This window comes from Shewanella sp. Sh95 (genome assembly GCF_001308045.1).
In the GTDB taxonomy this organism is placed as follows: domain Bacteria; phylum Pseudomonadota; class Gammaproteobacteria; order Enterobacterales; family Shewanellaceae; genus Shewanella; species Shewanella xiamenensis.
Genome location: NZ_LGYY01000270.1, coordinates 1 through 45,156, shown reverse-complemented (window position 1 = coordinate 45,156; position 45,156 = coordinate 1). Strand labels below are relative to the sequence as shown.

Genomic DNA, 45,156 nt, shown 5'->3' with positions numbered 1-45,156 from the left:
TGATTGTATTGCTTCCAGTTGATTGTTTTATAGCGAGGTTTTGACACGATTGATGGGTGAGTTGATAGGCTATGCCGATCAGATCACCAGCTATGGTTTTAGTTCAACTGATTTAGGAAACAAAGCCTCAATTAGTTATTCTGAAGACCATATTAAGGGGCGTGTTGCAGGCGTAGAAGAAATTCTGGCGAAGATAAAAAACCACATTAACGCTTTAAGCAAACAGCGAGAAGATGCTAAGACAGTATTTGAAAGCCATCTTTGGTTAAATCCTGAACTGCTTTCTAAAGTGATTGCGAGTTTAGATAACGCCCTTGAATACAGCCATAAATTATCCAATCGTCTGGTAAAAGTGAAACAGGGCTTTGAAGCCTTGCCACGGGAACAAGAAGTTGATTTGTCGGACACTAGCATTTCAGTTGATGCAGTGTTAGAGGGTGAACTCTGTGAATGAACAAAAACCAACACAGCAGGCTCCTGCACTTAATATTTTAGCTGGTTTGGAGCGGCAGTTAGTTGATATTGATTTATTACCTGATTCGTTGGTGTCAGCTGTAGTTACCCTTCCAGGAGGCGATTTATCTACTCGCTGTATGACTATCGCATTATTGCGAAATCAGTTGTTGGCGGGAGAGTCATTGTCACAACCTTGCCCTTGGTTACCTGAGGCAGTTCAGCAAAACATTGTTAGTCTAATTAGCCGTTCAGGTATTGCAACTTATTGTCAAAATAATCCGCAAGTCACCGATGCCTTGATACTGGATTTACTATCTGCTCTTGAAGGTGCGCAGACAAGAGCATTAATCCTTGCTCGGCAATTAGCTCAAATCAAATATAAGCAGGCGCTAGAAGTGCTGAAAGAGGAATTCGCCGCTATCCAAATTAAACGCAATTCAGCCAAACTTAAAAATTCACTTGTTCTTTCAGATGCAAAAAAATTTGAATGTCAGCTCCAGGCTGAATTAGAGGCCTGGTTGCAGTTAATGAATGCTAATGGACAACATCCATTTGCATTGCCATCAGTTTGGGCCGAAAGGTTGGAAGTCTGGCAAATACTTTCAGAGATTTTTGATGATTTAGGTGTGGCCACTGGTCTTGGTTGGGGCCTATCGAAAGGAATGCTGCAAAGCCATGGTTGGATGAACATGGTGCGATTACAGAAGCTGGTCGAGCAAATCCCACAATTGCGTGACGTGATTGAAACCCTGGGGCGCATGAAAGATTGCGACGGTGAGCCCGTGATTGAAGAAATTATCTCTAAGATGAGCGTAACGAAAAAGCGCGATAAAGAGATTTCTATGCCGCTTGTGCCAATGGAAACCAAGGGGATCACTCGCTCTGACTCAATTAGTCGAATGTTGCCTCAAGAAGCGGCTTTTTTGGGGCATCCAGTCCTTAAAAAACTTTGGCATGCCCGACGAGCTGAGCATGCATTGCTCAGTTATGCTGTTGAAGGCACGGACGTCATCACTGAAGAGGTTACATTTGATCAAGAGATTAAGGAAGAAAAAGCCGGCTGCAAAATAAATCGTAACCGTGGTCCCATGATTGTTTGTCTAGATACTTCTGGTTCCATGCAAGGAACACCAGAGAATGTTGCTAAGGCGCTGGTGTTGCAATGTATCAGTGTGGCTAAAACCGAAAAACGTGCTTGTTATGTTTATCTATTTGGTAGTAGGGGAGAAGTGACAGAAATGGAGCTGACACCCGATGCTGAGGGCTTAGAGCGGATGATACTTTTTCTGTCCATGTCATTCGGTGGTGGTACAGATGCAGAGGGGCCACTTAACTTGGCTCTTGAGCAAAGTGATAAAAATAAATGGCATCAAGCAGATATATTGCTCGTCAGCGATGGTGAGTTTGCGGTGTCTTCTGGACTAACCCGTAAAATTAGTCATCGTAAGGATAATAGCGGATTGAGTATTCATGGGGTTGTTATTGGGTCGAGTTTGTCGCCGATGGACAAGATCTGTGACCCGTTGCATCAGTTTTCAAGTTGGTTAGACCTGCAAAATAACGTATATCAGTGATAAGGGAGCACGTGTGACAAAAGCTAAAGATAATTTTGAAAAGGCAATTCAAGATGCTGAATGGATTTTAGAAGCCTATGACCATTTAAACAAAATTGAAGGTAGGGAAAGAGAACCTGAGGAGCTTAAGCGGGCTGCATTGATCATGACCTTAACCGCTTGGGAAACCTATGTCGAAGATGTCATTGAGGAAAAGTTGACAGCAGATTTGAGAACCCTGGCTGGCTCGAATGTCGGAAAATTTATTACATCGACACTGGAAAAAGAACTTTGGTATTTCAATACGCCTAACTCCAAAAATACCAAGGGAATATTTGAGCGTTTTTTATACATAGATGTGACAGAGAAATGGACCTGGATTGATGGTGATATTGAGCAAGTTAAATCCAAACTAAACCAATGGATAAAAAAGCGAGGTGAAGCAGTTCATCGGTCTATTAATGACAAACAAGCGACTCATTTAGTAAGCCGGCCAGATATGAAAAAATGCCTGACTTTTTTTAAAAAACTCGTAGAAACAACAGATTTAGCTATTGAATCAGCATAAAATGAGTAACTGTAAATGAGCATGAAAAGGTCAAACCGTAATAAAACTAATTGCCAATTAATCAGTAAGTAACTAGTTACATTATTGGTTGTAGAAGCCTTGTCTTGCCATGCTACCTTAGCTCGAAAAATACTGCGAAAGTCAACTTGATTGTGATGAATATCAAAGTGCTTAAAGCTTTCGTGAAAAAATACCAATTGTAAGTATTCAATGCACTGATTTTATTGTTAAATGTTTTTACGGTCAGCCATACAGTGGATTGTGGCCCATTTAGGGCGAATAGACGTTAGGAAATCAAAGGGAAATGAAAAAAAAGAATGCAATTCTGATTTTAGAAGCTCCATGGGAGTTGTCTGAGTCAGACCAAAATACAGTCAGTGTTTTACCCTTTTTTCAAGGGTTGGAGCGATTGAGAGGGAATTTTGATCTGTTTCACTCTCACTTCTACGAAGCTAAAAGTTTTGAAATGGCGCTTGATAACCTCACAAGGGTGCAATATGACCGCTGTTACGTGTATATCGCATGTCACGGAGCAGGTAAGCGCCTACACAACATGAATATGGCTAACGCGTTAAAGATTATCCAAACTAAAGCGAAACAAAATAATATCTTAGGTGTGGTCATCGGTTCGTGTTTGGTGGGCAATAATACTGACATCATGGGGGAATCAATGAAAAATTCTCCCATTGTTTGGAAGTTTGGTTACCGTTGTGAAGTCAATTGGCTGGACGGCACCCTCATGGATCTTGAGGTCTTCGATGCCTTGTTAAAGGCGCGAGAGCCTGATTTCTCAGATGAAAACGCGCTACTGCACCGTTTCCAATCCGCATTTAGACACTATGCCCCTCATGCAATTATTGGTAATCACCCTAATGGTGAAGGTTGCTCAATTGCTGATGGCATTTCTTTGGTGATCCAAGCCAGAGGGCAAGGTCATGTACCAATGGATTACAGCGAATGCCTATTTGATGATGATTGCGAGTAATTTGTGCGAATATTTGTGAATAAGAGCAACCTGTTACAACGAACTACGATACCATATGTCATCGTTTCTGTGTTCGCTGAAAAAGAGTAGTAATTAATGGAGCAACTACCGCATTTGACTCAAATTGGCTTCAAGTTTGGTAAAAATGGGGCGCATGCCGCCCGAAGCATGATGATCCAAGAGCTGACACAACTGTTGATGTCACTGCCAGAGCAGGCATCGTTGGATGAATACCGCGCTAATATTATCGATGCCAATCTTCTGCATAAATCGAGTGAGAACGCCCGTAAGCTTACTTTTCGACATATGGTCGATCTTTATGGTTTGTCGCCACAAGTTCCGCTTTTTAAGGTATTTCGTCAGTTGTGGGATTTATCAGAGGAGTCTCAGCCGCTATTGGCATTGCAGTTAGCCGTTGCCAGAGATCCGCTATTAAGAGGTTCCGCCGAGGTAATTTTATCTCTAGAACCAGGAGAGCTGCTCCTTAGAGAAACCATGGAAGCGCACCTTGCCAAAGATGACCCGGACAGATTTAGTCCCGCTTCGTTAAAGTCCTTCTCGCAAAATTTAAACGGTACCTGGACTCAGGCGGGTTATCTGACTGGCAAGGCTAAAAAATACCGTAGCGAGCCTAAAGTCACCTATGTAAACCTGGTATTTGCCTTGGTTTTAGCCCATTACCACCAGCTTAGTGGTATAAGGCTTTTCAACAGTTTCTGGTGTAAGTTGCTCTTAAAGAGTCACGCAGATTTATACGAATTAGCTCATCGTGCGACGCTTAGAGGCTTGATCCACTTTAAACAGGCAAGCGAAGTGATAGAAGTGTCATTTGCACCATTAAAACTTCCTGAATTCAAGGATTGAATCCATGTCCGACAGACTTACCAAATTGCTAAACAGCTTTAGCAACCACATCAGTGTGCCCTGGAGTAACACCATCTCCGCCGAGGAAAAAGCCATTTTCGTGGTGTATGACAAGGCCGATGAACTCAAGCTTAGAGCACGATTGACTGAATTTGAACAGGCCAGTATAGAGGCCCAACATCCATGGTTATTGCTCGATTTAACCAACGCCTTTGCCAACTGGATGGCCGAGCAGGATTACAAAGAAGGCTATTTTGAAGACCCTGAATACCTCGAAGGTAGCTACGACTACTTTGCTGATGAACTGGTGAAATTACTGAGCGCTGAAATTAACAACCAGCAAACGGCCGACACTGTCGTAGCGTTAATGGGATGCGGTGCGCTATTTGGCTTCCTGTCAGTATCTGCACTGGTCAAATCGCTGGCTGCGCAGGTGAATGGCCGCTTGGTGGTGTTTTTCCCCGGAGAATATCACGACAATAACTACAAATTACTTGATGCCAAGGATGGATGGGGCTACCAAGCCACCGCTATCACAGCCGTTTAACGAGGGACCGAAACAATGCTAAACCGCGATATCTATCAGTTAAATCCACTGGAAAGTAAACTGGCTAACAATGGTGTAGCCGAAGTAAAAGACGACCTGTCTCAAGGCGCGCTCGAAACGCTCGAGTATGAGCTTCGCACCTTTGTGTGTAGTGGTGCTTACGCCAAAGGGCTAGACGATATTCTCAGTACATTTCTGCGTAACGTAAAAAGCAGCGGTGAACAGCCAGGGGTATGGATCTCAGGCTTCTTCGGTTCTGGTAAGTCACACCTGGCTAAAATGCTCAGAACGCTATGGACCAATCAAAAAATAAATGATGGCACCGATGCGCGCTCACTGGTTGATTTGCCGGACACTATAAGTCATCACTTTGACGAACTCTCAACATTAGGCGCCAAATTGGGTGGTTTACATGCCGCCTCCGGCACCTTAGGTGCGGGTGCTGATGATAAGGTGCGTTTGGCGTTATTGGCGGTTATTTTCAAATCGGTCGGGTTATCAGAGCAATACCACCTGGCAAGATTTGAACTTTGGCTTAAGGCCGAAGGTATTCTGGCGCAGGTAAAGGCCTATATCGAGCAGCACGCCAAAGGGAAAGAAGGCGAAGATTTGTGGCAAAAAGAGCTGCGTAACTTACACATGTCACCTGTGATGGCCAGTGCAGTGTTGCACGCCATGCCAGCTTTAAGTGGTGATGCCGTAGGCGTCAATCAGATGATCAGAGCTCAATTCAAAATAGTTAAGGATGTATCAAACACTGAAATGGTGCAGGCGATAGTCGATGCCTTAGCCCCACATGGTGAAATGCCATTAACCCTAATCGTGCTCGATGAGGTACAGCAATATATTGCCGACGACCCAGATAAAGCCTATGCAGTGCAAGAGGCGATCGAAACCTGCTGTAAAGCAGGCAAATTTAAAGGGCGCTTGTTGTTTGTTGCTACCGGGCAAAGTGCCTTATCTGGCTTGCAAAACCTGCAGCGTCTGATGGGTCGCTTCCAGGTATCGGTCCAACTGGAAGACACCGATGTTGATGCCGTTATTCGCAAAGTGATCCTGCAGAAAAAGGAAACCGCCAGAGTCAGTATTGAGAGTGTGATTCAAGAAAACTTGGGTGAAATCAACCGCCATCTGCGCGGTTCTGTTATTGAATCCAATAAAGATGATGAGCAGTGGATGGTCGCCGACTATCCTCTGCTGCCAGTACGTCGCCGCTTTTGGGAGCGGGTATTACCAGCGCTAGACAAAACCGGTACTGGCTCACAGCTACGTAACCAGCTTCGAGTCGTACACGAGGCAACTAAGTTAACAGCACTTAAACCCTTGGGCAGTGTGGTGCCAGCCGATTTTATCTACGATCAAATTGCCATTAATCTGCTGCAAACTGGCGTGATTGGCAAAGACATCTACGAAAAAATAGGCCGCTTAAAAGCCGGTAATGACGATGAGCAGTTGCAAGGGCGTCTGCTGTCATTGATCTTGCTTATGAGCAAGTTGCCAGCCGATATCAACCATGGTATCGCCTCAACGGAAGCTTTTTTGGCCGACTTGCTGCTTGAACATTTAAGTGAAGGTAAGCACGAACTTCGAGCCCGGCTGCCAGGCTTACTCAGCCAACTGGTGGAAGAGGGCGCATTACTGCCGATGAACAGCGCTGCTGGCGTTGAATATCGCCTGCAAACCGTCGAAAGTCAGAAATGGCATGACACCTTCAAGCAGCAGCAAAACGACCTGCGTGGTAACCCACAGTCGCTTGAGACTTTCCGCAGTCAGGAGATTCAGCATTACATTCGCAGACAATTGGCCGCAGCCAAAGTTAACCAGGGGACAGTGGCTGAAGGCCGTACTATTAATTTATGTTTCGATGCGGATCTCCCCGCCGATGCCAATAAGCGACTGTATGCCCATGTGCTGGAATGCAGCGAACGCCAATTTACCGATGCTGTGAGAAGTGCCAGCGCCGACAATGCCACCTTATTTGTCCATGTGCCCAGCATACGCCGCTCTGATCTATTAAGTGCCATTGTCGATTTTAAAGCCGCGGAGACAACCTTAGACGTGAGTGGCCTGCCTGCCACGGATGCTGGTAAAGATGCCAAAGCCGCCATGGAGCATCGTAAATATGAGGCCGAACGCACCAAAAAGCTTATTTTGAAAGAGATTTTTGACGGCATTATGGTGCAATTAGCCGGCGGCTCAGAGGTAATGGGGGAGACCCTTACCGAACAGTTTGAAAATGGCGGTAAAAAGGCCTGCGAGCGCCTTTACAACGAATTCAAACTGGTTGATGTCAAAGGTTGGGGTACAGTGTACGACCGTGCCAGTAAGTCGGCCGATGCCAATGCTCTTGCTGCCATTGGCTTTAATGACGAAGCCGACAAACACCCCGTGTGCATGGCCATTAAGCGCTTTATCGGTGTGATGAAAACCGGCGCCGAAATCCGCGATAACTTCCAAAATGCGCCTTACGGTTGGCCTAAAGACACTATCGACGGCGCCCTGTACGCCATGTTGGCTTCTGGGGTATTAAAGGCGACCGATAGCCAAGAAAAACCGCTCGATGCCAAAAGCCTTGAGCGCGCCAAAGTCGGCCAAACTAAATTTCGCCCCGAAACTGTCAGCCTAAGTACGGTGCAAATCCTCAAGGTGCGCAGTTTAATCAATGCCATTGGGGTGAGTTGTACTAACGGTGAAGAACAGTCCAAGCTAAGCCAGGCGATAGCCCAGGCTAAGCAAATTGCCCGTAAGGCCGGTGGCGATGCGCCACTGCCACTGCCGCCAGCAACCCCGCACTTGAATGAGATTGAAGTCTTGTCAGGTAATGCGCAATTGCTGGCCGCCTACCAATCACAGCCCATTATTCTGCAAGAGTTGGAACAATGGAAAGCGCAGGCAGATAAAGTCAGTGCTCGTCTTTACCTATGGGACGAGTTCAAGGCTGCACTCAAGCACTGTCAAGGGTTAGCGGGATACGATGCCCTTGATAGTGAAAAACGTGCCATCGAGCAAAATCGCAGTCTCTTGGCTGAGCCTAACCCCATAGAACCACTGCTCAAACAGGCCATTGAAGCGATTCGCCTAGCCATCATGAAGAAGTATCAAGACTTCCAGGATGAATATCAAACCTGCCTGCAAGAGCTTGAGCAAGACACCATTTGGGCGCAGCTTTCAAGCTCTCAGCAAAGCGAGTTGTTAACCAAGCACCATTTGGATAACCTCGAGATGCAGCCGCTTTCCGGCAACGACAGAGTGATCGACAGCATCGAAAACACCTCGCTCACCCAATGGAGCGATAAAACCTCCGCCTTGGCTGGCCGCTTTAGTCGAGTACGGCAAGAGGCGGTAGACAGGTTAGTGCCCAAGGCCAAGCAAGTGCAGTTGTCCAAGGTGGTGATTAATACCGAAGCTGAGCTCGATGCCTGGCTTAAGCAGGTGCGGGCCGATGTGATGGCGGCGCTTAACGATAATCGCCCTGCGTCGTTAAAGTAGCGCTTATAAAGCACCCTGAAAAAGAGCCCTTAACAAGAGCTCTTTACAAGAGCTACGTTAATTTGAGCCTTGCCCAAATAGGGCAAGGCTCACTCAAATGACAGTTAGTTGAGATAGAGAACCGCTTATGCGTCAAGCCCTGGATAAAACCCTCAGAAACCTGCTGGAAAAAGCTGTTGTCCGTGCCCGAGAGCTGACTGAAATTGCCGCAGTCGAGGCCTTAACCCGCTTAGGCGTTGGTTTAGGCGAGGCGCCGTCGTACCTAAAAGACGATGAGCGAGTGCTGCGTAATCGCCTGCGCGCCCATGCCCGCCAGCTCGGGGACAAGCTGCACACCAATGGCAAGCAAGACATAGCGCACCTAAGCGCCGAAATGGCCTATGAGCATTGGCACCGCATGCTATTTGCCCGCTTTTTAGAACAAAACCAGCTGCTAATGTATGACCAATACACAGCCGTCACCCTGGCTGAGTGTCAGGAGCTGGCTGCAGATGAAGGCGTAAAAGATGGCTGGCAGCTCGCTGGCATGCTGGCCGAGCGGATGTTGCCGCAGATATTTCGCACCGACTCGCCGGTGTTTGCCTTACCGCTCGCCATTGATCGGGTGCGCGAGCTGGAAGACCTTATTCTCACCCTGCCTGGGGCGGTGTTTGAGGCCCAGGACAGCCTCGGCTGGTGTTATCAGTTCTGGCAAAGCAAGCGCAAAGAGGAGGTTAACGCTGCCGGAGTCTCGATTGGTGCCGATGAGTTAAGCCCGGTCACCCAGCTCTTTACCGAGCCCTATATGGTGAGCTTTTTGCTGGATAACAGCCTGGGCGCCTGGTGGGCCAAAAAGCGCTTAACCGATGCCGATCTTCGCAGCGCCAGCGACGAAGCCACCTTGCGCCGCTCCGCCGCTATTGCGGGTGTGCCGCTTGATTACCTGCGCTTGGTGAAAACCTCCGATGAGCAAGGCGAGCTGTGGCAAGCCGCAGGTGGCTGGTTTGAGGCTTGGCCAGAGGATATCGCCGCCCTTAAAACCCTCGACCCATGCTGTGGCTCCGGCCACTTTTTGGTGGCGCTGTTTTTGATGTTGGTGCCGATGCGTATTGAGCTTGAAGGCTGTGATGCCAACACCGCCATCGACCTTGTGCTACGGCAAAACCTCCACGGCTTGGAGCTCGATAGCCGCTGCGTCGAAATCGCCGCCTTTGCCCTGGCACTGGAAGCCTGGCGCTACCCTAACGCCGGCGGTTATCGCACGCTGCCAGCACTTAACTTGGCCTGCTCGGGTCTCGATGTCAGTGCCCTTAGTAGTGAATGGCAAGCTCTGGCCAAACAGCACCCAGAGATCAGCGACGCCTTAGGCTGGTTTGCCCGCACCTTTAAAGACGCGCCCGTGCTGGGCAGTTTGATTGATGTGAATACTGCCAGCTCTTATAACGAAAAACAGGAAGGAAAGTCAGAGGGTGAGCCCGCGCCTTGGCAAGTGTTGCTGGATGCGCAGGCCAGTATGCAAAACCTGCCTGACGAAGCCCAATCCGCCCAAGTCACCGCCCAGGGCCTCGCCATGGCAGCTAAATTGCTTGCCGATGAATACCACCTGGTGGCCACCAATGTGCCGTATCTTGCCCGTGGTAAGCAGTGCGACACCCTAAAAGATTTCTGTGAAAACTATTACCCCGAAGCCAAAACCGATTTAGCCACCGTGTTTCTCGAGCGTTGCCTCGCGTTTAGCCCCACGGGTGGCAGCTCAACCATAGTGCTGCCGCAAAACTGGCTATTCCTCACCAGCTATAAAAAATTCCGCGAAAAACTGCTTACCCAAGACACCTGGAACCTGGTGGCGCGCTTGGGGGCAAAAGGCTTTCAAACGCCGATGTGGGATTTCAACGTCCAGTTAATCACCCTAAGCAAGGGCGCGGCCGCCAAAGGTGCCTTGCTCCATGGCCTGGATGTCTCCGCCCCGAAAACCGCCGCCGACAAAGCCGCACAACTGCGGATTGAGCCGCTAAAGAGCGTAGAACAAGCGAAGCAGTTGGAGAATCCGGATTCACGAATATCTTTTGATTTAGAAAGTGGATTCCCTCTTTTGGGGGCCGTGGCGGTGTCTTATCAAGGGCTTCGAGCTGGTGATAAGGAGCGTTTTGTACAATATTTATGGGAGATAAGCCAAGGTAATACTTCCTGGGAACCGTTGCAAAGTAGCTCAAAAAAGGACTCCATTTTTGATGGGATATCTCAGGTGATTCTCTGGGAACAAGGAGAAGGACAACTTTCAGAGTATGCTAAGGTTTATCGAGATCAGCTTCATGACATGCATGAAAGTGGCAACCTGGCATGGGGTAGGAATGGAGTTATACTAAACCAGATGGGAATGTTAAAGGCATCTCTCTATTCTGGGTATAAATTTGACGGAAATGCCAACGTTGTAATTTCAGTCGGTGCTGATTTGAATCTAAAGGAAATTTGGTGCTATTGCAGTTCGGAGTCTTTTCATAAAAACGTCCGAAAAATCGACCAGAAGATCAGCCTTACAAACGCGACCTTAGTCAAAGTTCCATTCGACCTAGAACACTGGCACAAAGTCGCCGAAGAACAGTATCCCCATGGCCTCCCCAAGCCCTACAGCAATGACCCCACTCAATGGATCTTCCATGGTCATCCCTGCGGCGCTGTGGTGTGGGATGAAGACAAAAAATGGACTGTGGTTGCGGAAAAGCGCACCGACGATACCGTGTTGCAGGTGGCTGTTGCCCGCTTGCTGGGTTACCGCTGGCCGGCGGAGCTCGATGAAACTATGGAGCTTGCCGATGAGATGCAGACCTGGCTCGATAAGTGCGATGACTTGTTAGCGCTGCAAGATGACGATGGCATCGTTTGCTTGCCGGCCCTGCGCGGTGAAAAGGCGGCTGCAAGCCGTTTGGAGGCTATGCTGCAGGCAGCCTATGCGGGCGACTGGTCGGCCAAGGTGCTCACGAATCTTCTTAATAGCGTCGGCAGCAAGAGCCTGGAGACTTGGCTTCGGGATAAGTTTTTTGAGCAGCACTGCAAACTCTTCCAGCATCGGCCCTTTATTTGGCAGATTTGGGATGGCCTGAGTGACGGCTTCTCGGTGCTGGTGAACTACCATAAGCTCGATTACAAAGGCCTGGAGCGGCTGATTTACACCTATCTTGGTGAGTGGATCCGCACCCAAGAGCACGGCGTAAAAGAGGGCATTGATGGTGCCGACAGCCGTTTGATGGCCGCCAAAAACTTAAAAGACACCCTCGAAGCCATCCTTAAGGGTGAGGCCATTAGCGGAAAAAGCGGCCTGGATATTTTTGTGCGCTGGAAAGCACTGCACGAACAGCCCATGGGCTGGCAGCCAGACTTAAACGATGGTGTGCGGCTCAATATCCGCCCCTTTATGCAAGCGCCCGATGTTGCTAAAAAAGGCGCCGGTATTTTGCGCGCCAAGCCCAATATCAACTGGAATAAAGACCGCGGCACCGACGTGGCCAGCGCCCCTTGGTATCATCTTGGCCTAGAGTACGGCGAAAAAGAAGGCGCCCGCATTAACGACCACCATATCAGCCTGGCAGATAAACAGGCGGCTAGGGACAAGCAGGAGTAACAGGGATGTCGAAAAATATTACTGGGGCGGAATACCCACTGTCGAAGATTTTTAGCTCAGATTTTGACTATGAAATCCCGCCATATCAACGACCTTATGCCTGGACCACCGAACAAGCGGGCGAGTTGTTTGATGATCTGTACGATTTTTACAGTCATGAGGCTGAAGAAAGTTATTTCTTGGGCAGTATTGTGCTCATCAAAGAAGAAAATATTCCTCACGCCAAAGTGATTGATGGTCAGCAACGACTCACCACATTGACGATTTTGATTGCAGCGTTGACGTCACTTATTGACGATAAAGAGGCGCGCGCCGAGTGCTTTGCATATATCCAAGAGCCCGGTAAAAAACTGCAGGGCATACCCGCAAAACCCAGGTTAGCGTTACGTCAGCGTGATAGAACATTTTTTGCTGACACAGTGCAAGCTTTGAATTTTACCGCATTGGCGGCACTGGATATTGCGACGTTGGAAAATGAATCACAAATCAATATTCGTCAAAATGCGTTGTTGCTAAAGGAAAAACTGCAGTCCAAGTTTACTGAGGACGAACTGCTCATTAAGTTTGGTATGTTTTTGATGACGCGTTGTTTCTTGGTGGCGGTGACGTCGCCTAGCCAGCAATCTGCTTTCCGGGTTTTTTCTGTGCTCAATAATCGTGGTTTGGATTTGCTGCCATCGGATCTTATAAAAGCTGAGGCAATTGGGCAGATCTCAGAAGCGAAGCGCGAATCTTTTAATGATAAATGGGAAGAGATAGAGGTAGAAACCGGGCGTAATGGTTTCAACGATCTTCTAACCTATATCAGGATGATTTACGCCAAAAGTAAGGCAAAACGTGCGCTAATCGATGAATTCCGTGAGCATGTGCTGAGCAAGGTGACCCATCCTGAGGTGTTGATTAATAATGTTATTACTCCTTATGCCGATGCTTATTTAATAGCAAGGGATTGCGCTTACCAAGCGACTCACAATGCTGGCGATATTAATCAGTTGTTTTATTGGTTAAACAGAATTGATAACTCTGACTGGTTACCCGTTGCTATTCACTATCTGGCTAAGTTTGGCACAGACAGTGATGCGGTTTTAGACTTCGTTTCCAGCTTAGAACGTTTAGCTGCCAAGCTACACATCTGTGCCGCTAATATTAATGAACGGATAGAACGTTATGCCCAAATTTTGGCCGAAATAGATGCCGCTGTCTCACCCGGTATTACTTGTATTAATTTAACGCAAAATGAGCAAGACGAGTTTTTAGCTGCAATTGATGGCAATGTTTACTATTTAACTGCGCGTAGACGTAATTACCTGATTTTGAGAACTGATTCATTTCTGACAGATGCTGCCGCCAAATATGACCATTCGATTCTGACCATTGAACATGTATTACCGCAAACGGTTGAAGCCGGCTCTGAATGGGAAGCGAATTGGCCCGATGTTGAGATTCGCGACAGCTGGACGCATCGCTTAGCTAACCTGGTACCACTCACCCAACGTAGAAATTCATCAGCATCAAATTTTGATTTTGAGCGCAAGAAGACTGCCTATTTTGGCGGTAAAAGTGGGGTGTCATCATATGTGTTGACGACGCAGGTGCTAAGTGAGGTTAATTGGACACCGGATGTATTAGCCCGTCGACAAGCTGACTTGGTCACTTTATGCAAGAAAAATTGGGGTTTAGATGTTAGTTATTAACTATTTAATCGAGCAGTTGCGCAATGCTGCTGCCTATAACAAGTCAGTTCAAGTCAAGCCTGCTGCGGTGTTGTGGACTGATGAGCTGTGTCAATGGCAAAGTGCGATGCCATTAATCAAAGAATATTTACCTGAACTGCTAGAGTTGGGCGAGTATCAACCTGAACAGCGTACTGGCCCTGCAATTTGGCTCAAATGTGCCATTGCCGGCGTATTAGACGAAGCACCGTTGGTTGAAGAACGCACGCCCATCATCTATCTCCCTGGTGTGAGTCGCAAGGCGCTGCGTGCAATTGAGGATTGTCCGGATTATTTACGGCCACTTGCCGAGTTACAATACCGCGGAAGCTGGTGGGCCTATAACACCGCAGGACGCGACTGGAGTATTGGCTCGTTTTTGACGAACCCAAGAGTTGGACTTGAGCTGGATGTGGCTAAAGATAACAGCACTCAAGAGGTTATTCCCAAAGTGCTGCGTGATTTACTTGAAACCCAAGTGGATGCACTGAAAGGTCGTCGTTTAGAGGCGAAAGACTTTCAAGAGTTGGTATTTAACGATCCCATTAAAGATTTGCTGGGGTGGCTTAATCATCCCAGCCAGAAACGTGCCCAGTGGGATGAAAGCAAGTGGCAGCTATTTTGCCAAACCTGTGAGAGTGAATTCGGTCTGAAACCAGGTGATGATACCCATCAGCAGATGTTGGCAGCCATGCTTAATGCCGAGGGTCCTTGGGCTGAGGTGTGGCAGCGGTTTGAGGATTCGGCCCATAATCTGCACTCGCTCCTTGCGGCGATTACTACGCTTGAGCCTGTCGATTTGGCGGCGGATTTTAGTCATTATCCCATCGAAAATGCTCGCGAAGAGCAGAGATTGATGAATGCCATAGTGGCGTTGGGGCAGGGCGAACTGAGCTTGGTTAGGAGCAAAATTGCAGATTTGTATAAAGCCCACCAGGTGCGTGAAGGTTGGCTTTGGTATCGCTTAGGACAATCTAAGTATCTGCAAATCTTGGCCGAGCTTGCCAAAGTGGCGAAGCTGACGGCGCAGCCGTTTACCCATCAATCACCTCAAGAGATGGCAGCCCTTTACTGTGACATTTATTGGCAAGCCGATGCCGCCGCACTTCAGGCGATGGCACTGGCAATAGAGCCTCAGCAGCAAGAGTTGGTAGCAGAAGTACTTGCACTTATCTATTCTCCTTGGCTCTCTGAAGTGACCCATAACTTCCAGGCATTGGTGAGGCGTCAGGGTTACCCTGGAGATGGTGAGATTAACGAGGCTACTGCAGGCTATTTAGCCAAGGGGTTAGTGGTGTTTTTTGTTGATGGTTTGCGTTATGACTGCGCCAAATGGTTGGAACAAAAGCTATTTGCGCGCCAAATACAGGCCAAGCTTACTAGCCAGTGGAGTGCATTGCCGTCATTGACTGACACCGCTAAAGCCGCAGTGACACCCATTGCAGGCTTGTTAACGGGAGCGCAGGATACTCAGGACTTTACGCCGACTGTTGCGGCGACTTCGAGTGATTTCAGCGCTTATCACCTTAAAAAGCTGCTGGCAGAACACGGGTGGCAGTATTTGGAGGGGCTCGATAGTGGCGAGCCAGAAGGACTTGCCTGGTTACAAACTGGCGACCTGGATAACCTGGGCCACCAGCAGCAGCGCAAATTGCCTTTGGGGATTGATGCTGTGCTCAATGAAGTGGCCGATAGGGTTTGCCATCTGTTGGATGCAGGTTGGCGTGAAGTTCGCATTGTGACCGACCATGGTTGGTTGTGGTTGTCGGACAAACTGCCGAAGGTCGAGTTGGATAAGCCACTGGTGCGTAAATATTTGTCCCGCTGCGCTATTTTGCATGATAACGCCTCGACCGATCTTCCGCAGGTGGGCTGGCATTGGAATAATGCGGTATCGCTTGCCATGGCTCCGGGGGTCGGCGCCTTTACCGCTGGCGACTATTATAACCATGGTGGATTGAGCTTACAGGAGTGCTTAACGCCTGTGCTGAAAATTACCAATAGTTAGGATTTAGCCATGGACGATCAACAGATCACTGAGAAAGCTACCAAAGAAGCCAAGAAAATGAAAAAAGCGGTGGCCGATAGGTTAGTTGATCATTTACCGCAGGAGGAGTCTCCGGTATCTGTTTTTATGGCAGGCTCACCTGGTGCGGGTAAAACTGAAACGGCCCGTGCGATGATCCGCGCATTTGCTAATGAGCATGGCCAAGGCTTGGTGCATATTGAAAACGATGAGCTTAGAAAAGAGTTTGAAGATTATAACGGCTTGAATTCGCCTCTGTTTCAACGTCCCGCTACACTGTTAGTTGAGGCTATTCATGACCGCGCATTAAAGCGCAATGTAAGCTTCATTTTGGACTCAACACTCTCTAGCTTTGACAAGGCAAAAGACAACATTGAACGCTCTTTAAAACGGTCGCGTTACGTGCTTATTATCTTTGTTTATCAGGAACCTGAACAAGCATGGAAACTGGTGAAAGCGCGGGAGAAAGTTGAAGGCAGGCGAGTACCTGAAGTTGTGTTTGTTGAGCAGTTTTTAGAATCGCAGCGGGTGGTAAGTGAACTTAAACGTCATTTTAAAGACCAAATTAATATTACGTTCATCGAAAAAAACATTGACGGTGACAACGATAACCCCCACTTTAATGTGACTGACATTGACGCGTTATTGCGCAAAAAGTACAATCGCCAGTCCTTAGAAGCCATCGTTGGCCTAAATCCAGTTACAGAAGGGAGGAAGTGATGCTAGCTAAGCGTGAAAGAGTTAAATCAACAGCTTTCTCTGATTTTGTGCGTAATGCATCATCTAGAGAGAAAAAGAAGTTCTTTGACAAGATTGTGAAAGAGACCATTCAAGAACAGAAAGAGATGATCGCCAAGGCAAATAAAGCTGATTGCTACTAAGCATGTTCTATGACGATAAGCCGCTTTTTATAGCGGCTTTGTTATTTAAAAGACGCTGTTACTGCGAATTTTTGAGATTTGGATTGAATCTTGCTGTTTTTGGTCGGTGAGTGATTGAGAATACTCGCCCCGTTGGTAGAGCAGAATAAGCGTGTCATCGCATTCACAGCCGAGAGCTTGGCAAATTTCTGCCATGTCATCCGTATCCATTGCACGTTTAAAGGCATCTTTTTGGCGTGATAAATTGTAAGTGCTAAAGATAGTTGCCATTACGCGTTTATCTGCCGTTATTTCTCCACCGCCAGGATTTACCACTTGGTTGAATTCCAGCTCAATGCCATCGTTCAATTTAGTAGTGAAATCAATTGCTCTTGATTTAGCACAACTTGGCGTGTAGTCGTCATAAGTGGCACCATTGACCCATTGCGCTTTAATCCAGTTTTTGTTGTCGCCTTTCATGGCTCGACCACTTTTCGGGTAGGGTGTTCCTTCTGCTAAAAATTCACCGCGGATGAGCTGAATGGCTTCAAGCAACTCAGGATCAGACGTATAGGCACTAAAATCAGCGTCTATACAGGAGAGCTTGGCGGGCACGGCGATATATCCCTTAGTCAGGTAGGTCGCGGAATCATCAAGTTTTTTAGTGAGTTGAACTTGTGGTTCCGGTGCGATCATCGTGCCGCGATCGAATCCTCTCACCTGATACTTGTCGCAGATATCTTCAAAGAGTTGGTGTAAACCTTCAAAGTCTTCAGAATCATCTTTGGCTTCAAGATGATCGAGCAGATCTGAATAAGCTCTCACTGCATCTAGGTTGGTAAAGTGTTTGGCTTGGGTATTTTGATGGTAACCACATGCTCTGCCGACGTTAGCTTGAACAACGGCTGCAATATTTGCGATTGTGCTATCCCAAGTGTTAATCAAGTTTTCTTTCATATTTTGGCCGAAGTTCACACCAGCGCGAAACCCTGCCACAGTGATTGCAATCAGCTTGTCATCAAACATTGCCGCTGTTTCATATTCCGACTTAAAGTCATCAATACTGCAAAGTTCATGCTCGGCTACACCTACGAGCTTTTGGCCGATAATGTAGATTTGCGCTTCGGCAATACCATGAGCCATCAGCACTTGTTTGGCAGTGCTAGCTTGACTGGATGGGACTCTGATGAGTGACCAGCCTGGCCCTTGGTGTTCCATAAATTGACGAATGAAACGCTTTTGTAATAACGAATCATCACAAAAATCCCGTTGATCTTCACTTAACTTGACAAGTTGGTTGTGTCGATGCATTTCGCGGATTCCATGGTAGTCACTGCCCGTTTTATGGAACACCAGCTTAGTGTGGAAATTATGTCTTAGGATTGAATCGGCGCCAGCAGAATAGAGCGCACTGAATGGTGTTGCTGAGATAAACACAATACAACATTCCGTGTTTTCTTTTTCGATGTAGTCAAATACCCGACTGTATCTAATAGCCTCAATGTGGCTGCCATAGTGGCATTCATCAATGATAATGAGTTTGGGAGCCTGGTGTTTAAAGTCGGTTACTAAAGCGGATTCGAAATTGGCAAAGTTACTTATAACGATGTTAGGTGTCAGAGCTAAGTCTCTTTTGGCTTGTTCCTGTAATGCCACATCAGCCATGGTAACTAAGTACAAGGTATCCTTTAGACGTTTTCTATCGCAGATGGCTTCATCTGACAGGGCAAGGCGTTGCAACCCTGCAAGTACGAGAGCAATACCAGACTTCCCTGATTGCATTTCTGCGGCAACGACGACTGCTCGAGCGCCTGTCGAAAACTTGTCAAAAGTCTTCTTCGCCGCAATTCGTTGATGCTCATAGGTTGTTTCAATCGCTCGTTGTACGTGCTGACGATGTTGTTCTGCAATATTCATAGTCAGAGAATCACTCAGTAGACTGCCTGTGTTTTATCAGAAAAGTGGGATTCGTCGCTTAGTTGTCCGGTTTTCTCTGGCAGTTCATTATGTTGTTTTTTGGCTAATGAGCGGTCTATATCGTATTCGCCGCGCTTATAGAGCACCATCATGGTGTCATCTCTTTCGATGCCAAAGTGATCGCACATCAGGTAAACATCTTCTTGTGACATGATTTTTTTTGCCACATCACGACGAGAAATGTTGTAAACACTAAATATGGCTGCAGTGATGAGTTTGTTCTCTGATAGTTCTCCAGAACCTGGTGCGACAACCCGGTTAAACTCCAGTTCTTCGCCATCATCGAGCATTTGTGTATACATGAACGTTTTTTCTTTCTGAGTACCGTCTGCTCGTGCTTTTTCTGGGTTATCAAAACTATCACCGTTAACCCAGTGTGCTTTTATCCAATTTTTTCCTACGCCACGCATGGCTCTGCTACCTTTTACACAAGGTGCGCCCTTAGCGGTAAATTCTTTACGAATAATTTCTATCGCTTGCAGAAAATGTTTGTCTTGAGTGTACTGCCCAAAATTGGCATCTTCGTCGAGAAGTTTGGCTGGTACTGCGACATAACTATCTGTTTTATATGTTTCTACGTCCCCGATAGGTCGACGACGTTTGTATTTTATTGTGAGTCCGACATCCAAACCGTTCACTTGGTATTCTTGGCAAATATCATCGAAAAATTCTTTTAATCCGTCGAAGTCTGATGCGGCTTGATCTGAGCAAGTTTGTTCCAGATGATCGAGAATTGCACCATAAGCTTCTGTCGCATTTAGGTTGGTATAGTGAGTGGACTCATTGTTTCCGTGATAACCACACGCTCTACCAATGTTTGCTTGAACAACAGCTGCAACACTCGCAACTGTGCTATCCCATGTTGAGATGAGATTGTTTTTCATCATTGCACCGAAGTTGATGCCCGCGCGTGCACTGGCGACGGTAATTGCAATTAACTTATCTTCGAACAATAATGCGTCATCAAATTCTTTTTTAAAGCGTTCAATTGAGCAGTGTTCATCTTCAGGCACACCACTCAATGAATTACCAATAATGTAGATTGAGTTTTCATCAATACCTTGGGTTTTAAGAAATTGCTTGGCTTCCATAGCTAAGCCAGCAGGAACCCTAACTAGCGACCAACCCATACCTTCATGCTGTTTAAATTGATTGATAAATGCATCGCGTTCAGCGGACGGGAACAGAAAATTGCGATTATCATCGATGAGTGCTTTTACTTTGTCATTACGTAACATTTCGCGAACGCCGTAGTACTCATCACTTGTTTTATGAAAAACCAGGCGAGTATTAAAGTCGCGTCTTAAAATCGAATCCTTGAGCGCTTTTGCTGCAATATCATTAGCTTCTTCTAAAAGCTCTAGGTCTTGGTTTGATTCTGCTTCTGTTTTGGCTTCGAGTGCTTCTTGATATTCGGTTTCTGCACCATACAGCGCACCAAACGGCGTTGCAGAAATAAATACCACGTTACAGCTGTCATTCTCTAGCTCTAGGTAATCAAAGATTTTGCTATAGCGAACCGCTGCGACATTGGACCCATAGTGGCATTCGTCAATGATAATCAGTTTAGGGGGATTGCCTTTGAACTCACTTTCTAGCGTTTTTTCAAAATTGACGAAGTTACTCACGACGACGTTTTTGGCTAACTTAAGATCTGCTTCAGCTTGCTCTTTTAATGCAGTATCAGGCATCGTGACAAGATAGAGAGTGTCTTTAAGTTGTGTACGGTCACAAATTTGTGCATCAGTTAAGCTCAACCGCTGCAGACAGCATAATGCCAGCGCAATTCCTGATTTACCCGCTTGCATTTCCGCGGCAGTAACAACGGCCCTGACTTGCTCACTTGATAATGCATTAAAAGTTTTCTGTGCAGCATTGATTTGATGAGAGTGCAGTGCGTTACTATCTAAAATTTGCTGCACTTTTTGACGCATGTTTTGAGCTTTTGAGTCCATTCTGGCTACCTTATTTTAAATTTCAAATACTATAACACGTTAATTTTAAGTAATAAATTTTAAACACCGCATGTCTAATTGAAATTGTGAAGTGAGATTTCTAGATAGTCTGGTAAGTGGCGACTACACCTGCATGATGCCACTGATGTTTAAGTTAATGTGTTTGTGTATACCTTAATGTAGTTGCAGATCTGTTGCTGAGTAATGCATATACAGCAAAGATGAAAACACCGTAATTTATAGTGCAAATATTTATTAAAAATATGATCTTAGTGAGTAGAAAAGGTTGAGTCTTATCGTGTAGCATGTGTCACATTCAAGCTTGCGTAAGGATTACCATGCCTGTTCCTCCCCCTTGCACGACATTTATTTGTTCTAATTGCGACTGGCACAAAACAGTAGTGTTCAAAAGTGATGTTATTACGCGTGGCTACAACTGGTTTGATGTATGTCCTAAGTGTGGTGGGGCGCTTAAAAAACGTCCTGCAACGATGATTGAGACTGGTTTATCGAAATTGACTAATATCTTCGTAAGATAATCAGTACTTTTAATTTTTTGTCAGGGATTGACGTAGTCTATATTTCTGGCTTTGTGATAAGGATTGTTGCATGTCTCAAGAAGTCATCACCAAATTTTCCGATTCTGTTGTGGGTCGCAGCAATATTTTGCAGCACATAGCCTGCATGCCCACCCCTCAATTTGCTCATCTACCGAATATGCACAAGGCTCTCAAGTGCCGGCTAGTCATCATTAAAATTTTGAAAGGAATGAAATAATTCATGAGCGACAACGCAATGCATGAACAGCAATTATTGCCCTACGAGTTACGAACACCACGAATTACACTTGAGAGTGATGTTATTTTAGCTCCAGAAACGCGCCGAATGTTTGAGGAAGCAATTGGCGCTATGCGTCATCACAAAACGATTTACACGGACTGGGGATTTGAAGCTGTAGATCCTATGGGACGTAATATGGTGCTCAACTTGTATGGGCCACCAGGAACAGGGAAAACACTGGCTGCAGAAGCTCTTGCAGGTACTTTAGGACGTCAATATTTCCACATAGGAATTTCGGAACTGGAAAGTAAATATGTTGGTGAAACAGCTAAGAATATCTCTTTGGCATTCAAAGCTGCCGCGATAGAAGGCGCAGTTATTTTCTTCGACGAAGCAGATACCTTACTTGGAGCGAGATTATCATCCGTTACCCAAGGAATAGATAATGAAATAAACGCTATGCGTTCAACGTTACTTATTGAATTAGAACGATTTGATGGAATAGTGGTTTTTGCAACGAATTTTGCAAAAAATTATGATAACGCTTTTGTAAGCCGTATTCGTTATCACATCGAGTTTAAACTTCCGGATATTGAAGGCCGTAAACGCTTGTGGCACAGGATGTTAGTTCCTGGCGTACCGCTTGAAGAAGATCGCCATGACATTATTGAACGTTGTGCGCATGCATCAGATGGATTATCAGGACGAGAAATTCGAACAGTGCTACGCACTGCTTTTCCAAGGGCTCTAGTTGAATGCCATAAAGAGCCAATAGTGAAATGGCAACATTTTGAGTCGGCGATAGCTGATGTACGCTCTGCAAACAGTAACGTCGGAATTAACCGTAAAAATGTAGCAAGTAATGCAAATAATGTTGATGCAGGTAGACGTCTACTTGGACTGACGGAATAGAACAGAAAACAAAAGGAGAGTGTAAATGGGTTGGTTCAGTAATGCGTGTAATTTTGTAAGCTCAGCGGTAAGTGCAGTATCAAATGCTGTTAGTTCAGCATACGAGACTGCCAAGAATGTCGCTGGGAAAGTTGTTGGATGGATGGCTGAGAAAGCTGAGGTATTTGTTGGCGGTGTAAAAAAAGCTTGGAAAGTAGTAAAACCTTTTGTGCAGCATATTCGGACTGTTTTACTTAACGTATCAAAACTAGCTCCATACCCTTGGATGCGTTCAGCCCTGGTGATGCTAGAGAAGGGGTTAGGTGCATTGACTGCATTTGAAAAATCACCAATTGCAAAAAAAATGGATGCAGCCATCAAATGGGCCATTAAACTTGCTCAGCGCTGGCAGAAAAACCGTGAAGATATTGTAGACAAAAACAAACAACAAGATGACATGGAGCAAGCGAATGATTTGCTTACTGAAGAAGAGTTAGTTCTTGCGAAGCAACATCAGGCTGAGCTGAGATTTGCAGAAGATGAAGTGATTCCTCAAGATCAACGACATAATTTAGAATTAGCGTCTGCAATAAATGATTTTGAAATTGCTAAAAAAGAATTGAGTATGGCAATTGAATCAGAACCCACCGATTTTGAGCATTATTTGCGTCTTCGAGCGACCCAAAAATTACTTAATATGTCAGATAAGAAGTTACATTCGGCATTAACAGTTGATGATTTGAGTTCAGATGACCTGTTTCTAATTCGTATTGCTTCAGATCTTATCAAGTCAAACCCAGAACTTAGCAAAAATGCCGCTGAACGTTTAGACCGAATTTTAACCCGACTTTACAATAAAAAACTGACACCTTTTGTTTTTGAAGAACTGATTGCTTCCTGGGCAAAACAAGCTCAATCGTTGGGAGATGAATGGGCTAAGGCAAATGCAAGCTATGCTAAAGATAAAATGCTATTAAATCGCCTTGTCTTAGCTAAAAAAATCCAAGAAGAACTATCAAATGAAGAGTCATCTCAGCTATCCATACTTGAAAATAGCGTTCCTGAACAAAAGCAAGCACTCGACAGCTTAGCGAGCCAACAACGTGATGTAGAAAGATATGTTGGTGCAGCGGAAGGTTTTTTACAATTATTGGAGAAAACTGAAGAACAGATTGAAAGTGATGACCGCAGTTATTTACTGGAAGATGGACAGTATATTGGGAAGTTACTTATCGAATGTGCTGAACATAATATTCCCTTCAGTGCATTAGAGGAAGGTGACCAATCACTTATCACCGACTATGCAAACATTTTCCAGCAAGAAGCTAAAGACCGTATGGATGCTATTTTAGAGGTAGCGGTATGAACTTTGATGCCGTGCTAAATTTTTTAATCCCTGATCTAAGTGATCCACTTCAAGTAACTTTCCTATTTCTTATCCTTTTCATGATGTCATTTACGATAATTAGTGCTCATGTGATTGCAAAGCCTAAGTCGTGGGAGGTCAAATGGAATCGTGGAACACCTAATAAGCCAAGTGATAACATCGAAATTGAGCATGGTAGTGTAACTGATTTGTGGAATGCAGTTGCGACTGCTCCTGAAAAGTTGGTGGAATTAATGCCTAGCTTACTACTAGTTGTAGGATTGCTCGGCACATTTCTTGGATTAGGTATGGCACTTAATCATGCATCTAATATTCTGGGTCAGCCAAATGCGCTTGATGCTACAGGTGCTGCAGACAGTATGCAGCACTTGTTAGGTCTACTGAATGGATTAGGTACAAAATTTAAAACCTCTACTTGGGGCATTACAGGTTTTATATTTCTTAAAATATGGAGCGAATTTGCGCGTTTTGACGAAAAGCGCCTCAATTGGGTCATTAGCAAAGTAAAAGTTGAACTAGAGAAACGAAAACAACAAAACTTAGATTTGAGCTCAGAAAAGCAAGCTGCTTTATTTTCTACAATAGCTATAGCTTCGCGCAATATAACCGAAGTGTTATCTGCTGAGTTTAATCAGTTGAGAGCTCAGCATAAAGTTCAACATGAACAAGGTTTACATTCGCTTGAGCAATTTTCGACTCATTTACGTGAGGATATTGAAGCGCTGAAGTTGAGTGGTCAAGTTGTAATTCAAGAAGGATTTCAGAAATTCAATGATGAATTTAGTCATTCTCATTCGCAAACTAGGAAGATCATTGAGAGCAGTCTTAAACGTGTTGAGTTAGCTGTAGAGCATGTTTGCATCGCAACTAAGGAAGTCAAAGAAAGTGTCAAACTTGTTCATGTTGAATCCCAAGCTACAAATATCGCAATGCATGACTTTACCCATAACACCCAAAAAGTGGTCGAAAATATGAGTGAGGCTGCTCAGCATATGGCTAGTGGTGCTAATCAAGTTGGGATTGCGGCTAATGAGTTAGTTGGTGCAATAGACTCATTCCAGGCTCAATTTACTGAAGTACTGGATAATGTGCGCAACGATTTAGGCAAGGCGATTAACGATATGAGCTTACAAGCATCCGAAACATTGGAGCGAGGAAGTTCTCAACTTGGATCTGCAACGAGAGATATATCTACTGCTCTTTCTGCTCTATCTTCAGATGTTCAACAAACCATGGACGATGTGAAAGACTCCATTAAAAAAACTCTTAGTATTCAGGAAAAGGTTGGTGAGGAGTTTATTGCGTCTAGCATAACACTAAATACAAATATTGAAATGGCTACACAGAATAGTGAGAAGGTGAGTAATAAGATTCAAGAGGGGTTAAAAGCTATTTCCGATTCTAATCAGAAAATGCGTAGTATTGGTGATTCACTTAAGAAAAATGAATTGCATTTACAAGAAGTCATTTGCAATCTGTCAAACTTACCTACAGCTTTAGCACCATTAGTGGAACTTTCAGCTCACCAAGATTTGCTTCGAACAGAGTTAGTACAGTTTAGACAGGATTTCATATCAAGCAATGAGAGTCTGGATAAAAATAGTCTAAAACTTGAAAGCGCAGTAAATGGAGCGATTGAACGTTCAGATACAATTATTCAGTCTTTGTTAGCACTACCAGAATTAATTCGATTACTTAATACATCTCCCCACTCACAACAACTATTACTAGCATTGAGTCCGTTACCAGAAATTACAATTAATCAACAAGCTCTTCTCTCAGAAATTCAAAAAGTACGCGAAGTACTAGAAGCAAGTAATGTTCCACTGGAGCCTGAAGTGGCGTGAGCCAAACTGATGAAATGATATGAAAGAAAAACCTAGTGAATGGATAGCCATTTCAGATCTTATGGCTGGAGTAATGGCTGTAGTAATGCTATTGCTTGTTGTGGCAGTTTTGCAAAAAAGCATGAGTGATCTTCGTTACAAAGAGGAGTTAGCTAAAGCGTCGGAAAAAAAAGATGATCCATTACTGAAGGTGACTACATTATTAGATGAAATGTTACGAAACTCTAATGCATCAGAACTCATCGCTTTAGATAAAGCTACGAGAAGGTTAACTCTCCGTGATGGTGTTTTTGAACGGGGGAGCGCTTGCCTCAATACTGAATCCAAAGCAGCGGTAAATGCAATACAAGCTCAATTGGTCAGTTTTTTGCTCGACAATCCTAAAGCAAAAATTTTGGTAGAAGGTTACACAGATAATATTCCTGTTAGCCGACCAGTGACTGATTATCAAAGATTTTGTACTGTTTATGATGATAACTTCACTCTCTCTGCAGCAAGAGCTAGAGAAGCTAGGAGGGAGTTAATTGGTACATTAGACGCTAGTACATCTAAGCGTATAGTCGTTGCTGGATATGGTGAGTCCAAACCTCTGGAAGGTATAGAACCTTCAGATCCAAGAAATCGCAGAGTCGAAGTACAGTTATTGATTGAATAACGAGTCGAACGATTGTTTACTTAACATGTGGCAACTCGTTTATGGTTTATATATTGAACGAGTTCTCATTGCTGAGAAAAATCTTAAAGGGACAAATAGCAATGGATTTTGTACAGCTAAAAAATCAACAAAGGATATTACGTGAACAGTCACCGACCAATCTTAACTTGCGAGTTCATCGAGCGTTAAGCTGGTTGCAACGAGCTGAAATGGCGGATGATGACGATGGTCGTTTTATTTTTCTCTGGATAGCATTTAATGCTGCTTATGCCACTGAGATTGATGAACGATTTAAGTTGTCAGAACAAGAATCTTTTAAAGGTTTTTTAGAGAAGCTGTGCGAGTTAGATAAACAAAAACAGATAGATCTGTTAGTTTGGCGGGAGTTTTCGGGGAGCATCCGTATCTTGCTTGATACCCCGTTCGTGCTACAAAGTTTTTGGGATTTCCATTGTGGTAAAATAACTGAAGACAAATGGAAAGAGCGGCTTTTGCAAGGTAAAAAGATGGCGAGTCACGCCTTATCGAGTGGTAATACTCCTATTCTGCTTGGTGTTATTTTTAACCGCCTTTATACGATGCGCAACCAATTAATCCATGGCGGTGCAACATGGAATAGCTCTGTTAATCGCAAGCAACTTAAAGATTCTGCTAGTTTACTCAGCAAACTTGTACCATTGATTATAGAAATAATGATGACTCATCCTGAAACACTTTGGGGAGATGCATGCTATCCTGTGGTATAATAGCTAGTCGTACAGTCGATGAATTGCTACATGGTCGATTCATAGTCATGCATTCTTACTCGGGAATAAACGCTTGGTTTGGGTGAGCTTATGTATATAAGTATTTATTGATTTACCAACCCAAATCGGATCTTGAAGTCAGTTCTTGGATATTGGTGATGTTGCCATCGGCTTCGGTGAATGGAAAGCCTGTGGACAGTTCTATCCCTAATGCATATGCATCGCAGCATGGGCAAATAGCATAAAAATCCTTCCCCTTTGCTAACACGCTCTCTGGAATCGATTTAATCGACGGGCGCAGCTCTAATATCTCGAGCAATGTCTGATGGCTAATGTCTACTCGGGGAGTACTACACACTTTGCAACTATCACCCACTTTCAAATATCGTGTCATATCTATTTTCCTAATTAAGAAATTTTTGATATACCTCTGCGCTCAATCCAGCTCTGAATTCATCACCAGCCGTAAGCGTTTGGCTAATCGGTCTGCAGCGTCAGGCTCCAACTCCTGATTGAAATAGCTTTTGGTTATACCCATCAGATAGCAGGATAACTCCTCCCAGCTCGCTTGTTGTGCCAAAGTAGCCAAAGGGGTTATATAGTCGTCATATTCGTCACTGCACTCATCGAATCCGTTGACGAAGGCTGGATCCCAATGGTTCAGCAGACATTGACGAATCTCCTCCCATTTTTTTGGTTTCAAATGTGCAGGGGCATAGCGATCAGCAAACTGGTCAAATAACACCCTCATCGCCGCTACTCCCTTCTGACCAAACTCCATGTCGCTTAAGTAGTTAAAGTTGCGCTCATGCAGTTGATGTTGCGTCTCATCATTCCACCAACTGTAAGCGACCAGCTCTCCTTGCACACTGGCCGCGTTGTAATCGACACATACCACCTTAGCGCTGAGTGGTGCAGGGAGTCCTGCTAGAGTGTAGTGACCAATAACAACGGGTATCTCGATTATCGGATTGCAATGTTCATCAGCCAGTGGAATAGGGGGGATACGATTGACCATATTGGGCTGTACTTGGGCTATTTCTCTATAGGTTTTGGCCTCTTCACTCCACCATTTAATCCGGACTCTGTGACGCTCAGTACCCGTTTTATCCTGGAAGCTATAACCCTGCGGTAATGCTAATTCTGGACCCTTGAGCAAGATTTCACATAGCTGATATAGCTCGTGCTGCTCGTCGAAGGCATTGGGCCAATGCTCAACCTTCAAGCTGTTATCCTCGTTGAGATATGGCAGAATTCTTTGGATGGTCGCTTCGTGCCAGCAAGCATGAATAGCCCTGACATGACCAAAATCATAAAAGAGAGGCAGCTTCATAAACCAGTCGATCCAAGTTTTATGCAACTCACTTCCCTCGTCCACATCTTGAAGGAAAAGTTGATGCTGTTTGCGGTTGTTGTCATTGTGGCGACGAAGTGGTAAGCCTGTATCGGGGTGCTTCAGAGCCCAACCCACGGCATTAAATTCATGGTTTCCCATCAAGCAACAGGCGAGTCCCTGATCGCATAGATCCTTGACCATGGTTAGGGCTTTTTGATGATCTATTTCGACCTCGGGGCCGTTATCGATCAGATCGCCGATGAAAACCAGCTGGCGACGTTCTTGAAGTGGATCAGCAATAAAGTCGAGATGATCGAGCAGCGCACGAAGCTTTCCGTCTTGCCCATGAATATCACCGATAAAAATCAAATCTTGTTGCGTCATAACCCACCAGAGATCAAGCTGTGAAAAAATTGAGCCATAAAGTAGAGTGCATAAACTCCGGATAAGAACATTCGAACAAATGGCCTTCGTTGAGCTCAGAATTTTAGACCAAGAGAAACCCCATTACACCGGAGTGCCTATGCATAAATTAGTAGAAGTATATTATTATATCAATGATTTTTTTGATGTTTTTATTCGATAATGGAAAAGTTATGTTAACCGTTGGTATACGTATACTTCAACGTACTGAACGCATGACAATGAGCGAAGTGATGACTATCATCATACTTTCACTTTCTTAAATAGACTCGTTCTAATTCATGTTGGTACTTTTAAACTCATTTAGAGAGAGTACTTCAGCAAATAAAATATCTGAGCGTGATAATTCACTCGCTTTTAAATTTTAGATTTGTCGAGCATGTGGGGAAAGTCTGACCGAAGCTGTCCTAATAAGATAAGTAAGGTATCCTAGGTTGCCCCAGTGTGTTAGTTTGGTTGTGCAAGTATGAAAAACGGAAAAATGAGGTAATTTATGAAACTGGCAGAGGTAATCGAAGCGTTAGAGTTTAACGATTATCAATATACTATTCAGGGGAATGTTATCCGAAGTGGTGGTTTCACCATGATTATTGAAGATGACGTTATCAAAGTAACCAAGCCCTATCATGCCCCAATAGAATTTAATGATTTGGATAAGTTTAATTATTTCTTATCGTTATAAAGAAATTGAGAAGAGATGATGTTCATAATTCGTTGCCAGTTACAGAGTAAGATTCTTTTTTAAGCTTCACTGCTTGGCTGTTAGTGATAACCCCATTTCTCAAAGAACGTCTGATCTAGGTATTGAAGCTATCAAAATAAATCACAGATGTGCGCATATTGGTCAAAAATGACGACTAGCGTAAATTGTGTCAAAATTTATATTGACTTTTGAGATTATGTATAAAAGTTATTTAATACAGATACTTACCTTGTTATTTTGAACTGAAATTGAGGAGTCGAATTCCCAGGGTAAGTCATTGGTCTAATTGAAGAAAATATCAAAAATCGGAAGTAATGCAAAAAGTAATGCAGCCCTGTTTTTGGTATATGTTAATTATATTTTTCAATACGTTATATCATGAAGTAGACTCCCTCTCTCACCGCCACATTCTAAGAACCCGATCACATGGTCGGGTTTTTCTTTTCTATCATAACCTATGAATTATAGTTGCTAAATCCAATGGCTCACCAACCTTTGGCACCTTAAGGTGGTACAAAAGGGTGGTACAAAACGATGGCATTTATGACTCAACCATACCACGATCTAAAGTCTGGGATCTGGAAAATCCGTAAGGAAATTTCAGTGCATTTACGTCCGTTCCTTGATGGCAAAGTAGAGCTAAAACGAAGTCTAGGGACTAAGGATGCCTATGAAGCTAAAACAACTGCGGGTGGTGTGATTGTGGAGTTTGAGTCAGCTATAGCTTTGTTACGTCAAGAAAAAGAGCAGAAAATAACACCTGTACTGTTAGTTTGAGGGAGCAAAGCCATCAGGAGGATTACCATGCACGTGGCGGTCGATCTCGATAAACAAAACGCCTGCAATTGCAGGCGTTCTTCGATGGGCTTAGTCGGTGCTCAATTGTCATTAAAACAGGCTATTTCTTAACCCATTTGCCTTGAGCATTTTGCACATAGTTGCCTTTGTCTGTAGCCGCGATGGCTTTTTCACCAGCTAATTTGGCGACATCTGCGGCTGAAATATTATTCTTTTTGGCGATGGTTTCGTAGTGAGCGCGGCGCTTGTTGTTGACTTCATCCATCACGGCTTTGGCATCGCTATTATTTTGCACTAGACCTAAATAGCCATTGAGTTGCTCACCTAAGTAACCTTGGGATTTGGCTTCCTGCAATGACATGGCAAGGGCGTTTAAGCTGAATAAACTCAGTCCGAGCAACAGGAGTAATGTTGGCTTTTGTAGCAGGGTCTTGAGTGACATTGATTTCATCGTATATTCCTTAATTCTTTGTGATTAGAACAACTTATCATCTGACAGAAGCTGGTCTAGCTCCTTGTCCACTTTGATTTTTATCTCGTGTTCAATTTTCACATTGAGATTAATCACAATCGGTTTATCCGGCGGCTCAATTTTTACTGTAGGCGCACAGCCTTGCAATGTGCCCAGTAGCAGCAATGCACCTAAACTAACTTGCTGTAATTGAATGATCTTCACTGAGGGTTCCTTTTACTTCACGGATTTTTCGATTCTATCCTGCAGATCGTTACCAATCTGAAGGCTCCTGAATAATTGCAGCATGTTCTCTTCATGAGAGTAATTCAAGTGGATAGGGCGTTCAATCCCTTTGCTGCGACCTTTGACTTCCACTAATAGGTTGGCATCACCAGTTTGATCCATATCGAAACTACTGGATAACTGGCTGTATTCTAAGTGTTCGAGTGCTGAAAATACAAAGTCGAGATAAGGCTGTGATTGGCGCATTTGATCGACCGCTGGATTGCCAGATATGGCAATTAAACCGCCAGGCGCGCGGGCCGCTAATTGGCCGCCGCTGATCGACACTTTACCATCGACTAAGTCCACGGGTAACACGCCATCGAATATGCCATCGGCATAGATGCCTATTTGGGGTTGAATTCGCAGTACTTCTTCAAGATTCATGCCCTGCAATAATAGATAGGCGTGGGATTTGTCCTGCAATTTTAAATTAAAATCAGGCAGTAAGAACTGGCCGCTCAATACTTTGCCCTTAGCAGTCATCGACACGTCGGTATCACTCAAGCCCGTGAGTTGTTGCAGCCAATTGTCGGGAAGCTTTTCGGCATCCTTGGCGAGGACAATATCGGCCTCTACTTCGATATCGGTCAAGGGGAAGCCGGGATCGAATAAGTTAAAAGTCATCATGGTCTGCGGGCAGTTCAGCCGACTTAAACTGCTGAAATAGCCTGGCGCTTGCGGCGCCTTATAGGATTGTCCCCAGGTGAACTCGCATTGGGCCTGTAATTTCCCGCCTTCAAAGGTCGTGTCTTGATAAAAACCTTCCAGCTCTGTCATCGACTGGGTAATTTGCATGGCAAATTGGGTCTGCTCTGGCTCATGTGTCAGCTTAAATTGTGCCTGTAATTGGTTATGACCGGTCACATTTAACTCAGCGGGCAAGGGCTGGGTTTGATTAAGCAAAGACAAAGCCTCTGTCATGCTGGTATCGACAACCCACTGGCCCGTTAACAGCAGAGGCTTGTGAGGCGTGGCGAACTGTAATTGATGGTCACTTTGCAGCTCAACCGTGCCGACTTGCCACTGTTCATGGCCGTGAAGACGTTGGTTTTGCCAGTTTAACGTCTGCGCGAGTGCCAAATTATCCAGTTTAAGCACAGTCTGCTTACGTGTTCGGCCTTTGGCGCTGAGCTGCTTCTCAATCAAGAGTTGCTCCGCTTGCCAGTTAACTTGATTAGTCAAATGACTCGATTGAATAGTATTTGCAATGGATTGCAATGACGAGTAATCGAGGAGCATCGGCTTTGATGTCTCAAGGGTGAACGCCTTGAGGCTAATATCGTTGCGACTGCTCTGTATTGCGGTCGCGGCGGTGCCCGCAAGATTCTCTACCGTTTGGCTCACGCGCAGCTGCGACAAGGCAAGTGAGAGCGGCGGCAGCTTGAAGGCAAACTCGGTCGATTGTGCGCCAGTCGTATCCTTAGCCGCTAAGGGAGTTGCGCTTGCGGCCATGGGGGCCTTGGCGTTGAGCTGAATACTGCCAAGGCTTAACTGCGTCTGTTTCGTTTGATGCTTGGCGGCTTGCGCCGTTTGCTGTAGCTGCACATCTTCCAGCGCAAATTGCAGAGTGTCGCTTGAGTCACTTGAGTCACTCGTCACTGGCGCAGTGCTGACTTGCCAGTTCAGTCCTTGAGCCGATTGAGCAACACTGACATGACCCGCCGTTTGCAGCATTCCTGCGCCCCAACTGAGATCCTGCGGGGCTGCGCGCCAGAGCTCCTGCAGCGACAGTGGGGTCGTTTGTTTAAGTGCCAGTTGCCAGCGGCTCTTGACATTCCAAGCATCTGGCGTGGGCGTTAACTGGATATCTTGTAAGTGAATACGCGTCTCAAGCTTACTGCCTAGGGTGGTTAACTCTATTGCGGGCAGCGCTATTGGTTTATGGGGGCTCGCTTGAGATATCAGCGCATAGTGCAGCGGCGCCGTCATCGAAAGGCCAAGACCCACGGGTGCCTCGGTGCTTTTCAGCCCCGAGAGCAGGGTAAGGAGCGCTTGATAGTCCACATCGCTCAATTGCAGAGACTGATTAAGTGCCGCTAATAGCTGGGTGTGCTGTGCCGCATTCGGCGTAAGCGCAAGGCTAAAGGGCTCAAGGGTGAGATTGAGTGAGGCAAGTGATCCACTAAGCTCAAACCCTAAAGCCGGCTGCGGCGCGAGCGTTAAGTCGGCAAAATGGCTTAAGCTGATGCTGGGTTGCTGAATGCGGTGGCGGCTTGTAATTTCGCCGCTGGCGAGTGTCATTGCACTCTCAGAACTTAATTGCCCACTTAATCCTATCCCAAGTTGCTGCCACTGTTGATCCCACAGGGTTAATTGGCTGAGGATGCTCCCTTGGGTTTGGCGCAGGCCAATTTGATGCAGGTTTTCCAGTAGCGGTGCGATATTAAGCTCACTCTTTAGGCGCCATTGTTCGTTGCCAAGCGTGGCGGCAAGCTCGGCTAACGGCTCACCCTCTGGGCTACTAAAGGCTGTGGTTAATTCACCTTGATGATTCAGGCTGAGTTTATCCATCACCAGCTGATAGGCGGGAAGCTCTGACTGCGGTGCTAATCTGAGAGTGGTTTTACCTATATCAATTAAGGGCAACGATTTGATATTTAACGCCAACGCCGGTGTTTGTTCATCGGCGATGGTGGGGCTTCGCTTCAGCAGCGATGCACCTAGTTCAACGTCTATCTCGCCCGTGCTAATTCGCTTGATTTTTTGAGTCAAACTCTCGACTTGGACAAGTTGCTTCAGTTCTTCAAGGCTTTTGGGCCAGTTGAGTTCAAGCTGAATATCAAGATTATTGATCACTAAATGCGAGTCATGTACACGCAGGCTCGCAGAGCGAATGTGCCAATGTTCTAAACCCATGGGGCCTAAACGAATATCGCTAAGCTCACCGTCCATGCCACTTAATGCATAATTTGCGACGCGAAGGAGCAGGGCTTCGGTTTGGCTGTTGACTATCCAAATGGTTAGCGCCGCGCCAGCTAACAGGCCAGCCACAGTAGTGGCTATCAAGCTTTGTTTTAAGCGCTTTTTGAGTGTAGAACCGCGACGGTGCGTCGCCGAATATGGCGCTGCGGCCGCAGTCGTCTCTTGAGGCATCGCCTGATGCGCGTGCTCGGCAGTCTCCTGATTTGGCGATGTCGACGTGTTAACCATGGGGTTCGAATATCATCCTTATCATCAGCGCCTGGGCACGGTTCCCCGTGGGAGCGCGAGGCGATTTGGGCTGCCGATGCTCAGCGGCAAGCGGGATTAGCGGCAGTTTAACACTCAAGCCGCTGGCTGACTAATAAAGAACTTGGCAAATTTGCGCGAAGCTAGATTGAGTGCCTGTCATTATTCATCTTGATTTTACAGGCACTTATACGGCTTAAAGTAAAATAGCGTTATCGCGATTGTTTATCCGCGCAGCTTATCCTAAGAGCTGAGCGCCAATCACGGCCACTCCGCAGACTATAGCTAACAATAAACCGAGCTTCCCTCCCGCGACACGGTAACCCTGAGGCAGGTTTGCCTTATCGCGCGTTTGTCTTTGTACCCACACCATGGTCACGGGTAAAAAAATCGCGAGGATCACAAGGGCGATCGCCGCATAACCGAGGGCGGTTATAAATCCCTGCGGGTAAAAGAGGGCAAAACCTAGAGGAGGCACGAAGGTAATGGCGGCGGTGATACTGCGACCCGCGGCATTATCCTGCTGCCTTAAGTTAGCCGCCATAAAGTCAAACAGACCTAGGCTCACCCCTAAAAAGGAGGTTGCCAGCGCCAGATCGGCAAATACACTGATGGCAGAACTTAAGTATTGGCTGTGCAGAACGCTGGCTAACTGATTGATAAAGCCTGAAAGACTCTGATTGGTCATCAGTTGGCTTTGGCTGAGCACACCTTGGCTGCCCAATTGCCACAGCAGGTAAATCAGTAGCGGTAATGCCGAGCCGAGCAGCATGATTTTACGCAGGCTTTTTACCTCAACGCCTAAGTAGCGCACCACGGATGGAATCGAACCATGGAAACCAAAGGAGGTAAAAATCACTGGAATGGCGGACACGATAAGCCCTTGCTCTAGTGGCAACTCGAGTAAATGTGTGCCTTCGACCTGCGGCAGTAATAGGGCCAGCATTAGAATTAACGCAATGATTTTTAAACTAAAGAGCACGCGATTAATCAAATCGACACAATGGGTGCCTAAGCCGACAATGGTGCCGATTAACAGGGTAAATAACACGGCGCCCGCCTGCGGTGGCAGATCTAACCCTAACCAAGCATTGAGCTTTTGATTAACTTGCTCGCCGCCACCTGCGATATAGGCGGCGCACAGGGCGTAAAGTAAAAACATTAACGCAACACTGGCAATCACTTGGCCCTTGGCGCCCAAAAGCGTGCGGGCTAATTGGTTCAGGCTCACATCGCTCGGGGCAAATTGATGGATTTCAACCATCAGCAGAGCGGTGTAGGCCATCAGCGCCCAGAGGAGCAACATAATCAGGCTCGATACACCAAAACCGAGTCCTGCAGAGGCGATAGGGAGTGCGAGCATACCCGCGCCAATGGTGGTGCCTGCAATTAGTAGCAAACTGCCGAAAAATTTATTCTGTGTCATAACTTTACGCTCAAACGTCTTTATTAATGGCTCAACTGTCTCAGATGAGTGCTTTATTGAGGAGCTGTGCAGAATGGCGCGTGATACTGGGATCTAAAGGGTACGAGGGCGTACCTGTATTGGGATCGTGGCGCAATCTGCGGATCGTTGGGGATATGGCCACAATGGAAGGTCAGGCGAGTATGCCTATCTATGCCATTGCGGCTACAGATAGGGATAATAAGCTGTGGTAATGCGCATAAAACTCGCCTTTGCTTGGGGTTAATTCGGCACTTAATGACATCGAGTGACTTGACCACATCTAATGGCTTGGTCACATCACATAACAAAGACAATTTGCCCTGTTTTTTAAATTTATCTTAAATGTTAATAAGTTGCGACAATGCCTCGGTGTTGGTTCGAGGACGCTGGCTACGATAGGCAGTTAAGGTGTACTTGTCAACCATTACAACAGTATTTTGCTGATTTTTTGTCAGGGGCCAGGTGTACAATTTGCGTGACGTCGTGTGGTTTTTAGGTCAGGTTAAGGGTTACAAGACGGACTGTGGAGGCGAGGCTTTGGTTAGCACTAGAAGGGGTTGGCAACCGCAGGGATTAAGTAAAACCGGGGTTAGCAACAGCAAGTTAATTGGCCGTCACTGAATGCAAAATGGAGAGTACTCTGCCGTAGACCAAAAGGAATGCGGCAGAGAGATACCGTGATGTTTGAAAGCGGACTACTTTTGCTGCGCCTTTTGATGGCGGGCGAGCAAGTTGGCGTTGATATCACTTAAGCTTAGTGATTGATCTTCAAGCAAGACTAATAAGTGATACACCAGATCCGATGCCTCGTTAATCAGCTCTTCTTTATCGTGAGTCGCAGCGGCCAAGGCGGTTTCGAGCCCTTCTTCACCGACTTTTTGGGCGATGCGTTTGGTGCCACGGGCAAAAAGGGAAGCGGTGTAGCTCGACTCTGGGTTTTGCCCCTTACGCGAAGCAATAAGCTCGGCCAGATTGTTTAAAAACGGGTGGGCATTGCCATCGAGCCAGCAGCTTTCGGTGCCTTTATGGCAGGTTGGGCCATTGGGTAACACCTGTACCAGCAAGCTGTCGTTATCACAGTCTTTATCGATGGCGACCAATTTTAGGGTATGGCCTGAGGTTTCGCCCTTGGTCCATAAACGTTGTTTAGAGCGGCTAAAAAACGTCACATCACCGGTCGCCAGCGTGTGCTGTAGCGCGGCTTTATCCATAAATCCGAGCATTAATACCTTGCCCGATAGGTGATTTTGGATAACCGCAGGGATAAGCCCCTGTTGTTTTTCCCAGTCGAGGCTATTGACCAGTTCTGCGCTTGCTGGGCCTTGGCAACAGCTTGAAGTGGTTCCAGTTGTCATATCTGCATACCTTATTATTTGTATCAATCGCTACTGATGTTGAGTTACTGGCGAATGGCGATGCCTTCGGCCGCTAAATACTGTTTTAACTCGCCGATATTGATAATGGCCTTATGGAACACGCTGGCTGCCAGCGCCGCATCGACCTTCGCATCAATAAACACATCGCGAAAATGTGCCATAGTGCCAGCGCCGCCCGAGGCGATTAAGGGCACATCGCACAACTGGCGTACTAGGCTTAACTGCTTGATATCATAGCCGCCGCGTACGCCATCTTGGTTCATCACGTTGAGCACGATTTCGCCGCAGCCGCGTTTTTGCACTTCTTCAACCCAGTCTTGGGTGTACCAAGCGGTTTCTTTGGTGGCGGCTTCATCGCCGGTAAATTGCTTCACTTTATAACTGTCGCTTGCCGCATCATAAAATGAGTCGATGCCAATCACGATACATTGGCGGCCAAACTCATCCTGCAGGCGTGAGATTAAACTCGGGTCGCTCAGGGCAGGCGAGTTGACTGAAATTTTATCCGCGCCAAAGGCGAGTAGCTCGCGGGCTTGGCCGATGGTTTTAATTCCACCCGCCACGCAAAAGGGGATATCGATTTGCTCCGCTACTCGGCTCACCCAAGACTTATCGACTACACGATCGTGGGCACTGGCAGTGATATCGTAAAACACCAGTTCGTCGGCGCCCTCTGCGGCGTAACGCGCCGCGAGTGGCACTATATCGCCAACAATTTCATGATTGCGAAACTGTACGCCCTTAACCACGCAGCCATCTTTCACATCTAAACAGGGGACTATTCGTTTGGCCAGCATTGGATTGCCTCCGCCACATTAAACTGATTGATAAGTAAAGCTTTACCGATAATGATGCCCGCGGCGCCACTGTCTCTGACGGCGGCAACATCCTCAAGGGTGGCAATGCCACCCGAGGCTTGCCACGCGATATTGGGATAGTGGCTGGATAGCTCGCGGTAGAGTGCGGTATTGGCGCCTGTGAGGGTGCCATCGCGGCTGATGTCTGTCACCAATGCATGTTTAAGCCCCACTTGGCTAAAGTCTTCGACGATAGATTCTAGACTCTTACCGCCACCGCTTTGCCAGCCAGAAACCGCAACGATTTTCTCGCCGTTCTGATTGATATTGACATCCAGTGCCAGGCAAATTGCTTCGCTGCCAAACTTGTTAAACCAGCCTTTGACTAACTCAGGCTCTTTGACGGCGAGCGAGCCTATCACCACACGTTTAACCCCAAGGGATAATAACTCGGCGACTTGCTCTTCAGTGCGGATCCCGCCGCCCACTTGAATATTGGCGTTAAGCCCAGCAGTCAGCTTAGCAATCAAAGCCGTTTGGCGTTTTGTAGGATCTTTCGCGCCAGTTAAATCTACTATATGCAGCCAGCTTGCCCCTTGGTCTTGGTAGGATTGCAACTGGGCCAGTGGGCTTAAATCAAAGGTGGTCTGCTGCCCATAATCCCCTTGATAGAGCCTAACTACCTTGCCATCAATTAAATCAATTGCTGGAATGATCATCTGTTGTCCTTAAATTCTTTTGGTGCATTTGCTACCGCGCTTTATTGCTGAATGTTGTGGCTGAAAAATGCTGGTTCATCCCAAACACAATAAGCGATTGCATTTACTGCATTTTTAAAAAGTTACCTAGGATTTGTGCACCCACGGCGGCGCTCTTCTCGGGGTGAAATTGCACGCCCATAAAGTTGTCTTTACCGATGGCGGCGCTAAAGTCCTCACCATAACGGCATTGTGCCAAGGTGTAGTCGCTTAATGGCGCGCGGTAGCTGTGCACAAAATACACATAACTGCCGGCTGGAACACCAGCAAACAGCGGGTGAACCTGAGACGGATTGCTAAAGGTCAGTTGGTTCCAGCCCATGTGCGGCAGAGGTAAACCTTCGGCCTTAAGTGCTTGACGGTCTAGCTCGTCAATCTCGGTTGGAATAATGCCTAGGCATTGGCAATCTAGCGCTTGGCCGCCGCGTTCTTTAGAGAGCAGAGTGAGCATTTGCATCCCTAAACAGACGCCCAGCACGGGTTGAGTTAACCCTTGAATTAATTCGACTAAGGTTTTTTCCGTTAACGAAGCCATCGCGGCGCCAGCGCTGCCAACACCTGGCAGTACCACCCGTTTAGCGGCTTTAATGCTGGCTTTGTCATCGGTGACTAACACCTTAGCGCCGAGGCGCTCAAAGGCGAAACGGACTGAGCTTAAGTTGGCGCAACCTGTGTCTATGATGACAACATCAAATTCATCTATGTTTGCTGACATTGGTTTTTCCTATTGATGGGTCAGTGGGGAAGCGGTTTGTCGCCGCATTCCCGAAACTGCCCCTCGTTAAAATCATCAGGCTTTATGTTATTTGCTCATGTACCTATTTTCAGTCAAGAAGCAGATAACAAATGTTTTAGCACGGTGTTAGAGCACGCCTTTACTCGATGGTAAGACATCACCTTCGACTTTTACGGCCTGACGCAGCGCGCGGCCCAGTACTTTAAATAGCGCTTCGACCTTGTGGTGATCGTTGTCTCCTTCTGCGGCCACATGTAGGGTGCAGCGTAGGCCATCGGCAAAAGAGCGGAAAAAGTGCGGTACCATTTCGGTAGCCATTTCACCGACTTTTTCACGTTCAAATTGGGCGGCGAATTTAATAAAAGGCCTGCCGGAAAGATCCAGTAAGCATTCGCCTTTGGCCTCATCCATCGGCAAACTAAAACCAAAGCGGGCAATACCGCGTTTATCGCCCAGCGCTTGGCGCAGCGCATCCCCAATTGCCAATGCCGTGTCTTCAACGCTGTGGTGATCGTCTATCTCCAGATCGCCATCGACATTCACCTCCATTTTGAAGTTTCCGTGGGTGGCGATTTGATCCAACATATGGTCGAAGAAACCAATGCCAGTGTTAATGGCGCCTTTGCTGGGATTGTCGAGATCGACAGTCACGCGAATATCGGTTTCCTTGGTGGTGCGAACCACAGTCGCGGTGCGGCCCTTGTTGAGTAAGGCATCGGCAATCGCGTCCCAGCCAAGACTGCCACGCTGATATTGAAAGCTTTTAATCCCCATGGCATTGCCCAGTTCCACATCTGTGTGTCTGTCACCAATCACGGCGGACTGGGTAAAATCGATGGTGCCTTGGGTCAAAAAGTCTTTCACCAGTCCTAGTTTGGGTTTGCGGCAGCTGCAATTTTCATCGTTAAAGTGCGGGCAGATGAGCACATCTTCAAACTTAACCCCTTGGCTAGACAGGATTTGCATCATCATATTGTGCGGTGCATCGAAATCTTCCTGCGGGAAGGAAGGGGTACCGAGCCCGTCTTGATTGCTAACCATCACCAACCTAAACCCAGCTTTTTGCAGGCGCAGTAAGGCGGGGATCACTTGGGGCTCGAATACCAGTTTGGCGAGGCTATCGACCTGTTTGTCGGTGATTGGCTCTTCAATCAAGGTGCCATCACGGTCGATAAAAAGTATTTTCTGGGCGACATTTGGGGTAAATACTGGGTTCATGCTGCTACCTTTCAATTCAGTTTGTTATCTTTATAAAATCAGTCTATTAGGCCAATGCTGTTACAAGACTTGCACCCAAAGCTCACAGCTTTTGCGATTCAAAGAGCGACACTAAGCGGTCGGTGTCAGACTGAGAGCTAAAGCTAAAACGAATGGCTTTAGCTAGCCTTGGGTCCTTATAGGCCCGCGCGACAATGCCATTGTCGATAAGCAGCTGTGTCACTGTTGCTACGTCGTCAAACTCGGCTAAGACATAGTTGCCATTAGGTTTTAGCACGGCGCCGCCCCATTGCTCACAGTACAAATTCAGCGCCGCCGCGAGTCGCTCGCCCTGAGAATTGAGCTCATTCACTTGGGTTTTCATCCGCGCAATCCCAGCAGCTGATAGCGCTTGCACGGCCACTTCACTTACGGGCAATGGCACGGGATAGGGCGCAATTACCCGCATGATGATTTCGATAATCTCTTCATTGGCAAGCAAAAAGCCGCAGCGCGCGCCTGCTAAGGCAAAGGCTTTTGAGAGGGTGCGCAGTACAACGAGATTTGGGTAAGACTCGAGTAAATCCGCGACGCTATATTCTGGGCAAAATTCGATATAAGCCTCATCGACCACGACAATGGAGTCGGGTAGGGCTTGGATGGCTTGCTCTATGCGCGCCTTATCAATCACAGTGCCAGTTGGGTTATTGGGATTGCAGATAAACACTAACTTAGCGCCGCGCGTGGCCGTTGCAAAGTCGGATGGGAGACCGTATTCAGCCGTTAAGCTTAACGCCTTAACGCCCACATTAAAGGTTTGCGCGCTAATGGCGTACATGCCGTAAGTGGGCCCAAAGGTCGCAATGGAATCGATGCCTGGGACACAAAAGGCCCGGATCAGCAGTTCGATGGCCTCATCGGCGCCGCGGCTGGCGACAATTTTGCTTTCCACTACACCGCTATATTGGCTATAGGCATTGATTAACGCGGGCGGTTGGCACTCAGGATAACGATTTAACTTAGTTAAATCGAGCTCGCCGACGGCCACATTATTAAAGGGCGATTCGTTAGCGTTGATCCAAATATCCCCACGACCACCCAGCCTGCGAGCACTTTGGTAAGGCGTTAACTCGAGCAGTTCGGGCCGTGCAAGACGTGCGGCAAGGGTTGTTGGCTCGATGCTTGTGTTATCGAGAGTATTGTTATCGAGAGTGTTGCTGGCGCTATTGGCGCTCTGAATATTTGTCACTGGCACATTACTCGTTGTTGCTTGGCTAGTTGGCACTTGGCTCATCCTATTCATCCTAAGTCTTGCTATGGCTTTAATTAAGCGTACTGTTGATTGCGTTACTTATTTCCATCAGTCCTTAAGACTGGCTAAGCGTATCGCGACCGCATTTTTATGGGCATCGAGTAACTCATTGCTGGCAAGGGTCATTACCGCTTGCCCGAGTCCGAGCAGGCCCTTGGCACTGAGTTCTTGCACCGTAAAGCGGCGGCTAAAGTCTGCCAAGGAGAGGCTAGATACCGCGCGGCTATAACCGTAAGTTGGCAATACATGGTTAGTCCCACTGGCATAATCCCCAACCGATTCAGGTGTATAGGCCCCTAAAAACACTGAGCCTGCGGCGCGAATATGATTTAGTACGTCCCGTGGGAAGCGGGTTTGAATAATTAAGTGTTCGGGTCCATAGCAATTCGAAACGAGCGCCGCTTCTTGCATATCTTTTACCAAAATGGTGCGGCTGCCTTTTAGGGCCGTCGCAGCAATCTCTTGGCGCGGCAGGGCGGCCAGTTGCGACTCGAGCGCTTGATTGACAGCTTGTGCTAATGGCTCAGAATCCGTGACTAAAATGACCTGCGAATCTGGGCCGTGCTCTGCTTGCGAAAGTAAATCTGCGGCAATAAACTGCGCATTGGCATCGCTATCGGCAATCACTAATACCTCAGAAGGGCCTGCGGGCATATCAATAGACACAGTGCAGCGACCGTCCTGCGAGACTAAGCGCTTGGCTTCGGTGACATAACGATTGCCTGGGCCAAAAATCTTATCGACGCTGGGAATCGTTTCAGTGCCAAAGGCCAGTGCGGCAATGGCCTGCGCGCCGCCCACTTGATAGATTTCGGTGATCCCACAGGCGTTTGCCGCATACACAATTGCATCGTTAATCGGCGGCGGACTCACCAATACGCGTTTTTCGCAGCCAGCAATTTTGGCAGGCAGGGCCAACATCAGTACGGTTGAGATTAATGGGGCGCTGCCACCGGGAATATATAAACCGACTTTTTCAATCGGTTCGCTACGAAGCTCGCAGCGAACCCCCGCTTGGGTTTCAATGTCGATGGGGCGAAATTGCTGCGCGCTGTGGAACACATCAATATTGGCCATCGCTTGGGCAATGGCGGCTTTAAGTTCGGTCGAGACTCGTGCGCTGGCGGCGCTAATCTCGCTTTCACTTAAACGCAGACTGTCGATATTGGCACTATTAAAGCCATCAAACTTTTGATTAAACTCTTTTAGCGCCGCATCGCCACGGCTAGCTACGGCATCAACAATGGCCCGAACACTTTGTTCTAAGCCGCTGTCACCAATTAAAGGTGAGCGTTGGAGCGCGGCTTGTTGTGCATCGACGGATAACGCTGCCCAAGTCAAAATATCCATAGATCACCCCATCATTTTTTCAATTGGCATGACGAGGATTGAGCTGGCACCGAGCGCGGTGAGTTCTTCCATGGTGTCCCAGAATAAATCTTCGGTACTGACGGCGTGAATGGCCACTCGATTAGTATCGTCGTTTAATGGCAATACAGTAGGATTTTCGGCACCGGGCAGCAGGGCGACAATTTGATCTAAAGTTTCAGTGGGCGCGTGCAGCAAAATATATTTACTTTCACGGGCGCGGATCACGCCGTTTACGCGGGATAAAATGCGATCGATTAAGGCTTGTTTGCTCGGCGTTTGGGTTTGGGTTGATTGAATAATGCAGGCCATGGAGCGGTAGATAACTTCAGTCTCGTATAAACCATTGGCTTCAAGGGTTGCGCCAGTGGAGACTAAGTCACAAATGCCATCGGCAAGCCCTGCACGCGGCGCAACTTCAACCGAGCCTTTTAACATACAATCGCGATAATTTATGCTCTTTTGTTGCATAAAACGACGCAATAGATTGGGGTAGGAGGTGGCAATTCTCAAGCCTTCTAGGGATGAGGCATTGGCATAGCTAAATTCGGTTGGTACGGCTAACGAGAGACGGCAGGCGCCAAAATCTAATTGGCGTAATTTTACATATTCAGCTGGCTTATTTAGGGTTTGACGCTCAATTTGCTCTTCTTCGAGCACGTTCTCACCAATAATGCCTAAATCGACCACGCCATCCATAACCAGTCCTGGAATATCATCGTCACGTACTCTGAGTAAATCGATAGGCATGTTATCTGCGTGTGCGATAAGACGTTGTTCGTTAATGGAAAACTTAACACCGCAGCTCTTGAGTAATTGCTGAGAGTCGGTCGATAGGCGACCCGATTTTTGAATGGCAATACGTAAACGGTTTGATTCAGTCATAATTTTATCTCGCTCAAAGTTAACAAATTCAAAATGATATTCTTTCGTTTCACGCTTTAACTGGTTTATCGGCACCGCCAGTAAATGTGGCGGTTAACATATTGAAATTAATTACTAATTATCTATTAAATCGTTAGTTAAAAAGCCCAAAAGCAAAAACCCCCAGAATTCCTTCCAGGGGTTAGTGATCATCTTTGAATCAGTCCGCCAGAAGGATATAGTCCTTCGGCAGTGAGCGTCCGAAGGCTACCGCATATGGTGGTGATGGTGGTGGATAGCGTTCAGTAGTTGGCTCATATGACTCTCTATACTCTGTGATTATGTTGAATTTGGTGTTGGTGGATACTTATCCATCGAACGTTTTTTTAAGCTAACCGCTTTCTGTGCCGTTTGCAACAGCTAATTTTAACTAAATAAGAATATTTATGCGTTTTGTGAAAATGTTTCATCTTGGTGGTCGCAGGACGATAATCTGCTTATCGCAAGGAGGGGCGAATTAGGGGATTGGCACAAAGCCGATGCTGCGTTTAGACAAATTCGGCTGGCGGTAAGTATGGTAAATCTTGTCTAACAGCGTTCAATCTAGACTGATGATTGAGGATGAGTGTCCCTCGACAAACACGATTAGGCACAGCGCTAATGCTGAATTAGCGCGTGACATCCCTTTTACCCTGTTAAATATTCTCCAAACAGGCGATCAACTGTTTGTTGGCAATATTTGTCTTCACCACGCCAATATTCGGCAAATACCCAGTCATTTTTGCCTTGGCGTTGTCTATAGACAGTATTGGGTTTTAATATTCCCAGACTGGCTAATATTTCGATTAATATTTGTCGCTCAGCTTTACTCGACTTAATCACATTCGCTAATCTTTTCTCTAGTGTACTGGGATAATCCGACTTTCCGCACCTGATTTAGGAATAAATTTGCCGATACCGTTCGCCTAACACGTCGAGAATGATCTGCTGGTCCACTGTGAGTCCTGTGACTTGAGGTGGCGCCTCTCCCAACTGGTACTCGTGCACCCCGCCAAAGCGTAAAAAAATCCACCGCGCAGTCGGTTTTTGCGTGGGTTTCTTTTTCATGTCCGCCACACTCCGGTTCTGCTCTACTAAGCCCTGCCGGATCCGGTGCTCCAGCGCCGCATAAATCATCAGGCTACAGGTCATCACCATCAGCAACGCTTCGATACGTTCCGGTTTTTTAAGATATAACG

37 protein-coding genes and 1 pseudogene are annotated in these 45,156 nt (G+C 46.4%); 20 read left to right on the top strand and 18 right to left on the bottom strand.

The annotated features are described in order from the left end of the window. Positions 1-40: 40 nt before the first annotated feature. The 12 genes from AEA42_RS19875 (at position 41) to AEA42_RS22755 (ending at position 16,679) form a co-directional block, all read left to right on the top strand. Positions 41-454, top strand: a complete 414-nt coding sequence (locus AEA42_RS19875) for a hypothetical protein (protein ID WP_231640423.1) — start codon at positions 41-43, stop codon at positions 452-454. Beyond that, positions 447-2,030, top strand: a complete 1,584-nt coding sequence (locus AEA42_RS19870; protein WP_055648631.1) for a VWA domain-containing protein — start codon at positions 447-449, stop codon at positions 2,028-2,030. Before AEA42_RS19875 ends, AEA42_RS19870 begins: the two co-directional genes overlap by 8 nt. A gap of 13 nt (positions 2,031-2,043) precedes the next feature. Next, entirely contained in the window at positions 2,044-2,577 is a 534-nt protein-coding gene (locus tag AEA42_RS19865; RefSeq protein WP_037429587.1) for a HEPN domain-containing protein, read from the top strand. Between the two features lie 304 nt (positions 2,578-2,881). Continuing rightward, positions 2,882-3,562 (top strand): hypothetical protein, encoded by a 681-nt coding sequence (locus AEA42_RS19860; RefSeq protein ID WP_055648630.1) that lies wholly within the window; start codon positions 2,882-2,884, stop codon positions 3,560-3,562. A 96-nt stretch (positions 3,563-3,658) separates the two neighbouring features. Beyond that, entirely contained in the window at positions 3,659-4,426 is a 768-nt protein-coding gene (locus AEA42_RS19855) for a hypothetical protein (RefSeq protein ID WP_055648629.1), read from the top strand. Positions 4,427-4,430: 4 nt separating this feature from the next. Beyond that, complete coding sequence (locus AEA42_RS19850) at positions 4,431-4,973, top strand: BREX protein BrxB domain-containing protein (RefSeq protein WP_011716827.1); 543 nt, start codon at positions 4,431-4,433, stop codon at positions 4,971-4,973. A gap of 15 nt (positions 4,974-4,988) precedes the next feature. Beyond that, on the top strand, positions 4,989-8,462 hold the full coding sequence (gene brxC / locus AEA42_RS19845) for a BREX system P-loop protein BrxC (RefSeq protein WP_055648628.1): 3,474 nt from the start codon (positions 4,989-4,991) through the stop codon (positions 8,460-8,462). A gap of 127 nt (positions 8,463-8,589) precedes the next feature. After that, on the top strand, positions 8,590-12,060 hold the full coding sequence (locus AEA42_RS19840; protein ID WP_055648627.1) for a DNA methyltransferase: 3,471 nt from the start codon (positions 8,590-8,592) through the stop codon (positions 12,058-12,060). Between the two features lie 5 nt (positions 12,061-12,065). Further along, positions 12,066-13,754, top strand: a complete 1,689-nt coding sequence (locus AEA42_RS19835; RefSeq protein WP_055648626.1) for a DUF262 domain-containing protein — start codon at positions 12,066-12,068, stop codon at positions 13,752-13,754. Continuing rightward, positions 13,741-15,780, top strand: coding sequence for a BREX-1 system phosphatase PglZ type B (gene pglZ, locus AEA42_RS19830; RefSeq protein WP_055648625.1), 2,040 nt, complete (start codon positions 13,741-13,743; stop codon positions 15,778-15,780). Before AEA42_RS19835 ends, pglZ begins: the two co-directional genes overlap by 14 nt. A 9-nt stretch (positions 15,781-15,789) precedes the next feature. Further along, the gene (locus AEA42_RS19825; RefSeq protein ID WP_055648624.1) at positions 15,790-16,518 is read left to right on the top strand and encodes a zeta toxin family protein; all 729 of its coding nucleotides are present in this window, start codon (positions 15,790-15,792) and stop codon (positions 16,516-16,518) included. Then, positions 16,518-16,679: a hypothetical protein gene (locus tag AEA42_RS22755; protein WP_197278465.1), complete on the top strand. Its 162-nt coding sequence runs from the start codon at positions 16,518-16,520 to the stop codon at positions 16,677-16,679. Before AEA42_RS19825 ends, AEA42_RS22755 begins: the two co-directional genes overlap by 1 nt. A gap of 45 nt (positions 16,680-16,724) precedes the next feature. Here AEA42_RS22755 and AEA42_RS19820 read toward each other — a convergent pair whose 3' ends face one another. Next, positions 16,725-18,575, bottom strand: a complete 1,851-nt coding sequence (locus tag AEA42_RS19820; protein WP_055648623.1) for a DEAD/DEAH box helicase family protein — start codon at positions 18,573-18,575, stop codon at positions 16,725-16,727. A 14-nt stretch (positions 18,576-18,589) separates the two neighbouring features. Further along, the gene (locus AEA42_RS19815) at positions 18,590-20,590 is read right to left on the bottom strand and encodes a DEAD/DEAH box helicase family protein (protein WP_055648622.1); all 2,001 of its coding nucleotides are present in this window, start codon (positions 20,588-20,590) and stop codon (positions 18,590-18,592) included. A gap of 609 nt (positions 20,591-21,199) precedes the next feature. Here AEA42_RS19815 and AEA42_RS22460 point away from each other — a divergent pair. The 6 genes from AEA42_RS22460 (at position 21,200) to AEA42_RS19790 (ending at position 26,896) form a co-directional block, all read left to right on the top strand. Continuing rightward, positions 21,200-21,367 (top strand): hypothetical protein, encoded by a 168-nt coding sequence (locus AEA42_RS22460; RefSeq protein ID WP_156143207.1) that lies wholly within the window; start codon positions 21,200-21,202, stop codon positions 21,365-21,367. Positions 21,368-21,370: 3 nt separating this feature from the next. Continuing rightward, a complete protein-coding gene (locus AEA42_RS19810; protein ID WP_055648621.1) occupies positions 21,371-22,282 on the top strand; it encodes an ATP-binding protein in 912 nt (303 codons plus the stop codon). 25 nt (positions 22,283-22,307) lie between these two features. Next, positions 22,308-23,627: a hypothetical protein gene (locus AEA42_RS19805; protein ID WP_055648620.1), complete on the top strand. Its 1,320-nt coding sequence runs from the start codon at positions 22,308-22,310 to the stop codon at positions 23,625-23,627. After that, positions 23,624-25,495, top strand: a complete 1,872-nt coding sequence (locus AEA42_RS19800; protein ID WP_055648619.1) for a hypothetical protein — start codon at positions 23,624-23,626, stop codon at positions 25,493-25,495. Before AEA42_RS19805 ends, AEA42_RS19800 begins: the two co-directional genes overlap by 4 nt. A gap of 19 nt (positions 25,496-25,514) precedes the next feature. Further along, positions 25,515-26,150 carry an OmpA family protein gene (locus AEA42_RS19795; protein WP_023268028.1) on the top strand — a complete coding sequence of 212 codons (636 nt, stop codon included), beginning with the start codon at positions 25,515-25,517 and terminating at the stop codon, positions 26,148-26,150. A 101-nt stretch (positions 26,151-26,251) separates the two neighbouring features. Next, positions 26,252-26,896 carry a HEPN domain-containing protein gene (locus AEA42_RS19790; RefSeq protein ID WP_055648636.1) on the top strand — a complete coding sequence of 215 codons (645 nt, stop codon included), beginning with the start codon at positions 26,252-26,254 and terminating at the stop codon, positions 26,894-26,896. 112 nt (positions 26,897-27,008) lie between these two features. On the opposite strand, the gene AEA42_RS19785 is transcribed toward AEA42_RS19790, so the two are convergent. Together AEA42_RS19785 and AEA42_RS19780 are read right to left on the bottom strand one after the other, a co-directional pair. Next, the gene (locus AEA42_RS19785) at positions 27,009-27,290 is read right to left on the bottom strand and encodes a hypothetical protein (protein WP_055648618.1); all 282 of its coding nucleotides are present in this window, start codon (positions 27,288-27,290) and stop codon (positions 27,009-27,011) included. A 42-nt stretch (positions 27,291-27,332) separates the two neighbouring features. Beyond that, a complete protein-coding gene (locus tag AEA42_RS19780) occupies positions 27,333-28,616 on the bottom strand; it encodes a metallophosphoesterase (protein ID WP_055648617.1) in 1,284 nt (427 codons plus the stop codon). A gap of 532 nt (positions 28,617-29,148) precedes the next feature. Between AEA42_RS19780 and AEA42_RS19775 the strand changes: the two genes are divergently transcribed. Both AEA42_RS19775 and AEA42_RS19770 read left to right on the top strand, forming a co-directional pair. After that, entirely contained in the window at positions 29,149-29,337 is a 189-nt protein-coding gene (locus AEA42_RS19775; RefSeq protein WP_037427785.1) for a hypothetical protein, read from the top strand. Positions 29,338-29,901: 564 nt separating this feature from the next. After that, a complete protein-coding gene (locus AEA42_RS19770) occupies positions 29,902-30,135 on the top strand; it encodes a DUF6538 domain-containing protein (RefSeq protein ID WP_226871878.1) in 234 nt (77 codons plus the stop codon). 121 nt (positions 30,136-30,256) lie between these two features. On the opposite strand, the gene AEA42_RS19765 is transcribed toward AEA42_RS19770, so the two are convergent. The 14 genes and pseudogenes from AEA42_RS19765 to AEA42_RS19695 all read right to left on the bottom strand — a co-directional run. Further along, on the bottom strand, positions 30,257-30,607 hold the full coding sequence (locus tag AEA42_RS19765; protein ID WP_037417891.1) for a YdbL family protein: 351 nt from the start codon (positions 30,605-30,607) through the stop codon (positions 30,257-30,259). Between the two features lie 24 nt (positions 30,608-30,631). Next, positions 30,632-30,832 carry a YnbE family lipoprotein gene (locus tag AEA42_RS19760; protein ID WP_011072131.1) on the bottom strand — a complete coding sequence of 67 codons (201 nt, stop codon included), beginning with the start codon at positions 30,830-30,832 and terminating at the stop codon, positions 30,632-30,634. A gap of 12 nt (positions 30,833-30,844) precedes the next feature. After that, entirely contained in the window at positions 30,845-34,045 is a 3,201-nt protein-coding gene (locus tag AEA42_RS19755) for a YdbH domain-containing protein (protein WP_082389685.1), read from the bottom strand. 256 nt (positions 34,046-34,301) lie between these two features. Continuing rightward, positions 34,302-35,489: an aromatic amino acid transport family protein gene (locus AEA42_RS19750; protein WP_055648616.1), complete on the bottom strand. Its 1,188-nt coding sequence runs from the start codon at positions 35,487-35,489 to the stop codon at positions 34,302-34,304. Between the two features lie 716 nt (positions 35,490-36,205). Further along, positions 36,206-36,865, bottom strand: coding sequence for a bifunctional phosphoribosyl-AMP cyclohydrolase/phosphoribosyl-ATP diphosphatase HisIE (gene hisIE / locus AEA42_RS19740; RefSeq protein WP_023267317.1), 660 nt, complete (start codon positions 36,863-36,865; stop codon positions 36,206-36,208). 44 nt (positions 36,866-36,909) lie between these two features. Beyond that, positions 36,910-37,683, bottom strand: a complete 774-nt coding sequence (hisF, locus tag AEA42_RS19735) for an imidazole glycerol phosphate synthase subunit HisF (RefSeq protein ID WP_023267316.1) — start codon at positions 37,681-37,683, stop codon at positions 36,910-36,912. Beyond that, positions 37,665-38,402 (bottom strand): 1-(5-phosphoribosyl)-5-[(5-phosphoribosylamino)methylideneamino]imidazole-4-carboxamide isomerase, encoded by a 738-nt coding sequence (gene hisA, locus AEA42_RS19730; protein WP_055648614.1) that lies wholly within the window; start codon positions 38,400-38,402, stop codon positions 37,665-37,667. The genes hisF and hisA overlap by 19 nt, the downstream gene beginning before the upstream one ends. Before the next feature lie 103 nt (positions 38,403-38,505). Further along, positions 38,506-39,156, bottom strand: coding sequence for an imidazole glycerol phosphate synthase subunit HisH (hisH, locus tag AEA42_RS19725; protein WP_055648613.1), 651 nt, complete (start codon positions 39,154-39,156; stop codon positions 38,506-38,508). Positions 39,157-39,303: 147 nt separating this feature from the next. Continuing rightward, positions 39,304-40,395, bottom strand: a complete 1,092-nt coding sequence (hisB, locus tag AEA42_RS19720) for a bifunctional histidinol-phosphatase/imidazoleglycerol-phosphate dehydratase HisB (RefSeq protein ID WP_011716856.1) — start codon at positions 40,393-40,395, stop codon at positions 39,304-39,306. A gap of 82 nt (positions 40,396-40,477) precedes the next feature. After that, positions 40,478-41,668: a histidinol-phosphate transaminase gene (hisC, locus tag AEA42_RS19715; protein ID WP_088585678.1), complete on the bottom strand. Its 1,191-nt coding sequence runs from the start codon at positions 41,666-41,668 to the stop codon at positions 40,478-40,480. Positions 41,669-41,734: 66 nt separating this feature from the next. After that, positions 41,735-43,036, bottom strand: a complete 1,302-nt coding sequence (hisD, locus tag AEA42_RS19710) for a histidinol dehydrogenase (protein WP_055648612.1) — start codon at positions 43,034-43,036, stop codon at positions 41,735-41,737. Positions 43,037-43,039: 3 nt separating this feature from the next. After that, a complete protein-coding gene (gene hisG, locus AEA42_RS19705) occupies positions 43,040-43,939 on the bottom strand; it encodes an ATP phosphoribosyltransferase (RefSeq protein WP_055648633.1) in 900 nt (299 codons plus the stop codon). A gap of 666 nt (positions 43,940-44,605) precedes the next feature. Next, positions 44,606-44,800 carry a hypothetical protein gene (locus AEA42_RS19700; RefSeq protein ID WP_055648611.1) on the bottom strand — a complete coding sequence of 65 codons (195 nt, stop codon included), beginning with the start codon at positions 44,798-44,800 and terminating at the stop codon, positions 44,606-44,608. Between the two features lie 54 nt (positions 44,801-44,854). Next, positions 44,855-45,156: pseudogene (locus AEA42_RS19695) on the bottom strand (IS1634 family transposase); the annotation flags it as partial.

What these genes read in the sequence shown, in the direction of transcription:
- AEA42_RS19780 (WP_055648617.1), bottom strand. Translation starts at nt 28,616, where the DNA reads ATGACGCAACAAGATTTGATTTTTATCGGTGATATTCATGGGCAAGAC.
- AEA42_RS19755 (WP_082389685.1), bottom strand. Translation starts at nt 34,045, where the DNA reads ATGGTTAACACGTCGACATCGCCAAATCAGGAGACTGCCGAGCACGCG.
- AEA42_RS19795 (WP_023268028.1), top strand. Translation starts at nt 25,515, where the DNA reads ATGAAAGAAAAACCTAGTGAATGGATAGCCATTTCAGATCTTATGGCT.
- AEA42_RS19790 (WP_055648636.1), top strand. Translation starts at nt 26,252, where the DNA reads ATGGATTTTGTACAGCTAAAAAATCAACAAAGGATATTACGTGAACAG.
- hisC (WP_088585678.1), bottom strand. Translation starts at nt 41,668, where the DNA reads ATGAGCCAAGTGCCAACTAGCCAAGCAACAACGAGTAATGTGCCAGTG.
- hisG (WP_055648633.1), bottom strand. Translation starts at nt 43,939, where the DNA reads ATGACTGAATCAAACCGTTTACGTATTGCCATTCAAAAATCGGGTCGC.
- AEA42_RS19765 (WP_037417891.1), bottom strand. Translation starts at nt 30,607, where the DNA reads ATGAAATCAATGTCACTCAAGACCCTGCTACAAAAGCCAACATTACTC.
- AEA42_RS22755 (WP_197278465.1), top strand. Translation starts at nt 16,518, where the DNA reads ATGCTAGCTAAGCGTGAAAGAGTTAAATCAACAGCTTTCTCTGATTTT.
- AEA42_RS19750 (WP_055648616.1), bottom strand. Translation starts at nt 35,489, where the DNA reads ATGACACAGAATAAATTTTTCGGCAGTTTGCTACTAATTGCAGGCACC.
- AEA42_RS19815 (WP_055648622.1), bottom strand. Translation starts at nt 20,590, where the DNA reads ATGGACTCAAAAGCTCAAAACATGCGTCAAAAAGTGCAGCAAATTTTA.
- AEA42_RS19860 (WP_055648630.1), top strand. Translation starts at nt 2,882, where the DNA reads ATGAAAAAAAAGAATGCAATTCTGATTTTAGAAGCTCCATGGGAGTTG.
- AEA42_RS19805 (WP_055648620.1), top strand. Translation starts at nt 22,308, where the DNA reads ATGGGTTGGTTCAGTAATGCGTGTAATTTTGTAAGCTCAGCGGTAAGT.
- AEA42_RS19855 (WP_055648629.1), top strand. Translation starts at nt 3,659, where the DNA reads ATGGAGCAACTACCGCATTTGACTCAAATTGGCTTCAAGTTTGGTAAA.
- AEA42_RS19840 (WP_055648627.1), top strand. Translation starts at nt 8,590, where the DNA reads ATGCGTCAAGCCCTGGATAAAACCCTCAGAAACCTGCTGGAAAAAGCT.
- AEA42_RS19775 (WP_037427785.1), top strand. Translation starts at nt 29,149, where the DNA reads ATGAAACTGGCAGAGGTAATCGAAGCGTTAGAGTTTAACGATTATCAA.
- AEA42_RS19800 (WP_055648619.1), top strand. Translation starts at nt 23,624, where the DNA reads ATGAACTTTGATGCCGTGCTAAATTTTTTAATCCCTGATCTAAGTGAT.
- hisD (WP_055648612.1), bottom strand. Translation starts at nt 43,036, where the DNA reads ATGGATATTTTGACTTGGGCAGCGTTATCCGTCGATGCACAACAAGCC.
- hisH (WP_055648613.1), bottom strand. Translation starts at nt 39,156, where the DNA reads ATGTCAGCAAACATAGATGAATTTGATGTTGTCATCATAGACACAGGT.
- AEA42_RS19825 (WP_055648624.1), top strand. Translation starts at nt 15,790, where the DNA reads ATGGACGATCAACAGATCACTGAGAAAGCTACCAAAGAAGCCAAGAAA.
- hisB (WP_011716856.1), bottom strand. Translation starts at nt 40,395, where the DNA reads ATGAACCCAGTATTTACCCCAAATGTCGCCCAGAAAATACTTTTTATC.
- brxC (WP_055648628.1), top strand. Translation starts at nt 4,989, where the DNA reads ATGCTAAACCGCGATATCTATCAGTTAAATCCACTGGAAAGTAAACTG.
- hisIE (WP_023267317.1), bottom strand. Translation starts at nt 36,865, where the DNA reads ATGACAACTGGAACCACTTCAAGCTGTTGCCAAGGCCCAGCAAGCGCA.
- AEA42_RS19820 (WP_055648623.1), bottom strand. Translation starts at nt 18,575, where the DNA reads ATGAATATTGCAGAACAACATCGTCAGCACGTACAACGAGCGATTGAA.
- AEA42_RS22460 (WP_156143207.1), top strand. Translation starts at nt 21,200, where the DNA reads ATGTCTCAAGAAGTCATCACCAAATTTTCCGATTCTGTTGTGGGTCGC.
- hisA (WP_055648614.1), bottom strand. Translation starts at nt 38,402, where the DNA reads ATGATCATTCCAGCAATTGATTTAATTGATGGCAAGGTAGTTAGGCTC.
- AEA42_RS19835 (WP_055648626.1), top strand. Translation starts at nt 12,066, where the DNA reads ATGTCGAAAAATATTACTGGGGCGGAATACCCACTGTCGAAGATTTTT.
- hisF (WP_023267316.1), bottom strand. Translation starts at nt 37,683, where the DNA reads ATGCTGGCCAAACGAATAGTCCCCTGTTTAGATGTGAAAGATGGCTGC.
- AEA42_RS19785 (WP_055648618.1), bottom strand. Translation starts at nt 27,290, where the DNA reads ATGACACGATATTTGAAAGTGGGTGATAGTTGCAAAGTGTGTAGTACT.
- pglZ (WP_055648625.1), top strand. Translation starts at nt 13,741, where the DNA reads ATGTTAGTTATTAACTATTTAATCGAGCAGTTGCGCAATGCTGCTGCC.
- AEA42_RS19850 (WP_011716827.1), top strand. Translation starts at nt 4,431, where the DNA reads ATGTCCGACAGACTTACCAAATTGCTAAACAGCTTTAGCAACCACATC.
- AEA42_RS19810 (WP_055648621.1), top strand. Translation starts at nt 21,371, where the DNA reads ATGAGCGACAACGCAATGCATGAACAGCAATTATTGCCCTACGAGTTA.
- AEA42_RS19770 (WP_226871878.1), top strand. Translation starts at nt 29,902, where the DNA reads ATGACTCAACCATACCACGATCTAAAGTCTGGGATCTGGAAAATCCGT.